We start from the raw sequence: 57671 nt of genomic DNA on the forward strand, positions 1-57671 counted from the left end.
AAAAAACGGTCATATGCGTCTTTTAAACGTAAAGCCGTATTCTTTAACGGAGACGAATGAACCGTCCGAAGGAACGGATGACTTTCTTTCATATTAGTTGCATAATCACGTAAATTTCTACCTCTTAATAGCTCTAAAGGAGACCCTTTTTCATAATCGTCTCTCGCAGCTTGTACGAGTTGATTATACAACCAATTGCAGATTTTGCTTTGGCCGTCCAATGAATGTTCATCTTCTTTTTTAAAAAACATTTCAATCTTACGATTAAATACCAAACTCACTATTTTCACCTCCTTCTATACGAACAAATGATCCTATTTATATTTTACGATAAGCTTACCAACAGTTCAATGTCTATAATTCAAAAAAACTTGCTCAATGAAAAATAAAATTGAGCAAGTTTAACTATATTTAAAGAAGCTGTTTTTTAGCCCCTGTAATACGTACCCACATTCTTCGCCGCTATGAGAAATTAATTCTAATTCTGTCATATCACCAGGTTGTATCTCTACAATAATATGATACATTTTATGACACGATATAATTTAGGTAAAGCTCCTCAAGGAACAGCTAATGATGTAGAGTCTTTCCGAGATTTGCTGTCAGCCCTCCGCACGATTCCTCATAGACATGCACTGCCCTGTCCACTATCACTTACGCCATCAAGTAGTGTGTCCACCCGTTAGTCCGATAAGCAACCAAACGCACAAAAGAAGAGTAGCAATCACTACTCTTCTTAGAATTTTTATCCCACACTTAGGGCAGTAAGATCCCTACTGATGGAAGTTTCACTTTATATCCCCATTGACAATGGATTTGATTAATGACGGATTTGCCACTTTGGACGTTTATTTGGAGAGAAGAAGCTATCTCTTGTCTTTCTTACATTCAGTCTGTTTTCGCACATCAAGTTTGCTGCTTCTACAGTTGTAATATTTTCGTTTTCTGATTGTTGTAGAACCTCAAGAACGGAACGATAAATATTTTTCGTTTTACTTAATACTCGACTCTTATTCGGTCCATATAATTCATCCGCTACTTGGATAACACCGCCGCTATTTACAATATAATCAGGTGCATAGAGAATTCCTCTTTCTTTTAAAACTTTAGCATGGCTTTCGTGAAGAAGTTGGTTATTTGCCGCACCCGCAATTCCTTGTACTTTTAGTTGATCAATGGTTTGATCATTGATAATGCCCCCAATGGCACATGGAACAAATATATCCGCATCCGTTCCATAAATTTCATTACCCTTGACAGCGATTGCTTTTCCGCCCATTTGTTTTGCTTTTTCTACTAATGTTTGTACTGCTTCGTCGGAAACATCTGTAACATATAAATCAGCCCCATGTTCTAGTAAATGTTCCGCTACTTTAAAACCAACTTTACCTAATCCTTGAATGGCAAATCTTTTTCCAGTTAAATTTTCGTGGCCCCATAATGTATTGGAAACTGCCTGAATACTGTATAAAATTCCAAGAGCTGTTGGAATTGATGTTTCACCACCACCACCGTACTCTTCTGGTAAACCGGCAATACAGTTTGTTTCTTTGTGTGCATGAACGAAATCGTCTAGGACGGTCCCCATGTCCGTTCCTGTATAAAATCGACCATGTAAGGAATCAATAAATTGTCCATATGCACGGAATAATTCTGGAGTTTTGTCCTTCAGTGGATCCCCAATAATAACACCCTTACCTCCACCGAAATCATTATCAGCCGCAGCATTTTTGTATGTCATCCCTTTTGATAAGCGTAAAGCATCTTCTAAAGCTTCTTCAAATGTGTGATAAGGTCTCATTCTCGTACCGCCTAATGCTGGTCCAAGGGTAGTATCATGAATCGCAATAATGGCTTTCAATCCTGTCACCGGATCATTACAGAATACTACTTGTTCATGGCCTTGAATTTTAGTAAACATGTCGAATGAACCTGTTGATTGCATAGTTATATTTTCAGTTGGTAATGTTAATGTCATTTTAATTTCCTCCTAGTAAGTTGGTAAGTTATTAACCTTCCATTACATTTCTTGTTACTTCAATCGTATTTTCAATTGGTTCTATTTCCTCTTCTTGCAAAGGTGCCAAACCAATTCCGGTATAGCCATAGATAATCGCAACAACCGGCGTAATCATACTAATAAAGACATAAGGAACATATTCCATGCCTATATTTAAGGTGGACATAATAAAGGCACCTGTTACTCCCCATGGGACCATTGGATGGATGATTGTCCCTGCATCTTCCAACGTTCTAGATAAATTTTTTGGATGGAGTTTTACCTTTTTATAAGCTGATTCAAATAACTGCCCAGGTAAAATGATGGATAGATACTGTTCACCGACAGTTAGGTTAATGCCAAGGCAAGAGAAAACGGTTGCTGTGATAACATTTCCCCTGCTTTTCAACATTTTTTGAATTCCCCCAATAATGGACTCGGGAAGCCCAATTTTTTGGATGATTCCTCCAAAGGCAAGTGATATTAAAATGAGTGAAACCCCAAATAACATACTGCTTAACCCACCAAGAGAAAGTAAACTATCAATCGCTTCTACACCTGTTTCTGCAACATAACCATTATGTGCTGTTCCTATAATGGTCTCAATCGCGATATTTGGAACAGTATAGAAAGTGGTTAAAACCGCTACGATTAAACCGATCACAAGTGCTGGAATAGGACTCACACGTTTTACAGCCAGAATAATGATTAACAGTGGCGAAAGTAGTGTGATGGGTGTAATCATGAATTCGTCATTTAGAACATTAGTAATTGTTTCGATTTGTTTACTATCTACACTGCCCTTATCCAGAAATAATCCAATTGCAGTAAATGCAACCAATGTAATGATATAACTCGGAATTGTTGTCCATAGCATATGTTTAATATGTTCAAAAATATTTACCTTTGCTGTTGCTGATGAAAGATTAGTAGTATCTGAAAGTGGAGAGATTTTATCTCCAAAAATAGCTCCAGAGACAATGGCACCAGCTGTCATTGCTGGAGAAATGTCTAAAGCGTACGCAATTCCCATTAAAGAAACCCCGATAGTACCAATAGCACTCCATGAACTTCCACAGAAAACTGAGACAATTGAACAGATCAATAATGTTGACATTAAGAAAAATTCAGGAGATAAGATGTGTAAACCATAATAAGTAATTGTTGGGACTGTTCCATTTAGAACCCATACCCCTATTAACATTCCAATTAAACAGAGAATTAAGATGGATGGGATTCCGTAAAAAATCCCTTTTGCCATGGCATTCTCTAGATCTTTCCATTTATGACCCAATATAAGGCCATAACAGGTAACGAAAATCGTTGCTGCGACAATCGGAATATGAGGTGCAACACCATAATAAAGAATACTTATAGCTAATAAAGTAATAACACTTAGCACAACCACTATCGAGGCTAGAAATGAAGGTTTTTTCATGCATCTTCTCCTTTATCTTCTGTAATGAGGACTGATACCTTAAAGACTACAATGTCTTCTTTCGAAGGCAAGCGTTTGCAATAAAACAAATTTATTTGCATTGCAACTTCTATTCTCTATTGATTATTTTTTTGCTTTCCTTTTTATCACCCATTTCTATTGGGTGGCAAAAAGGAAAGTATTCATGCCTAACAGAATTAAAGAATGAAACTTATTTCGGGGCCCAACTATATTTATAATTGGAGTCTTCCAAAATATTGGTCTGATTTACTACTTTTAAAGGTTTGAATGTGTCAATCATAACCGCTAATTCCAATGTTTCCTTTTTGCCTATACTTGCTTCAATGGTTCCAGGGTGCGGACCATGAGGAATACCAGAAGGATGTAGAGTGATTGAACCTTCATTTATTCCTTTTCGACTCATAAAATTCCCCTCTACATAATAGAGAACTTCATCACTATCCACATTGCTATGATAGTAAGGTGCTGGGATCGCATCAGGATGATAGTCATATAGTCTAGGAACAAAAGAACAAATAACAAAATTATGTCCTTCAAACATTTGATGAATTGGTGGTGGCATATGAATTCTGCCTGTTATTGGCTCGAAATCTCTAATATTAATTTTCCATGGATATAAATATCCATCCCATCCTTCAACATTCATTGGATGGTGGCTTAGAAAATGAGAATGAAGGAATCCTCTTGATTTTGTTCTTACTTCAAAACTTCCCTTTTCCGAAAAAGTTTCAAGTTTTTCCGGCCCAAAAATATCCCTTTCACAGAATGGGCTATGTTCAAGAAGTTGGCCATGCTCATTTCGATAACGTTTCGGTGTTGTAATCCAGCTGGTCGTTTCAATCACTAGAAGCTTAGTTTCTTCATTAATATTAGGTACTACTCTATAAATAGTTCCAACCGGAATAACAATATAGTCCCCTGGTTCATAGTGAATAGTTCCAAACATGCTTTCTACTTTCCCAGTACCATAGTGAACAAAAAGTAGTTCATCCCCGTCGCTATTCCTGTAGTAATAGTCCATACTTTTAGTTGTTTTCGCTACTCCGATTAGCAAGTCATCGTTACCAAGAATGAACTGTCTCCCGCTAACGGCATCGCCAAGATTGGATTCAAAATCTGTTTGAAAATGACGGTGACATAAATCTTTTTGTTCCTCGTATTCAAGATGACAGTCTGCATATAATTCAGATTTAACAATTTCTGTAGGAGCATCATGATGATAAAGAATGGATTGCATACCAGAGAACCCTTTTGTACCCATGACTTGCTCACGATAAAGAGACTCGTCTTCTTTTCGAAAAGCAGTATGTCTCTTTCTTGGAATGTTTCCTAGTTTTTTGTAAAATGGCATAACGATTCCTCCTGGATGATAGATTAGTAGAAAAAAGGGTTATTTCTGAACTGTAGAGTATTCTAGTGCGGGGAGAATACATCCAGTCACTTCACCAAATCCGATGCGATAGCCATCTCCTTGACACCATGCAGTTAGGGTCAATTCATCGCCATCTTCTAACCAATTTCGCTGTTCACCATTATTCATTTGAATGGGTTCAGATCCTCCCCATGTTAATTCCAATAAGCTGCCTCGTGATTCAGGTGTTGATCCACTAATAGTTCCCGAAGCTAGCAAGTCCCCTGTACGTAAATTACAACCACCTACCGTATGATGAGCGATTTGCTGAGCCATACTCCAGTAGAGGTGGCGGAAGTTACTTTGACAAATACGCTGCGGTGAATCCATCCTTTCTCCACGGAGATGTACTTCTAATTGAATATCAAAGGATCCTTTTCCGGATTGTTGTAAATATGGGAGTTGCTCCACTTCTGGTTTAGGCCCATCTACTCGGAAAGGCTCTAGCGCCTCTAGTGGTACAACCCAAGGTGAGATCGAGGTAGCAAAGTTTTTGCCTAGGAAAGGTCCTAGTGGTTGATACTCCCAAGCTTGAATATCACGTGCACTCCAATCATTTACAAGCACGAGACCAAAGATATGATCCTCCGCTTCATCAACCGGAATCGATTTTCCAAGATCGTTACCAGCGCCGATAAACCATCCCATTTCTAATTCAAAATCAAAGCGGAGGGAAGGCCCAAATACAGGAGTATCACTTTCTGGCGTTTTCATTTGCCCAAGTGGTCGACGTACATCTGTACCACTTGATACGATTGAGCTAGCACGTCCATGATATCCAACCGGTAGATTCAACCAGTTCGGCATTAATGCATTCTCTTTCCCCCGAAACATGACCCCTACATTCATCGCATGTTCTTTTGAAGCATAAAAATCTGTGTAATCACCAATTGCTACAGGCAAAAGCATTTCAACATCCTTTTGTTGATAAAATGCTTGATTGCGAAGGGCAGAATTGTCCCGAAGAGTTGGTTCATCAGAACTTAATAGTTTTTGAAGGCTTGTACGAACTGTGCTCCATACTTTCCGGTTCGTCGTCATAAATGCATTAAGGGTGGATTGTTTAAAAACTTCTTTTCCCTGTAATTCTGGGATGTTTAAAAGTCCCGCATCTTCTATAACCGAAAGATCTAAGACGAAATCTCCTATCGCTACACCAACACGAGGAGATCCTCCATTTTTAGGTTGGAATACTCCATAAGGAAGATTCTGAATTGGGAAATGGGAATCTGCTTTAACTTCAATGAACGAATGAGTCATTTGTATCCTCCTCATATTACAAAATATCCAATGCTTTCATATCTTCGCGTGGTTCATCGAAACTACAACATCCATATGAACGTAATACTGAGTCGCGAAGATTTTTTATTTCGTTACTGGTCATTTTTAAACCACACCAAGAAATTTCATTCGGATGAAAAGTAAAGTTGCTTACCTCTTCATCAGCGAGTATCTTCTCTATCGTTGGTAAATCAAGATGATGAAGATGGGTCAACATTCCTGCTACAAATACATTGATGAACCCATGCATTTTTGCGCCAATCTCTTCTCGATACATTCGAATTGGATGATGTAATCCAGCCGTGAATTTCATTGCAAGATTCCGGTCACAGCATCCTTTTATTGCCAATGCTACCTGTCTCGGATTTAGAAAAGCATCAGCTGTTACGCCGCCAGTACGGAGTTTAAATCCTAAAGTCACTGAACTTTCGCTATTATGGGCAGCAATAACATCTAAAGATTTATGTAATGTTTTTTCCCACTCAGCATTTAAAGGTGCAGGAACCTCACAGTAAGTTTGTAATCCAAGTTTCACTGTTTCTTTAGAGATTGTATTTAATAGATTTAAGTCTGGTATATTAGGAAGTAATGGCATTTCTAAAGTAGTTATTTGTACAACCTGACCATGGCGCTCCCGAAATAAATCAATTTTTTTCAAATCATCAAGCAAACTTTTATGATATTCTGTTGGATTACTAGTTTTCGTTCCCACTGCCGAAATCGTTAAAGGCCGTTCGTTTGAAAACAAAGTAATATATGGATCCAGTTCATCTAAACGGGATGCCTGGACGATAAATGGTCCAAGCATCCATGAATCCTTGTCTAACTGATAGGAAGCATAGTTACGAATTGCTTCATCTAGAGTAAGACTTGTTGGTGGGAAAATCCCTGCATAATCGATTAACTGATTCAAAAAGGGATATAGACTAGTATTTTGATTAAAATTATCTATTCTATCATCTAATTTCATATGATTCTCCCCTTTATCGGTTCATAATAAGATCTTACAAATTCCCTCTGCGTTCTTGTTCTCTTTCGATAGATTCGAATAATGCTTTAAAGTTTCCTTCTCCAAAACCTCGAGATCCTTTTCTCTGAATGATTTCAAAAAATAAAGTTGGACGATCCATAATTGGTTTTGTGAAAATCTGCAATAGGTATCCTTCATCATCACGGTCTACAAGGATTTTTAGCTCACGTAATTTCTCAATACTTTCATCAATTTCGCCTACTCGTTCTGTCAGCATATCGTAGTAGCTGTCAGGAGTATCAAGGAATTCCACCCCGTTGGCCTTTAATGCATTTACCGTTGTAACGATATCATTCGTTAGTACGGCAACATGTTGAACCCCTGCTCCGTTATAATAATCAAGATATTCCTCGATTTGGGACTTGCGTTTACTATTCGCTGGCTCGTTAATAGGGAATTTAATTCTTCCACCGTTATGCATAACTTTTGACATAAGGGCAGAGTATTCAGTGCTGATGTCTTCATCATCAAAGTGAATCATTTGTTTAAAGCCCATTACCTTTTCGTAGTAGGAAACCCATTCTTCCATATGTTCTACATTCCCAACAATATGGTCCACTCCAATTAATCCTGTTTCAGCAGCAGGAAAATCAAAATCTGCTTTTTGATATCCTGGTAAAAATTCACCCTTATAATCATTTCTTTCAATCAGTGTGTGAATAGTATCACCGTATGTTCCGATAATTGCTTTTTTAACTGATCCATTTTCATCTTCCAACACTTGAGGTTCCATGATTGGAATACCACCGCGTGAAACCGCTTCTTTGTAAGCGTCTTCAACATTATCCACACGTAAAGCGACATCTTTTACACCATCACCATGCAGTTTTACAAACTCGGCAATCGGATGATCGGATTGAAGAGCACCAGTTACAACAAAACGGATGTTTTTTTGTTGAAGAACATAAGAAACTTTGTCTCTTTGACCTGTTTCTAATCCTGAATAAGCAAGGGGACGAAAACCATATCCGTTGCATAAATAAAAAGTTGTTTGTTTAGCGTTGCCAACGTAAAACTCAATATAATCAATATCCTTTATAGAGAAAAATTCCTTTTCTAGTACATTCTTTTCTACCCCAGTTTGTTTTTTCATAATGTATCCTCCCTTTGTTTTATCATTTTCACTATTTTTCCGATTAAAAACGTTCGGAATTTTGTAACAATATCGCCATTATAAAGTGAAAAATATTATTACGCAAAAACTTCCATTAAAACCAAAAAACTACAAAGCGTCACCGTGTTAAAGCGTTTTCACTTTGGTGTATGCGTTTGCATTTACAGATTTTTCCGAATACAATTAGCTTCAATCAGCTAAAAAGGGAGGAAAAATTATGGCATGTATAGTCAAATTTTGCACATCAAATTATATCAATGGATCCTATGAAATCAAGGAAATGGCGGAAAAAAACCCAAAAATAACGATTGAAGAAGATTACTGTCTGGGCAATTGTGGGCAATGCATGACAGAAAGTTTTGCAGTCATTAACCAAACACCTGAAGTGATAGAAAAATATGAAGAACTCTTAGAAAAGATAGGGGCAAAATAGAAAATTGACGATAATTGACGAATTTTGTTGAAAAGTTTTTGGATAAATTTCCGAAAAAAATTATGCCACGCAATAAGGATAACTGAAAATCATTCGATTAATATCACATAAATTAAAATATAGATCTTACTCTTTGTAGAAACTCTTTCAATCTTTCACTAATTGTCAAAAATTAATTCTTAACGAAGGATAAGAACAGATTAAAGAGGTTAATTGAAGGATTAAATGTTGTACGGTAAAAAAATATACTGAGACTCATAAATCAAAACAACCACTCTAAATTTAGAGTGGTTGTTTTGATATTAAAATTCCTGAAGCTCAGAAATATCTACTTCGGATCTTTCTTCTAAAGGCCCTCTTAATTCAACAGTAGCCGTCTTTCCATCTTCATGCAATTTATCAATCCACACAGATACTCCATTATATTGAACTTCAATATCTGCTGAAGAAGAGAGTATTTGCTTTACACGATTGGCATCCATTCTCTTTTTTCCCCCTATCATTAATAGTCATTATAGTATTTGCCAGAAAACAAATTTTATGCGGTGAATTTTTGAACAAACAAAAGTACCAGATAAGCTCCAAATCATTTGGAACTTATCTGGTACTCTTTATCTTCCTATTTTCTCATCAATATCAGCGGTATCTACGTCTTGACCAAACCAGTCTGCAAGCTTTGTTTTCGCCTTATCTTTAATCTCATCATCGATATACATCGCTACTTGAAATAGCGCCACACCTAATGCACCTAAATCATCTGTAAATCCGATTCCTAACATCATATCTGGAAGTAAGTCTACCGGAAGAATAAAATATCCTAATGCCCCGATAATGACCGCTTTTGCTTTTTTTGGAACTTCAGGCTTTTGTAACGTGTAATACAAAAGTAAGACAGCATAAACAACAGACGACCCGGCTTTTTTGCCAAACTTCTTTAATTTATCCCAAAACTTATCATCTGAATAGTGTTTCTCCGACCTTTGCATCTTATTAATAACTTCTTGTTCGTCAACATGATTGGTCATAATGAGTCCCTCCTTTGTGAATCTCTGAATATGTTCTTATCCATATCTTAATCCTATATTGGATAATCTACAAATTTAGTTTCACAGCTGACACTTTCATGATTACATCTTAAATCGATGAACTAGCTCATAAAGAGATTCTGATATAACCGTTAAAGACTGAGCCGCTGCTTGGATTTCTTGCATTGTCGCTAATTGTTCTTCTGTTGTCGCTGTAATTTCACTCGTATTTTCTGAAATAACCTCAGATAATGATAAGACGTCTTCCACTCTTTGAGAAACGGATTCAAAACTTGTACCTAGATGTTCCGTCGTCGCTGCAATTTGTTGAATTTGCGTCGATACACTAGAAATCGAGTCTAATATTTCCTTAAATTGTACCGCTGTTTCTTTCGTCAAGTCATTTCCCGTATTTACATTATCTTTCACAACAACAATTGTATTCACAGTATTTTTCGTCTCCACTTGTATATGATCAATCAGCTCCCGAATTTGATTAGCCGATTGACTCGATTGATCTGCTAATTTGCGCACTTCCTCCGCTACAACGGAAAAGCCTTTTCCATGCTCTCCGGCTCTTGCCGCTTCAATCGCTGCATTCAATGCTAATAAATTCGTTTGATTCGCAATATCATTAATGATCTCTGTAATGTGATTAATTTTTAACACATCCTCCGCTAAAGAACGGACACTTTGATCAGCTTGATCGACTGACTGATGAATAAACTCCATAGAATCTACAATCTTTTCTACACTTTTCTCGCCACTATCCGCTTTCATGCTAACGACTTCAGCAGCGCTCGAAACATTTGCTGCACTCGTAGCGATGTTTAATATTCCATCTAACGATTCCTTTACGGCTAATGAGCTCTCATCTAAAATTTTGTTCTGATGATTCATATTCATTGAAATTTGTTGAAGAGAGTCTGCAATTTGATCAGCTGATGCCGTTGTCTGCTCCGCACTAGCTAAAAACTGTTCGGATGAAGAAGCTGCTTGTTCGGATGAAACACTAATACGAGAAATCATCTCTCTTAATGAAACAACAAATGCATTAAATGATTGTGCCACTTCACCAAATTCATCCTGATTCTTCACCTCAATAGTCTTCGTTAAATCCCCTTCTCCTTCAGAAATATCATTCATTTGCTCTTTCAGCTTATGTAATGGAACCAAAATAGCTTTAATTAAATGAATTCCGAATACTATTCCTACTATAGTCGCTATCCCTGCAATCACGACTAATAATGTCTGTCTAAGACTGGAGTCTGATTTTAACTGCTTTCTTGCTTCAACTATCTCTGTATCCAACTTTTCAATATAACGCTCAAAAGATGGATCTAAAATTTCTTTACGTAACTGACGACCTTCTTCAAAATGAAGTGTATTCGCCTTTTCAGGATCATCTTTTATTGTTTCTATGACCTGTTGACTAACAGCCCAATATTTTTCATAATTTTGCGTAATTTCAGCAACTAATGTTTGATCAGACACTGGAGCGAGTTGACTTAATCGTTCTAAATGAAGAAAAATCTCATCTGATTTTTCCTGCATTTGTTGAGCATACGTTTCATCTTTTGTAAGCAGTAAGGCTCTCTCATCATTGGACTGTCCCGCCATCCGAAACTCAATTTGCTTCGATATATATTGCATTTCTGAAAGACGATCCATATCTTCGTTTTCATCTACATTTTTATGTAAAGACGTAATAGCTATAACTCCAACAGCCAGTAAAGACAAAACTAATAAAACAATCACACTTATAAGCCTGGTCTTAATTCTCATAATACCCTCCTACGATGCTTATCCTTTATCATCGTAAATTATATCAATCCGCCTATAAGAATACTAGGAAGAAAGACTAGTTTTTCAACTCTAGAGAGATAACTAATTCTTTAAACCTATTATTTAGAAAGCTATATTAAATAGCATACCTTTTGTAAAGTTCTCTCCAGCCACATCAGATTTTAAATAAATCGATGATATGGACATCTGTGTATTCAAACTAAAAGGGAGCCTTTAAGCTCCCTAGATGGTATTATTCATTCTTAACTCGATTTTTTCCCAAGATACGCTTCAACCACTCTAGAATCTTCTAGTAAGTCTTTAGCATTTCCACTAATAATAACTTTACCCGTTTCCAAAACGTATCCATAATCGGCAATCTTCAGTGCTTGTTTTGCATTTTGTTCAACAAGAAGAACCGTTGTTCCTCCATTTTTAATTTCTGTAATAATTTTGAAAATGTCAGCCACGATTAAAGGTGCCAGCCCCATTGAAGGCTCGTCTAGTAATAATAATTTTGGTTTTGAAAGAAGGGCTCGAGCAATAGCAAGCATTTGCTGCTGGCCACCTGAAAGGGTTCCAGCTAGCTGGGTCTTTCTTTCTTTCAAAATTGGAAAGCGGCTCATTACATGTTCAATATCTTGCTCGACTTCCTTATCATTACGTTGATAAGCGCCCATTTCTAAATTTTCATACACGGTCATAGAAGATAGTATAGCTCTACCTTCTGGAACAAGAGCAATTCCTTTTTTCAAAAGCTGATCGGGTCTTAATCCTGTGATATCTTCACCTAAAAACTCTACTTTCCCTTTTTTAGGTTTTAATAAACCAGCAATCGTTTTCATAGTCGTCGTTTTGCCGGCCCCATTTGCCCCTAAAATCGTGACAATTTGACCTTGCTCCACTTCAAGACTAACCTCTTTTAACGCCTGAATTTTATCATAAAAAGTTTCAATCTTCGTTACTTTAAGCAATTTCATCATCCTCCTCGGATCCAAGGTAGGCTTCAATCACGGCAGGGTTGTTTTGAATTTCCTCAGGTGTTCCCTCTGCTAGTTTCTTACCGAAGTTCAACACAGTAATATGATCACATAGCTTCATAACTAGAGGCATATCGTGTTCAATAATTAAAACCGAAATTCCTCTTACTTGAACCTGTTTAATTAAATCGAATAAGCTTGCTGTTTCCGTTTCATTCATACCAGCTGCAGGTTCATCTAGTAATAATAGCTTCGGATCACTCGCTAATGCTCTAGCAATTTCTAATCGTCTTTGCTGACCATAGGATAAGTTTTCTGATACAACGTCATGGAAATCTGATAATCCCACTAAATCCAAAAGCTCTATTGCTTTTTCTCGTATTTTCCTTTCTTCTGTACGTTGCGATTTAGGACGAAACACACCGCTAAACACACCAGCTTTACTACGAGAATGTGCACCAACCATTACATTTTCCAACGTTGTCATTTGAGAAAATAGACGAATGTTTTGAAAAGTACGGCAAATCCCTTTATCCGTGATCTTATGTGGTTTAATTCCTGTTATTGTTTCATTGGAAAAGATAATTTCTCCCGTAGTTGGCGGGAACATATTAGTAATAAGGTTAAACATCGTCGTTTTCCCTGCTCCATTGGGACCTATTAAACCATGTATTTCTCCTTCTTTTAGCTGAAATGACACATCGGTTAAAGCAGAGATTCCGCCAAAGTTTTTAGTAATATTTTTAATTTCTAGAACCATGACTCTTCCCCCTTTTCGATGAAAATTTCTTTTTCAACCACTGAACCATGTTTTCAGTAATAATCCCTTGAGGGCGGAATGCCATCATGAAGATTAAGATTAAACCATAAATCATATAACGATATTCGCTAATCACACGAAGTGCCTCCGGCAACAGCGTCATAAACGTTGCACCAAAAATGGCTCCTAAAATTACTTCACTGCCACCAAAAACAGCAAAAATCAGTATTTCAACTGCACGATGATAAGCAAAGTCAGCCGGGCTAATATAAGCTAATACATGGGCAAATAACGATCCTGCAAAACCAGCTACAACAGCTCCTTGTGTAAAGGATAGCACTTTATAATACGTAATATTAATTCCCATGGCTTCTGCAGCTTTTTCATCCATTTTAATAGCGGCGAAAGCACGGCCAACACGTGAATTATTCTGTCTAACAAAAAACCAAATAATAAAAATAGTGATTAATAATAGTAGAATTAAGACGAGTAAATAAACAAATTGGTTATTTCTCAAGCCAATACTACTTGGATCTAATCCAGCATCTCTGAATAGATTTAGCAGTTCCCTTCCAATATGGGGAATTCCAGAAAGGCCAACAGAACCTTTTGTAACAGATTCCCAGTTCACAAAAAATACACGCATAACTTCTCCAAAACCTAGAGTGGCAATCGCCAAATATACGCCGCTTAATCGTAATGAAGGAAGACCAACAATGATTCCACAAATACCCGCTACTAAGGAAGCTACAATAACTCCTACTATAATCGGAAGATCGAAATTGATTGTTACTAGAGCTGATGTGTAAGCTCCAATTCCCATAAAGCCGGCACTTCCAAGGGATAATTGTCCAGAAGACAGCGTGACATATATGCTGATCGCTAAAATAATATTGATTAAAATAAATGAACCTATTTGTAAGTAATATGGATTAAGAAGCTCAGCTAGCATACAATTACCTTCCTTCCGCCGCTGATTTTTTACCAAAAATTCCTTGTGGTCGTAATAATAGAATGACAATAATAGTAATAAATGCTATTGCATCACGATAGCCTGAATCCCCATACGCAACAACGAGCGTCTCAGCTAATCCAAGAATTAATCCACCTGCCATAGCGCCTTTCACATTACCCATTCCACCCAAAATAATAATCGCTAACCCTTTTAAACCCATTGATAATCCCATTTGCGGGTTCACAGAGTTAAAAGCCATCCCTACTAAAATACCAGCAATTCCGCCCAGTGCAGAGGCAATGATGACGGTTAAAATGATAATTCTTTTTGTATCTACCCCTAGTATACTAGCTGTTTCTAAATTTTCAGCTGTTGCTCTAAGAGCTTTACCTGCCTTTGTTCTTAACAACCAATAAGATAGACCCATCATTAATACAATCGAAATAGCAAAAATGACAATCTGTACAAGATAAACCGTTATTGAACCAATTTGAAAGTTAATTTCTGCAAAAGAGTTACGGAACGGTTGGTTACCAGCACCAAATAAATGATGGGAAACATTCTCAAGAAAAATAGATACACCAATCGTACTAATTAATGGGGCAAGGTGGGAAACGCCTTGCTTTCCTCGAAGTGGACGAAGAGCAAATCGCTCTAGTAAATACCCTAAAATGGCTGTCGCACCAATTGCGACAAGAAAGGCTGCCCAGAGCGGCCATTTTAATGTACTTGTTACAATAACCCCAATAAATGCACCAAACATGAAGATTTCTCCATGTGCCATATTAATGATACCTAAAACCCCAAATACAAGGGTGAATCCAAGGGCAACGATTGCATAAATGCTCCCAAGTGTGATTCCGTTAATTAACTGTTCTAAAAGCAAGTCATCTCATCCCTTTCTTCAAATTTTTTTGACTACAATCAACAGAAAGGCTATACCCTAGTATGTTCCCTAAGGTATAGCACGTTTTAAAACTTATACCGATATGGATTTTCAAATAACAAGCTTTATTTATTCAAACAATTGGAATTTTCCGTCTTTTATAGTAATAACCGTCGGTTCCATTTCAACGTCACCGTCTTTATCAAAAGAGAATGATCCTAGAATTCCTTCAAAGCCTTTAATTTCTGCAAGAGCGTCACGGAATGCATCACGATCAGCTTCTCCAGCATTTTTCAAAGCTTCCGCATAAATGTAAAGGGCATCGTATGCTTGAGCTGCAAATTGATCTGGTTTCTTGCCATATTCAGCTTCATAAGCTTTAATAAATCCTTGTACTTTTGGATCTTCTTTTTCAGCAAACCAAGGCGTAGCAACGATTAATCCATCAGCAGCTTTTCCAGCGATATTAATAACTTCTGGAGAGTTAAACCCATTTCCGCCAACAAACGGGATTGTGATTCCCATCTTTCTAGCTTGGTCCATAATAACGGCACCTTCATTATATAAAGCAGAAGCTAAAATTAAATCAGGTTTAAGAGATTTTATTTTCGTTAATTGAGCATTATAGTCTGATTGCCCTTTTTGGAATGTTTGAGTCGTTACAACTTCAAGACCCATTTTCTCTACTTCTTCTTTCATTGTGTCATAACCTGATTTTGTTAATACATCGTCATTCCCATATAAAAGAGCAACCTTTTTCACATCATATTTTTCCACTGCTTTTTTCATAGCAGCAGGAATAGCTAGTGATTCCGGAATAGAGTTTCTAAATACATATTCTCCAATTTGCGGAATACCTACCGCTGTAGTCGATGTTCCCATAATTGGAATACCATTTAGATCTGCCTCAGGTCCAACAACATTCATTTCTGTACTTAATGTTGGTCCTAATAGCGCAACGATTTCATCATCACTCATTAGCTTTTGAGCAGCGGATAAAGCTTGTTCTTGTTTTCCAACCGAGTCTTCAATAACAAGATCAATTTTCACTTTTCCTTCTTTGTTGATTTCTTTTTGAGCTAATTTAAATCCATTTGTAATCGCTTCTCCATATGCAGCTCCTGGACCCGTTAAATAGGAAATAACTCCAATTTTCGCATTGATAGTTCCGCCTTCATTTCCTTCCTTATCTGATTGTGAACCACTTCCACCACAAGCGGCTAACAATACAAGCATAAGTACAGAAATTAATACTAGAGATTTTTTAACTGTCTGTCTCATTTCCTTCCCCCTATTTTAATAGTAATTGAAAAACATATATCTATTAAATAGCATTCTAACTATAATGTAAATATAATATTAAGAATTTTTAGTATAATGCAAAAAATAACCAATTTATAGATCTGTTTGATTGTTCCTGTATAATTAAGAAAAAAATAGGCACATTCCAAATTTTTGGAATGTGCCTGACTTCTATTACAATTATTTTTCTAAGAAAATTTTCTCGATATCATCTAACATAATATTTGCTGCTAATACACCACCAGCTGTATTCCAAACAGCATCATCTACTTTATACGTTTTTCCATCTTGAACAACAGATAATTTCTTCCAAAGCGGATCATTTGTCCATTCTTCTTCTGTCGCTACAGCGTTTGGATCGCCTTCTGGTGCATATGTGAAGTAAAATAGAACGTCTCCATCCATTTTAGGAATCATTTCTTTTCCTACTTCAATAGCTAAATTACCTAATTTACTATCAGCCTTAAACATCTCTGTTTGCTGTTCTGTACGCTTAAATCCTAACTCATTAAAAATCACACCTGAAAATGAGTCTGTGTAGTAAATACGAGTTACTCCAGCCATGAAACGAACAACAGATACTTCTTGATTCGTTTTATCACCTAGTTTTTCTTTAAGAGCAGCTACTTTATCATCATATTGCTGTAAAACTTCTTTTCCTTTTTCCTCTTGATTCACAGCTTTTGCATATAATGAGAAGTTTTCTTTCCAATCTCCTCTTAATGTTTCAGAAAAAATAGTAGGGGCAATTTGACTTAATTTATCATATACGGCTTCTTGACGAAGCTTGTTTCCAATAATTAAATCCGGTTTTAAAGCGGCAATTTTCTCTAAGTTTACTTCACTTTCTAAACCGACTACTTCAACATCTTTCATATCATCTTTAATATGATCATACCAAGGGTCGCCTAACCATGATTGTACCGCACCGACCGGTTTGATTCCTAAAGCTAAAAGAGCTTCCGTTCCTTCATTTGTTAGCACAACGATACGCTCTGGATTTCCTTTTACTTCAGTTGTTCCCATTGCATGTTCAACTGTATAGCTTGTTTCTTTCTTCTCTTTATTATCCGCTTGTTCTGTTCCTTCATCCTTTGTGTTACCACACGCGGCTAAAACGAAAACAGCTAGTATAGCAAACATAGATAATAATCTCTGAATTGTTTTATTCATCCCTTTTCTTCCTCCTATGTATATGGTAAGATATTAACATTGATGACATTGATACTGATAATCGTTATCACCTAAGTTCTTCACTAATACTAAAACAAGGAGCAACTACTGTCAATAACAAATTAAATATTTTGATTGTAAATAAAAACTATGTTATATGACATTGCCGAAATAAAAAACGAAAAGAATGGTAAAACTATGATACTGATTAAAAATTCTACAAAACTATTTGGTATGATTGTTGCACTTCTACTATTGCTGGTCTGTATCGGTATGAGCATTGTTTTTGGTTATACAAATACGTCCGTTCATACTGCATATGAAGCATTCACACAATTTAACAATTCAAACGAACATCTTATTATTCAAAATGTTCGCTTACCAAGAGCGTTAATTGCTGCTGCAGTAGGCGCCTCCCTTGCTATGACAGGGGTGTTGATGCAAACATTAACGAAAAATCCATTAGCTTCACCCGATATTTTAGGTATTAATGCCGGAGCGGGATTTGCCGTTGTATTGGCAATTACCTTTATGCATACAGCAAGCTTGCAAACATTTACTTGGATTTCTTTTCTTGGAGCGGGATTTGCAGCCATTGCTGTTTATGTAATTAGCTCTGCTGGACATGATGGACTAACACCGCTGAAAATCACTCTCGCAGGTGCAGCCATGGCCGCTTTATTTGCTTCTTTTACACAAGGTATCCTTACAGCAAATGAAGCAGAATTGGAGCAAGTGCTGTTTTGGTTAGCTGGTTCTGTCCAAGGAAGAAAGCTAGAATTATTGATAGCTGTTCTCCCCTATTTATTAATTGGCTGGATAGCAGCTATCCTAATTGCACCGAAGATGAATGTATTAGCGATGGGCGATGATGTAGCAAAAGGATTAGGTCTTAAATTAGGCATTGTCAAAATCGTAGTCGTTGTAATTGTTATTTTACTAGCAGGCGGCTCCGTTGCAGTAGCAGGACCAATCGGCTTTATCGGTATTGTCATCCCGCATGTCGCAAGAAAACTTATCGGAACGGATCATCGCTGGTTGATTCCTTTTGCTGGACTACTTGGAGGTATTCTTCTATTGGTAGCTGATATCGGGGCACGATATATCATTATGCCAAGAGAAGTACCAGTAGGTGTTATAACAGCCTTTATCGGGACTCCATTCTTTGTTTACATCGCGAGAAAGGGGTTCAGAAACTAATGAGTAACTATCGAGGATTTCGAGCGTTCAACGGAAAAGTTTCCTTTTTATTTGATAAAAAGGCAGTTAAAAAAATAGGTATTTTATTTATTCTGACTGCATTAATATTCATTATTAGTGCTGGACTCGGCGGGATGGCGATTAGTCCATTAACCGTCCTTCACGTGTTTGCTGGCGGCGGAACAGATATGGAAAGATTAGTAGTCTTAAACTTTCGCTTACCGCGCATCATCATTGCCTTAGTTGCCGGAATGGCATTAGCAGTCGCAGGCGGAATACTTCAAGGAATGATTAAAAACCCATTGGCGTCACCTGACATTATTGGAATTACAACAGGTGCCGGTGCAGCCGTAGTTGGATTTTTATCGATCTTTAGCGACAAAAATCATTCTTTAACAGTCAGTATTCAATGGCTGCCGCTTGCTGCTTTCTTAGGAGCAATACTAGTAGGACTTACCGTTTATTCGCTAGCGTGGCGAAACGGAGTAACTCCTATACGGCTTGTGTTAATTGGTATCGGCATTTCAGCTCTTATGCAAGCAATGACGACTTTACTTATGATACTTGGACCTATTTACCGTGCTAGTGAAGCAAGCATTTGGACGACTGGTAGTGTAAGTAAAGCTACATGGGAACAAGTATGGATGATTCTCCCTTGGACAGCTATCTTCTTGCTAATTGCCTTTATATATTCCCGCGATGTAAATATCCAAGAGTTAGGGGAGGAATTAGCTGCAGGTGTCGGCAACGCTGTACAAAAAAACAGACTGCTATTATTACTCATTAGTACTTGTTTAGTAGCTGGCGCTGTTGCTTTCGCTGGCGGAATTGGCTTTATCGGGTTAATGGCCCCTCATATCGCACGGCGTTTAGTTGGTTCTTCTTTCGGAGTCCTTTTACCGACTTCAGCCTTAATCGGAGGATTGCTCGTCATGTTAGCTGACCTTCTCGGAAGAACATTATTTTCACCGATTGAAGTACCAGCAGGCGTTTTTACAGCGGCAATTGGCGCACCGTATTTTATTTATTTACTGTTTAGAACCCAAAAAAGATAAAGGAGTTTTTACAATGAAAGAAGCCATTCGTACACAAGCCTTAACATTAGGTTACGGTGGGTCTACCATTATTCACGAATTAGATTTAAGCATCCCAAAAGGGGAAATCACTGTTTTTATTGGTGGAAATGGTTGTGGTAAATCGACTTTATTGCGTTCTATGGCTCGCTTATTAAAACCAACTAACGGTGCCGTTCTTCTAGAAGGTGCGGCCATTGCGAAACTGCCGACAAAAGAAGTAGCAAAGAAATTATCCATTTTACCCCAGTCTCCAACAGCTCCTGAAGGATTAACCGTTTTGCAGCTTGTCAAACAAGGACGTTATCCGTATCAGAATTGGCTGAAGCAATGGTCCGAAGAAGATGAAGAAAAAGTAATGAACGCGCTACAAGCTACAGGTATGAGTGAGTTTAAAGACAAACAAGTAGATGAACTTTCTGGCGGCCAAAGACAAAGAGCATGGATTGCAATGACATTAGCACAAGATACAGAAGTCATTCTATTAGATGAACCGACGACTTATCTCGATTTAACACATCAAATTGAAATTCTAGACTTACTATTTGAACTTAATGAAAAAGAGCAGCGAACCATCATCATGGTCTTACACGATTTAAATCTAGCTTGTCGCTACGCTCATCATATCGTAGCTATTCGTAATCAAACCGTCTTTGCCCAAGGAAAACCAGAACAGATTATCAGTCCTGATCTTGTCAAAAACGTCTTTGACATGGAATGCCAAATTGCACAAGATCCTCTCTTTGGCACTCCCCTATGTATTCCTTATGGAAAAGGTCGTCGTATTGCAAATAGAATAAAACATGTAAATGCCTTATAATGTAAAAATCTTATCTTTAATCCGCTTACTAAAAGAAGCACTGAATCGAGGTTCAGTGCTTCTTTTTATAACCTTGGGTCAACAGGGTCCGACTCCATTGCTAATGTTGCAAGCACACATTCATGTACCCGTTCAAGCGATTCCCCATTAACAAACCTTTGTATCCCTTCAACACCTAGTGCAAACTCTTTTAATGCTAATTTTTGTTTTTTTCCTGTATTTCTTCTCTTCAATCGTTCAAGATTGTTAGGAAATAAATAGTCCATACCATAAATAATATTCAAGTATTTTCGACCTCTTACTTTAATCGCTGGTTGAAGCAATTGCCCCCGATTCTCGGCAATAAAGAATTCCGGTTTAATTACAATCCCCTCATGTCCATCACTTGTCATCTCTTCCCACCATTGAATGATTTCCGCTTCACTTGCTTCATCTCTAATAACTTTATATTCTGTTTCAACAAATATAGTAGAAAGCTCAGCCAATTCTCGATTCACTTCCATATGCCAAGTATGCGGTTGATGGAAGAAGGTCTGACTGCTATGAGCTAACACATGAAATGGAGCAATTTGAATCTTACTTACCCCGTCAACATCCCAACAATATTTCTGAAACACTTCTTTAAACGTTTTTGCATGGTCTAGTTTTACTTCATACTCTTGAAGCCATGCCTTTAGCTCTTCATTTGTTCCAGCAACAGCTTCTAACTTCTCTTTCAATGTTGCTCGGTCCAATACGGCAATTTCAGCAACATGAGCGTATTGATTGTTGATTAGTTCACGTGCTTTTAAATTCCATGGCATAATTTCTGCATCTAATAGAACAAATTCCGTATTATATTTATCGAAATAAGACTGTAAATCTTGATTCAACCTTCGAACAATCTGATTCTCCGTGGCAGCATCAAAGAAACGTCTGCCTCTTCTCGTATAGATAGTCCCTAATGTTTGAAATCCCGTATGTTTTTCCCCTGCTGCTTCATTTTTGAATAAAAAGAGAACAGCTCGACTTCCCATATGCTTTTTCTCAGCAACCATTGTTGTTATTCCTTGATTTCGATAATAATCAATGGCTTCTTTCGGATGCTCTAGAAAATCATCTAAGGCAGATGCACTTGGAGTTGGACTCATTGTTGGAGGAATATAGATTAATTGCTCAATCGGAATCGTATCATGTGAAATTGCGTCAATCGCCGGTTTGACAATTCCTTGCTGAATGCGTACTTCTCCTAATTGTTCCGTTAATACTGAATATCCATTAATAAATTTACCAATGTTCGGTGGATTCAATCGGCTTGCTTCCCATTCTACGAGCGGATTATCTGGAGACTGTGCATAATCTTTAGCAGCTTTAACCGATACAAATTCCTTTTCCGGATAACAAAATGCGGTTAGCTTTCCTCCAAACACAACACCTTGGTCAATATTAATAGTATTATTAATAAGCAGTGGCTGCGGTTTTGGATCATGTCCCCAAACAATGAGTGTACTTGTTTGATGGTGGACAAACCAATCCTTCCTCTTTGGTTTCCCCTTTTCATCCAATCCATCTGTATCTCCATAACGACAAAAATCACTAATGTCACGAGATTGCTTCCCAATATATTCATCTTTAATCCCGGCATGAGTACAAACTAATGTTGGGACACCATTTTTGGTAAACACATAGTGTGAAGGGGCCTTCAGCAAAAATCCTTTCAAACTCTGTTTCAGTACTTCTGCCTGCTCTGCTCCATATTCTACTTCGTACTCTTCAAATTCTTGAGCTACCTTTTCATCGCCATGTTGTAACGTCACCTTTTTTCCATCTAGCCAACGAGCGATTTTCCATCCATGATTACTATCAATCATATAGGCGAGTTGATGTTGAACATGATGTAAGAAAAATTGCATCGTATGCAAAGATTGTGGGCCACGACTCATCACATCCCCAATCGATAGAAATTTTCTTCCTTCTGGATGTATATATAATCCATCCTCATTTTCTTGATAACCTAGCCTTTCTAACAGTGCAATCATTTCATCATAACAGCCATGAATATCTCCAATAATATCTAAACCATGCTCGATTTCTTGTTCAATTGGATTTTTCCGTCTCATAAAAGTTATATCATTTGTCTCATTAATATAGTAAATTGCCGTATAACCTTCTTTTTTCAAAAAACGTTTTTCTCGCTTAAATACTTGGTCTTGCTGTTTAATCCTTCTTTTCCCTCTTGGATTTTCCCTTTGTGTATCTCGTGCCAAAAGAACATCTTGAGGAATATCTAACACAAGCGCAATAAGCGGTACATGATATTTTCGCGCAATCGCGATATATCTTTTTCGATCATCGGGATGAAGATGAGTCGCATCGACAAACGTCAGTTTATTCAACCGACTCCGTGCTGAAACGACCGAATCTAACATCGAAAAGGCTTCTTTTGAAATACGTTGATATTCATCGAATAGGCCGTCTGCCTCGTCCTTCGGTCTGTTTTGATAATCGATAAACTCGGTATCACTGACTAACACTCGAAAATCATCTGAACTAACTACTTCAGAAGCAAGAATACAATCGTTATCAATCATTCTTTTTAATAGCGTAGATTTCCCACTATTAGACGGTCCGATAAGTAATACAATTCCTGCATGCGGCAGTATAATTTGCATCATTCAACCTCCTTCCTTGAAAACACACACATTTGGGTTGGACAGCCATACTGTTCATGCGCTTCGCCAATTCCAATAAACGCTAGCTCATAGCTGCCATTATTTCTATCCATACACCATGTTTGAAACTCTGCTCTCGTCCATTCAAATCGATGATCATGATGGCGAATCTGTTTTCCTAGATTATAAACCGCATTATACTCTTGATTCGGTGTCGTAATCATTAACACATTTGGTTGATATTCATTCAAAATTGTATCCATCATCTTCGGCAATCGATACGCACCAATATGTTCAATCACTTCACATAGAATCATAATATCTTTGTTCTTCAACCGTTCATCATAATAAAAAAGGGAACCCCATAATGGCGTCGGCATCACAAATCCTTCTTGATGACGAACTTTTTCAAATCGCTCTATAGCCTGAAGTGCAGCTGATTCTGAAGGTTCAACAGCTAGTACTTCCTGCACTCCATCCACAAACCCTAATCTTAGTGATAACTTTCCCTCTCCAGAACCAAAGTCCACAATCCTTCTTCTTGGTTCGATTCCTTTGACCATTTCTATAATTTTCTCGTAACGTAAATCATTAAGACGTATTTTCACCGTTTTCTCTTTACTTTCTTCAGATTCTTCTGTCTTCTGAACGATGCTATAGACTTCTTTAAAACGTAAAGCTTGGCGTAAAATAAATGATTTCAACGGATGATTTTCCAACCATCCTTCACCATATCGTTCAATCTTCTCGATTTCTTTTTCATCAATATAGTAATGTTTATAATTATCTAAAACAGGAATTAATACAAATAGCTGACGAAGTCCATGTTGTAAAGTTGTTGAGCCTTTTAACGAAATGAATCTCGCTGTACTTTTTTTCTTCAAATGAAAAGAGTAATTCGTTTCAGCGTGAGAAATAGCTGTCTCATACCCTAACGGTTCAAAAAGAGCTCTAATCTCTTCATCAGAAAGGGTTGAAGAAACAGGTCCAAATTGGAATTCGAAAGGAAAACAATGGTTAACCCACTTCTTATATTCTTCTTTCGGCTGACCATTTAGTGCTGTCCCAAGAGCCGGTCGAATAAAAGAACAAAAAATACTGCTTACCGCAAACTCCCGATCGTTAATATAATGTGTAATATCATATGTATAAGAGCTATTCTGCTTCAACTCCAATGCATCAGGTGTGACAAAAATGGTTACATCTAACTCTGTTTCACTACATGCACTATAAAAAAGCCTTACTAAATGCCCTTTATGATTCCGTTCATATACATTGTTCGGGTTTTTTGCTAATAAATATGAAATAACTTTCACATTTTCTCCCGTAGCTCGAATCGTTAATTGCATGGGAACACTCCTTTTAAAAAGGTAATAAAAGTCATTATAGCATAGTGAAGAAGGATGAATCATCGTATCTATTTTTTAGTGCTGTTATTGTTACAGCCCAGTTAAAAATAAAAAAAACATCAAGTGAATGCTTGATGTTTTTTCATTTTATCCCACACTTAACGGGCAGTAAGACCCCCATCTCAAGCTTATGAGGGATCAAAGAAGATAGGTGGGGGATAACTGCCCGTAAAGGTCCGATTGGTTCAACTAACCATCAGTGGGGGATGAAGCCCCCCACTGATGGAAGTTTCACTTTATCATGAACCAATCCGTCATCTGCACTTTGCACCAACTATCTATCAAGTTGATCTACGAATTTAGCTATTTATCAACTATTCAACTACAAACTCTGATAGAACATCATACGCTTAGATGATTTCCACATATCCTGAGTAAGCTGTTATATAATTTCCACTCTTTAGCTTGTACATCTTAGACCCATTAACGGTTAATGTGTCAACGACGGTAAAAACTTCCCCTTTCTGTACCTTGCCCACTTTTGCATTCCAATCAGGCTTATTATAATAGTACAGATCCGGTGTGATGACACGAATGAGAAATGTCGAATCATCTTTCTCATTGCCTTCTTCATCATTGTTTTGATTCTCTTTCGGTCGAAGATTCAAGCTTTTTGCAATTCCTTCAATATGACCAAGAGCAAGGTCATCTAGAAAGCTGGACTTCTTTAACTTTTTCGCATCATTGGCACGGTCAATAAAACCATTCTCCGTCAAAATAGCTGGCATTTGTGTGTCTCGCAGCACCTGAAAGTTAGCCGTTTTCCGACCTCGATTTCGTAAACTCACATGCTTTATAAATTCCTTATGAAAAGCGTCTCGATAACTGACTGTTTTTTTACTGGCATTTGGATGGATATAATCCTCAAATCCCGTCCCGCCACCGGAATTAATATGAATTGAGATGAATAGATCAGCTCCCCAACGATTAGCGTCATCAGCCCGTGCTCCTAAAGAAACTGCCTTGTCTGTCGTTCTGCTCATCTTAACGGAAACATTTTCATATCTATTCAATAACCCATCGCGAACTCTTTTAGCAATATCTAACGTCAAGTTTTTCTCTAGTAATCCATTTCCTACTGCTCCTGGATCGGAACCGCCATGGCCTGGATCAAGATACACTTTTACCATTTGAAATCACCTCATTATACCTTATGTTTATTTCACTACATTTGATTATGTTTTCGAAAATCTTCTTCCGTAGCATCGGTAAATCTGTAAAAATATAGTGAACTACACATAACCATGAGGCTGTCTAAAAAGTCTGTAAAATAAAAAGGATCAACAAAAATCCAACGGACAGCTCCATTCCTTTGCTGGATTTCCGAGTTTTGTCCTTCATGACTTTGATGAAGGACATTTTCCTCGCTGGGTTTCCGAGTTTTGTCCTTCATGACTCTGATGAAGGACATTTCCCCGGCTGGATTTCTGAGTTTTGTCCTTCATGACTTTGATGAAGGACATTTTCCTCGCTGGATTTCCGAGTTTTGTCCTTCATGACTCTGATGAAGGACATTTTCCTGGCTGAATTTCCGAGTTTTGTCCTTCATGACTTTGATGAAGGACATTTTCCTGGCTGAATTTCCGAGTTTTGTCCTTCATGACTCTGATGAAGGGCATTTTCCTGGCTGGATTTCTGAGTTTGTCCTTCATGACTTTGATGAAGGACATTTTCCTCGCTGGATTTCCGAGTTTTGTCCTTCATGACTCTGATGAAGGACATTTCCCCGGCTGGATTTCCGAGTTTTGTCCTTCATGACTTTGATGAAGGACATTTTCCTGGCTGGATTTCCGAGTTTTGTCCTTCATGACTCTGATGAAGGGCATTTTCCTGGCTGAATTTCCGAGTTTTGTCCTTCATGACTTTGATGAAGGACATTCTCCTGGCTGGATTTCCGAGTTTTGTCCTTCATGACTTTGATGAAGGACATTTTCCTGGCTGGATTTCCGAGTTTTGTCCTTCATGACTTTGATGAAGGACATTTTCCTGGCTAGATTCCTGGTTTTTGTCCTTAAACGCACTTTTTGAGGATGGTAAAAAAGTAATGATCTAAGAGAATGATTGTTCAATTAAACGGGAGAGCTGCCCCGAAACCCACTTTCATGACTTTTGGAACAGCCCCTGCATCAAAATGTCCGCTCATTATGAAACCTATTATGAATGCGATAAATTCAACACTGGAACATCACTTTTTTCTCGATAACAGCACTACCATTTCCGAAGCCTATGATTCTATTGTCGCCATTATTTTATTTGGACTGGTTGGAAAACAGCAAAGAAAGTAATAACACAAGAATATGGCAACATGTATTAAAGGATTTGTATAGGATGTTGCACACTACATGTGATAAAAGATAGGGATAGATACAGCAGATAATATTCTGCCTTATCTATCCCTTTTTGTACTACATATGACCTCATTTACTACCACAACAAAAATTATCGTGTGTTCTTCACCAAAACGCACCATATAGTTTAAATAGAATCCTTTGCAATCTCTTCTACGCCTACCTAAACTGGTATTTCTATAATAAAAGTAGACCCTACTGCTTCTTCACTATTCACAATAATATGCCCCCCATGCAGTTTGACAATTGTAGTAACAATCGATAAACCCAAGCCTGACCCCTCAACAGTTCTTGTACGTGCTATATCTGCTCGATAAAAGCGATCAAATATCCTTTTTAGTTCCGTATCTTTCATCCCTATTCCTGTATCCTCAAAAGTTACGGAGACAAATTCTCCTTTATCTTCTATTGATATATCTATACTACCGTTCGGTTTATTATATTTAATGGCATTTGATAAAAGGTTATCCCAAACCGTATTAAGTAAGGATGGATCCCCAGTAATCTTAATATCTGGTAAGGAGTAGCTAAGCATAATACCTTTTTCACCTACTAACCATTGGTAATGATGAACCAATTCCCTCATCTGCTGACCAACGTTGAAGAATTCCTTCTTCATAATATCCTCATTTCGATCTAACGAGGCGAGCAGCAATAATTGTTTTGTTAAAGTAGAAAGTCTTCTAATTTCACCGTTAATGATTGAAATGTATTGGCTTCTTTCTTCTTGGCTTATTGATTCATTTTCTAGTAAGTTCGTATATCCTTTAATATTCGAAAGTGGTGACTGTATATCATGAGATATATTTGAGATGAATTCTTTCCTCACGTCATCTATTTGTTCTAGTTTTTTCGACATTCTTAAAAAACTATGAGTCAGTTCTCCTAACTCATCATGACGATTAACTGAGAGGTCTACATTAAACTGACCATTTGCAAGTGATTTGGTCGCTTTCGTTAGGTTTGATATCGGTTTTACTAAATACTTAGTACTAAACACTACCATAACAATACTCAAGGCGATAGACAGTATAAGGATCGAACCAAATAAATAGTGCATTTCATTAAAGAGAAGTTTGATATCTGGTCTAATAAATAGTGCATAGTTTTTTTCTTTATATTCCAACGGAACACCGATTGTATTTTGTAGTTCATTTGCAAAAAAGCCAGTTACAAATGTTCTATTTGGAAAATCAAGAATCCCGTGGTAAATATTACCATTTAATACATACTCTTTAGTTGAAACAGAAAGAGTTTTATCCCTAAAAGATGCACCAAAATAAGATTCATTACCAGCAGGATCAACCAAATAAATCTGATATCCAATGGTAGAAATATGTTCTAAATAGTCTTGGAGGTCTACACCTGAATAATCGTTCACAAACGAAGCGATAGATTGAGCGATTACCGTATTTTTTTGATCATTATAGGGCTTTAATTTTTGTTGGTAATAAGCATTAGAAAGTAAAAAGGCAGTCACACTGCTTATAATCATGATTCCGATGGTAATCACAACAAATTTTACATAAAGAGATCTCATCCGCGTTTTGCCTCCAATGAATATCCGACTCCACGCACTGTTTTAATTTGAAAATCATCTGTCAATTTTGAAAAACGTTCTCGCAATCTTTTAATATGAACATCTACTGTTCGTTCATCCCCTTGATGATCTAAACCCCAAATCTGTTCAATGAGATGATTTCTGGAAAACACTTGCATTGGATTTGACATGAGAAAATACAAAAGTTCAAACTCTTTTAAAGGTAAAAGTATGGTTCGATCTCCATTTTGAACCTCATAACTTTTTTTGTTAATTGTTGTATTTCCGATTCGTATAATGTTTTCGTCTGGATGATTGTCATATCGCCGTAACAAAGCTTTTATTCGGAAACTTAATTCCTTCGGTTCAAATGGCTTGACTAGATAGTCGTCCGTCCCCGCATGAAATCCTTGTTCCTTATCTTCAATTTGATTTTTAGCAGTTAAAAGGATGACAGGAAGATCATACCTATTTCTAATCTCTTTCGTGAGTTCATAGCCGTCCATAAAAGGCATCATTATATCGACTACAGCTAAATGACACATTTCCTTTTGAAGAATTTCCAAAGCTTCAATACCGTTTTTTGCTTGGAATACTTTATACCCCTGTTCAGATAAGTGAATATCTACAAGTTTTAAAATATTGATATCGTCATCAACAATTAGAATACTTGTCATAAATGTTTGCTCCTATATCCTTTAAAATGACTATGTCTAATTACTTGCATTATAATCATTAACGATTGAAAAGCAAGGAAATCTAAGTGGCAAAATTTCAGTTTCCTATGACTAAAATACATATACACTTAATAAATAGATACCATACTTTTCCTATCACTATTAAATAAATTTATTTTATACTTCGCAAAATCCGTCCATCACTCATTTTAATAATATGGTCTGCATAAGAAAGCATTTCTTCGTCATGTGTGACCATTAAAGTCGCTAAGTTTAGGGTTTTAGATAGATTTCGAATTAATATCATAATATCTTTAGACCTTTTTGAATCTAAACTTGCAGTTGGTTCATCCGCAAAAAGAACTTTTGGTTTATGGACCACAGCACGAGCAATGGCAACACGCTGCTTTTCGCCACCTGATAAAGAAGATGGATAGGCATTTCTCCGATGATCCATTTCCACTAATTTCAGTAGTTTGTTCACTTCTTTTTTTTGTTCCCGTTTCTCAAGTTTCGATTCAGACACATCCAGCATGAGCATCAGTTGCTCTTCAACTGTCAGAAAAGGAACGAGATGTGCAAATTGAAAGACGAAACCAAATTTACTCGCGCGTATTTTCCGAACTCGCTCTGAATTCAAAGTAGTCAAATTCTCCCCTTCAAATATAATTTGCCCATCTGATGCAGGTTGAAGTCCAGCCGCTATAGTTAAGAGTGTGCTTTTACCAGAACCTGAAGCACCCATTAATGCGGTTATTTCTCCTTCTCTCAGGGAGAGATGAACTCCTTTTAGGATTTCTTCCTTCACTTCACCATTTATAAATGTTTTCCTAACTTCATCTATTGTAAGTATAGACATATTAACTCTCTCCTTGTTGAATGGCTTGTAATGGTTCGACTTTTTTTATTTGTATACCTGAAAGAGTAGCTCCAATAAATCCGATTATTAAGAAGATGATTGACAATTGAATGGTAGCTTCAGGGGTTAAATGAAAAGGCATTCCTTTAGGTGCCATCAAATTAAAAACTTGACTAATCACAATGGATATACAAAGTGCAATGATGGTTATAAAAACCATTTGGGTCCACATCATTTTAAACAAGACACTCGTTTTGACACCAATTGCTTTAAGGATTCCGTATAAACCTATTTTTTGAACGTTCATCATATAGAAAAAGATAGCAAATAACATTCCGCTAATCACAACTAAAAACCAAATAATCATATTCAAGGACATCTGCTCCGCTTTATAACTCGCAATGGTATTAAGGAACTCATTCTTCGAAAATGATTGTAAATCAGCTGCTACCTGTGTGGAATCATCTCCCGGTATGAAAAGTAATTGCATTTCGTTGACCTTGTACATTTCTTTATAGTCTTCTACACTGATATAGGCGACTGGTGCGTGACTGAATTTACTTTGGTCTACAAAACCTTTTACAATAAATTGGCCCTTGTATTGATTATTCGTTAAAATGTCCCCAATTTTTATCCCCTCATCTTCCATAGAACGGTCTAGTATGATTTCTCCTTTATTCACATTTTGAAAAAACTCTGAGTGGGTCGAAGTAACAAAGGCAATGCTTCGTTGCTTCTCCTCATGATCATTTAAAAACCCCATTTGAATTGAAAAAGCTACAGCATCACTTTGTTTGTTTAATATTTCATCTTGGGTCCTGCTATGAATTCTTGACAGGTTGTAAGTTTCGTTTGCATCTTTAGTCATATAAAACTGTCCGTTTGGTAGATTTTTAATTAATGCAGCATTGTCTTGAGATAATCCATTTGCTAAACCTGATATTATAAATGTTAATAAACTAACAAGAAAAACGATTGAGCCTAAAATCAAAAATCTTATTTTATTTTTCTTTATTTCTTTCCAAGCAATGTTCATCTTAATTCCTCCAATCTCTTTTTGACATCCTTAGTTTATAATGGTTATGTGAACAGAAGATGAACAGAAAATTACATTATGTATTTGTGAATCATTTTATATAGAGTGTAGTTGTTGTATTAAATGAGGTCATCTAGAGGTCTTTTATAATAAAAAATACACCACTATATGAATAGTGATGTACCATATATAATATAATGTGCAACATTATAGACAAATGTTGATTCTAAGTATCTAATGTGCAATCACCTGTCTTTAATATTACAGAGTAACCCTTCATTTTTTTATTTTTCTTGCATCACTTTTTTCAAATCATCTTGCACACTTTCTTCAGCCAATTCTACATTAGAACGATAAGCAGCACGACAAATCACATGTGCTGCAACAGGAGCCGTTAGGAATACGAAAAAGATTCCAAGAAGTAAACGGACACTAAAAACGCCCTCTGTAATCCAGAAATAAAGCAACGTCCCAAATAAGACACAAAGTACACCAAGCGTCGCACTTTTTGATGCTGCATGGGAACGAGTGTACACATCGGGTAATCGAATTAATCCAATTGCACTTAAAAAAGCGAACACCGTTCCGATAAAAATCAAAATAACCGCTATCGCTTCAATCGGCAGGCTTACGTTCAATGACCACACCTCTTTCAATAAACCTAGCAAAGGCCACCGTTCCAACAAACGAGAGAATGCCGATTAACAGAATAATTTCTAAAAAAGCTGACGTTCTAAGCAGGACAGCAAAAATTGCTACTCCAGCAAGTAAATTGATACCAATCGCATCCAATGCCTGCACTCTGTCAGGCATCGAAGGTCCCTTAATAACTCGATAAAGAGTAAGTAAAATAGAGAGGATTAACAAAAACAACGAACTCATCAAAACTAATTCCACCATTTGCGTGTTACCCCCTTAATGGCCTTTTCGAATTTATGTTGTGATCGATAAACTGCATCGCTTGATTCAGGAATGTCCATCGCATGAATATAAAAGACCTTCCCATCTTGAGATACTTCCAAAACGACAGAACCAGGAGTCAATGTTAAGAGCAGAGCAAGTAAAGTTATTTCCAACTCTCCTTCTAAATCTGTTTTTAGCGTAATAATTCCGGGTGTAATATTGATCTTTGGCCGTAACACTTGCCGCATAACAAGGAGGCTTGATGTAATCAATTCGTAAATAAAGACAAGGAACAATTTGAATACAGCCACAAAGCTGCTAAGATAAAAAGGTTTAGCAAAAAAGTGACGTAAAATCCATAAAACAATTAACCCGATTAAATAGCCGCTGAAAAAAGTCAATATGCTTAATTCATCTTGGAGAAACATCCACAGGGCAGCAAGAAATAAATTAATTAATACTTGGATGGACAATGAACTCCCCCCTTTCAATCATATATCATATAAAGTAGAACTCTAAGGCATTGGATTTCTTCCTAATACAGCTTCAATATATAGTTCAGGACGTAATAAGCCTTCTGCTGCCATACTCACATATTCATGAATCCCCTCTGCACCAAAGCCTAATGCAACAGTAGCAGCAAGGAGACATCCCATAGGGAACATTAATCCTTTTGTAGTTCCCTTCTCCATATCCTCACTCAAAAGCGTTTCTCCCCAAAAACCGTTCATAAAAATCTTCATAACCGAATACAAAACTAGCAAGCTTGTTAACAGACCTATACCGCCTAACCAAAAATAGCTCGCTTCAAACGTTCCTTTTGTAATCAATACTTTACCGATAAAACCACTCAAAGGCGGTATACCTGCTAATGATAGAGCAGCGATAAAGAACATCCATCCTACATAGGGATGTGTACGAATTAATCCGCTCATGTCTTTCAAATTACTTGTACCTGTTAAATGAATCATCGTACCCCCTAGAAGAAAGATAAGGGCTTTAATAATGATGTCATGGATAAGATAGTATATAGAGCCAGTAATCGCCGTTGATGTAAAAGCAGCTAGGCCAGACATAATCAGGCCAACTCCGACAATTACGTTATACGCTAATATTTTTTTAATATCCCAATAAGCGATTGCTCCAAATGCACCAAGCACCATCGTTAATCCCCCTAGTATCCCAATGATTAAATGGGTAACTTGAGGTTCATGATAAAATACGAGCGTAAACATTCGAAAGATCGCATACATCCCGACCTTTGTGAGCAATGCTGCAAAAACCGCTGCAACCGCTGTTGGGGGAGCACTGTAAGAACCCGGCAGCCAAAAGAATAAGAATAGCGCTGCCTTCAGGCTGAATACGATTAAAAATAAAATAGCAACGGTAGTCATCAAGCCATCTTGCCCAACCTCTGCTATACGTACAGATAGATGAGCTAAATTCAACGTGCCTGTCATCGCATATAAATAGGCAACGGCAAGCAAAAAGAGAAAAGAAGAAATGATATTCACAAGAACATATTTAATAGACTCCCGGAGCTGTATCTTCGTTCCTCCTAAAGATAAAAGGACATAAGAAGAAATTAACATCACTTCAAAGCAGACGAATAAATTGAATATATCTCCTGTCAAAAATGACCCATTAATACCTGTAAGAAGAAACAAGAACATCGGGTAAAAATAGTAGGACTCCCTCTCCTTCCCAATCGAACCGAACGCATATATTAAACAACAAAAGGCAACAAAACTCGTTGTAATAAGCAGTAATACAGCAAACATATCCGCTACCATGCTCACTCCAAAAGGAGCCTGCCAGCCGCCCAATTGCAGCGTTTGCATACCATGCTCTTTAATTTGAGTCATCAAATAAATTGATGTACTCCCAACAGCTGCAATGGCAATAAGACTCATCCACCGTTGAAATTGAATATTTCCCCTAAATATTACCAATATCATCCCCATTATTAATGGGATAATGATTGGCAAAATCACAATATTATTCATCCGCATTACCCCTCATTTGACCCACATCATCAGTACCCACAAGTTTATACGCGCGATAGCTTAGCACTAAAAACAAAGCCGTTACGGCAAAGTTAATCACAATTGCTGTTAAAATAAGGGCTTGTGGCAGGGCATCCGTATAGGATGTATTTTTCAAACCTAATAACGGAGGCCCCCCTGTCTTGAGTCCCCCCATTGTTAAAATGAGCAGATGGACTGCATGACTGATAATAGAAGTTCCTAATATGATTCTTAATAAGCCTTTAGCCAAAATTAAATATGTGCCGATCATAAACAATATCCCAACAAGGAAAGACATTAACGTTTCCATCTTTATCGATCCTCACTTATGCTTAAAATAGTCGTAACAGACGTTCCAATAACAGCTAACGCAACCCCGATATCAAAAAGAACAGCTGTTGCAAGCTCTGTCTTCCCAAAGATAGGAAGATTGAAATAATCAAATGTATGACTTAGAAATGGAGCATCGAAAAAAAATGACCCTACCCCAGTTAGTACCGCAAGCAAAACGCCAATTGCTGCAACTACTTTAAAATCTACACCAATATTGGCACGCACCGTTTCAATATCAAAAGCAAGAAATAAAAGCGTCAATGCGGAGGCAATCGCTAGCCCACCGATAAATCCTCCACCCGGATTATGATGTCCCGAGAAAAAAAGATGAAACGAGAAGGCAAGGATAATCGGTACAGCCACTTTTGTGACAGCATGCAAAATAATGTCATTAGGCTTCTTCATGCTTAATCCCTCCCCGCTAATCGAAGTTTAATTAATGTGTACACTCCAAGGCTCGCAATACACAGAACAAATATTTCCAGCATCGTATCAATACCCCTGAAATCAACAAGGATAGCATTTACTATGTTTTTAGCACCTGCAAGATCGTAAGAATTCTCAAAGTAGCTTGAGATTGGTTCAAAAAGCCTTGTGCTATTGGCAGACAATGCGATGATAGTAACAATTACTCCCACTCCAATAGAAATGATTAAATTAGTTAACTTAAATCGCATCCGAACCGTTTCTTTTCGAAATTCTGGCAGGTGGTAGAAACACAATAAAAATAGAGCAACCGTCACCGTTTCAACAACCAATTGAGTAAGAGCTAAATCAGGTGCACGGAAGATGACAAACAGCATAGATACAAGATAGCCAAGCACCCCAACAGCAATGATGGCTGTCAGCCTGGATTTAGCTAACGGAACGGTAATTGCCGCAATAATCATCCCGACAACTACTCCTCCTTCGTATAGACTAATAGGAGCATCATTTAAAATATCTATCGCGATTCCATCAAATAACCAAAGAGAACCACCAAGCATAACAATCAGCACTGCAAAAATGTACACAACATAATCTCTAATAAAACCAGTCATATATCGATTTGTGAATCCTTGGGAAAACCTCTCCATCTTCTCAATCGCAAAATCATATCCAGCATTGAGCGTCCACCTTTGAGAAAACAGGCCGTATACCCCGGACCACTTTTTCAAATAGATGTACATGAAGGTTCCCAGTCCTACAATCCCCAACGTCATAAATAACTCTGTATTCCAACCGTGCCAAGCACTAATCTTCACATCAATGCCACCGCTTTGAGCAAAGATTGGTAAAATGGCAATTAACGCAGGTTGTAATAAATAATGGGAAAGCACATTTGGGAAAAAGAAAATAAGAATGACAAGCGAGGCTAGCAGAATAGGCGAAATCAACATACCTAACGGAGCTTCATGCGCTGCCTTCTCTAATTTGCTTGGTTGATACCTTCCCGTAAATGTTTTAAACAGTAAAATCATGCAGTAAATAAACGTGAATACACTAGCAATCCACGCAATCGTTGGGAAGAGTAAGCCGAATGTATTCATGCTAAATATGTTCATTTGAGAGGCATTCAAGACACCTGTAAAAAACATCTCCTTACTCAAAAAGCCATTAAATGGGGGTAACCCCGCCATAGCAAAGCTTCCAATGATGGTTAGTGTAAAGGAGATCGGCATAAGCCCCATCAAACCACCCAGTTTTCGAATATCCCGGGTCCCTGTTTCATGGTCAATAATACCAACGACCATAAACAGACTGCCTTTAAATGTGGAGTGATTAATTAAGTGGAAGATAGCTGCTAAAATGGCCGCTGCATAGACCGTTGCCTCATCCCCATATCCGAAATAAAGAGCCGCAGATCCCAATCCAAGCAGACACATAATTAGTCCTAATTGACTAATGGTCGAATAAGCTAATAACGCCTTTAAATCCGTTTGTTTAACCGCATTGATAGAACCGTACAACAAAGTGATGAGCCCGATACTCGAAATTACCCAAAACCATTCCGCATTTCCGCCAAAGATGGGTGTAAACCGAGCTACCAAATAAATACCAGCCTTCACCATTGTCGCAGAGTGCAGATAAGCACTAATTGGTGTGGGTGCTTCCATGGCATCTGGCAGCCAAATGCTAAATGGAAACTGGGCAGATTTCGTAAAAGCGCCTAATAGAATTAAAAGCATTGCAGGAAGGAATAAAGAGTGTGCAGTAATGACGTCTACTTGATTGAACATCTCTCGCAGGCTATACGTTTCGGTTATCATGGATAGCATGATAAACCCAGCAAGCATCGCCAAACCACCGAATATTGTAATAAGCATAGATTTTTGAGCACCATAGCGAGACTTTTTCCGCTGGTACCAATACGCAATTAATAAGAACGAGGAGATACTAGTCATTTCCCAAAATACATATAAAACTAAAACATTATCAGTAAAAACAACTCCAAGCATTGCTCCCATGAATAACAGCAAATACACATAGAAGTTATGAAGGGATTCACGGTGTTTGGACATATAGTAAATGGAGTAAAGAACAACTAATGTACCGATTCCGGTAATTAAAAGTCCAAAAATAAGCCCCAACCCATCCATATAGGTTGTATAATTAATTCCTAAAGATGGCATCCACGGTACGGAGTGATAGACAGTCTTTCCGTCAGCGATGGCAGGGATGTATTTTAGAAGAGATAAGAATAATACAAGCGGCACAATGAATACAAACCACCCTGTATGAATTCGAGGTGTAAAGAATTTATATAGAAATGGTACAAATAGCGCAAAGATAAATGGAATTACAATCATGATGTGTAACCAAGACAATCCGGCTCCCTCCTTATTCTTTATAAATTTAATTGACTGTAACCGAACCATAAGCTATAGTCATACATAGTCTAACGATACTTACTAACTTGTTTCATTCCCATCTATTTATTGAGGTGAACTAAATCATGAAGAAGATCAAGGGACGCATGGATGAGAGCATCCTCGTCTGCGTTTATTATGGACCAAATGGCGAACGCCTCATTCAACGTGGCTGTAAGATTGCGAGCATGCTTGACTGCCCGCTCTATATCCTAACGATTGATCCAAAGCCTTTCGATGAATTGGATGCAGAAAAATCATTTTATATTACGAGATGGCAGCAATTAGCTGAACAGCATAACGCTGAAGAATTCATTATTAAAGATAATGAAAAACGATCCGTCACCAAAGTAATCGCTGAAGTGGCAAGAGAGAAACATATTACACAAATCGTTCTGGGGCAAACAGCGCAAAGCCGCTGGGAACAAATCACAAAAGAATCAGTGATTAACTCCTTATTACGTGAGATTCCATTTATTGACCTTCATATCATATCTGTGTCTCGTTCACTTAAAGATCAAGAAGGACATTTTGAAAAAGGGGTACGTGCGTATCTTATTAAAGAAAATGATCAATACCGACTTACTTTCAACCATACAAAAAATGTTGAGTTTGAAGGAATTTTCTTTAAGGAACTCGGCACAGATTTTAATAACGGAATATTCAAGTTCATGAAAAATAAAGAAACACTGCAAGTTCATGTTATAGAAGACTACGTTAAAGATTTAACAAATGTTAATATGACTGCTACGCTCGAAACCTATAACGATGAACAATAACTACTTATACGAGCAATACTCTAGAAACCTTCACAAGTTTATACTTGTGGAGGTTTTTATTATGAGTTAAATAGTTTTATCACAATTCGCTTCGCTATAAATTGACGTCTACTCTAATTAAATGTTCCTCATTCTTTTCAATCCCTAAATAACGCAATGTTTCTGCAGGAGAATGATGATTATAAATCGACATTAAAATGGAGATTGCAATTCCTTTCCGATACGCATGGTAGCCAAATGTTTTCCTTAAAGTATGTGTTCCAATCTTCCCTGGAATTCCAACTTCTTTGGCAGCATGATTAATAATTCGATAAGCTTGCTGGCGTGTAATCGGTTGATTATTTTTCTTAGATTTAAACAAATAATCACTGCTGGTAAAATTCCATTGTGCCAAATATTTTTCGAGAACATCTCTCACATTATTATTTAAATAATACGCCTTTGCCTCTTCATGCTTAGTGTCGCGAATACGGAGAAATTCTTTAATATGAGAATCCTCCCAAACATCATCCACCTTTAAAGCCAGTAACTCACTCACTCTGATTCCCGTATTAATACCTAATACGAAAAGCAAAAGATCTCTTTGTGATTGCTGTTGCAAAATTTGTTTAATCGCATTAATACTCTCGATGTCTTTTATAGGATCGACATACTCCACACCATTTCCTCCCACAATCTAATGTTACTTAATTATTATATTAACAAATACTATGTAACATTACAATTTTAACGTTCTTTTAGTTTTTGCATTTTTATTATATCTAAAGCATGAAATTAACAACGTTATCTAACAAATTCTCAAAAAAATAACGCCTACAAATAAAAAAAGCCGGAAACTTTAAAGTTTCTGACTCTTTGATTATTATTTAAAAAACACTTTATCAATATTATATTTCGCTTGATATTCATTAATGATGTACGTTTCATAAATCTCACGTTCCATCGGAGACTCGACGATGCAAACATCAATTTGGTAAACTTCCTTTCGATGATGTTTCATCGGTGAAACTTGGTCTTCAAAATGTCTTTTAATTCTTTGTCTAAGCTTTCGAGCTTTCCCAACAAAAAGGAGCTCGCCTGCTTCATTATAAAACATGAAGATGCCGCCTTTATCTCTTGGAATTTGATGAAAATCAATAAATCCATAAATATCCTTAATTACCGGCTCATCTGCTGTTCGCACTTGTTTTCGCTGTGTAATTGTAATCTCTGCCTCAGGTATTTCAATGTGAATCACAATATGTCACTTCCTCTATTTAAGTAAAGCTAAATACTATCATATTTATACTTGAAAAGCTATTCAGCATAAAGTGAAACTTCCATCAGTGGGGGTTTCGCTTCACCCCCCACTGATGGTTAGTTGAACCAATCGGACCTTTACGGGCAGTTGTCCCCCACCTATCTTCTTTGACTCCTCATAAGCTTGAGGTGGGGGTCTTACTGCCCGTTAAGTGTGGGATAAAGAGGGCCTTTATTTTTCAACATGTAAGAAGTCTAAAGCTCGCTTCGCCTTCTCTCTCGCTTCTTCTACTGTTTCAGCCGTCGATAACGCTACAGCAACACGACGACCTATCTTCGTAACCGGTTTAGCGAATACACGAACTTGTGTGTTCGGAACAGATAAAGCTTGGTCTACTCCAGTAATTGAATAGTCCTCGTATTCTTCATCTGATTTAAGCGGACGGCTCGCTCCCGGTGTAATAAGTGTAATTTCAGGAATTGGGAATCCTAAAATCGCACGCACATGCAGGGCAAATTCAGATAGGTTTTGCGTCACAAGCGTGACAAGACCTGTATCATGCGGGCGCGGTGATACCTCACTGAAATAAACCTTTTCTCCAGAAAGAAATAATTCAACACCAAATAAACCAAATCCACTTAGCTCATCTGTAATCGTCTTCGCAATTCGCTTCGCTTCTTCAATTTGCTGTCCCGTCATATTATGAGGCTGCCAAGATTCAATATAATCGCCGCCTTTTTGAACGTGACCGATTGGAGCACAGAAATTCGTACCATTTACTGAACGAACCGTTAACAATGTAATCTCAGAATCGAAGTGAATAAACTCTTCAATAATTACACGGCCATTTTGTACGCGTCCGCCTTCCATCGCAATTTCCCAAGACTTAGCAAGTTCCGCTTCAGACGCACATACACTTTGCCCTTTTCCTGATGAACTCATTAATGGTTTTACAACGCACGGAAAACCAATTTCTTGCGCTCCTTGCACGAATTCTTCATATGTATCCGCAAATCGATAGCCAGCCGTTGGAAGACCTAATGTTTCAGCTGCTAAACGGCGAATTCCTTCCCGATCCATCGTTAACTTCGCTGCACGTGCGGTTGGAATGACACGAAATCCCTCATCCTCTAGCTTCAATAATTCTGAAGTCGCAATGGCCTCGATTTCTGGAACAATTAAATCTGGTTTTTCTCTTTCAACGATTTCACGAATTTTCTCTCCATCTAACATATCAACCACATAACCCCGATGAGCAACCTGCATTGCTGGAGCTTGTTCATAGCGATCCACCGCAATGGTTTCCACACCAAGACGCTGCGCTTCAATAGCAACCTCTTTCCCAAGCTCCCCTGACCCTAACAGTAACACTTTCTTTGTTTTAAACATCTGCACCTCTCCTCTCGTCTTTCTCATCATTATATACGAACTATTAGTCTGATAAAATAATATTTTATTCGCTAATATCTCACTCTTTCAGCGAACAAACCACAACGTAATATAAAATCACCATTTTTCACGAATATTACCCAAATAAAAAAACGATTCCCCTCAAACAAGAATCGCTGTCTCCATTTAAAAGTTAATTTCAATTTTCTTCCCTTGTTCGAAGACGGTTCCATTAGTATTTACCGCATCACTTGTAAATATGTGTATACCTTGCAATGTTGATCGGGCTTGATCATTTAGGATAAATCCAATATCCCCCCGCTTCACATCTCCACCTATGAATGTCCCCTGTATCTCTTCTAAAAACAAATTATCTTCTTCGGTTTTCTGCTCACCATCGGTCGTTTCTAAACGAGTAACCGGGGTGAACTGTACCGTATCACTGGAGGTATTATGAATTTCGACACTCATCTTTATCATATCAAATTCTTGTTTCTTCGTATAAGCTTGAAAGAAGTCCATCATGCTATTATCAGGTACAACACGAATGACTTTCACATCTTTAATCATAACTTCAATAGGACCAACCACAATAGGTGCAATTTCTGTTGCTTTTGCAAGCAATGTGAGCTCACCCTTAGAATCTGCAATACTTTGCCCCACTTCCGTTACATGTAAATCATCTGGGATGTGCCGATTCGGAATGAACCATTCCTCATTTTCAACAAACGTTTGTGCCAATGCCGTTTCTTCTTGATTGCGCGGCGCTTCAGGAGCATAGAGGTAAATACAGCTAATGATGACTATCATTAAAAATCCACTGATTAACCTTTTAAGCACTGAATCATCTCCCGTTCGTTATAAACTAACTGACAACAAAGATTTCTCTCCTTCTTTCCTACAATATAAAGGAGAATTATTAATCTCTTGTTAAGAACGGTCGATTTCTTTGTAAAAGAATATAATTTTTCATCCTAAAGTAGAGCTTCTATCAGAGGGGCTTACTGCTCGTTACATGCGGAATAACTGCATATAAAAAAAGCTGATCCAAACTCAGGAACAGCTTTTTTGTCATTTCTAATACACGCTTGATCCTTTATCTAGCTAATATCCTCCGTGCCACTGTCCCCCAGGATGATGACCTCCTCCGTGATATCCACCATGCCAATAGCCTCCAGGATGGCCTCCATACCAGTGACCTCCGCCGTGCCAATGACCGCCTGGCCAATAACCTGTTTGCCATGTTCCCGGCCAATAGCCGCCTGGCCCCATCCCTTGCCAATTAACTCCTTGAGGATACCATGGAGATCTTCCATCTATATTCATCATTTTTCCCCCTTCATTACCATACTTACCCTGCTAAAATACGACAACGAAGAAAAATAGTGATTAACGCTGAAGGGGAATTTAATCATATAAAAGCATCTTAAAACATTTCAGAAATGGTCTTTCCCTGCATATGCTGAATCAAATAATCTGGACCGCCTGCTTTTGAATCCGTCCCTGACATATTAAATCCACCAAAGGGTTGGTAACCAACAATCGCCCCCGTACACCCTCTATTAATATATAAATTTCCAACATGAAAATCTTCACGTGCTTTTTCAATATGAGAACGATTATTCGAAATAACAGCACCTGTTAAACCATACTCCGTATTATTCGCAATTTCCAGCGCATGAGCAAAATCACGCGCCTTACAGAAAGCGACTACGGGGCCGAAAATTTCCTCCTGCATAATACGTGCATGTTCTTCTACATGAGCGAATATAGTAGGCTGAATAAACCATCCTTCTCTATCATCCCCCTTGCCGCCAATCATCAACTTCCCTTCTTGTTTCCCTATTTCGATATAACTCATAACTTTATCAAAGGCCGCTTGGTCATTCATCGGTCCCATAAAATTTTCTTGATAAGCTGGATCACCAACCATTAGCTTCTTGGTTAATTCAACAGCGCGATTTAAAACCGTATCATACACATCCGCCACAACAACCGCCCGTGAGCAAGCTGAACATTTCTGACCCGAGAATCCGAATGCAGAGGCAACAATCGACTGCGCCGCAAGCTCTAAGTCTGCTTCTTTATCGACAACAATCGTATCCTTCCCTCCCATTTCCGCAATGACACGCTTCAACCAAATTTGACTATCCTGCACTTTCGATGCTCGTTCAAAAATGCGAACCCCCACATCGCGAGAACCTGTAAAGCTAATAAAACGGGTGCTCGGATGATCAACCAAATAATCCCCTACTTCCGCTCCACTTCCCGGAATAAAGTTCACAACACCAGCGGGAAGACCCGCTTCTTCAAGCACTTCAATAAACTTTGCTGCAATAACTGGAGTTGTACTAGCTGGTTTCAATAAGACCGTATTGCCTGATACGACAGCCGCCGTTGTCATCCCTGCCATAATTGCAAAAGCAAAATTCCATGGTGAAATAATAACGCCTACTCCGAGTGGAATATAGGCAAAACGATTGAATTCAGATGGACGACTTTCTACCGGAATCCCATCCTTCAGCTTCAACATTTGCCGCCCATAATATTCCATAAAGTCAATTCCTTCTGCCGTATCCGCATCTGCTTCATTCCATGGTTTTCCCGCCTCTTTCACTAACCATGCTGAAAATTCATGCTTGCGACGCCGAACAATTGCAGCTGCACGAAAAAGAATATCCGCTCTCATCTCTGGCTTTGTCTTACGCCATGTTTTAAATGTTTCCGCAGCTACTTGCATCGCATTTTCTGCAAGTTGCTTATTTGCTTTTGACACATTGCCTATAACCTGGCTATGATTAGCTGGATTAACCGAAATAATTTTTTCTTTTGTTGAAATTCGCTCTCCCCCAATAATTAACGGATACTCTTGACCGAGACACGCCCCCACCTTAGCTAGACCTGTTATGAAAACATCTTTGTTTTCTTGTAAAGAAAAATCAGTAAATGGTTCATGTTTATAGGAAAATATCATCTCGTCATTCCTCCTCTTATTTCATCCAATTCTTCATCACAAACCAAACATTAGCCGGCCTTTCAGCTAAGCGCCTCATATAGTAACCGAACCAATCCTTTCCATACGGTACATAGACGCGTACTGTATATCCTTCACTTGCTAATTTCTTTTGCAAATCTTCGCGAATGCCAAAAAGCATTTGAAACTCAAATTGATCTCTTTTTATCTCTTTTTCTCTTACAAACTCTTTCACTTGATGAATAATCTGTTCGTCATGACTAGCTACCGCTGTATAATGTCCATTTAACAAATGCTGTTTAATAATTTTTAAATAATTCTTATCTACATCTACTTTCTTTGGAAAAGCCACTTCAGGTGATTCTTTATAAGCCCCTTTCACAAGACGAAGGTTGGCACTGATTTGACCCAAGTCTCGTAGATCCTGTTCCGTTCGATATAAATAAGCTTGTAAAACAAGACCTACTCCGTCATACATCTTCCGCAATCGCTTAAAGAGATCAATCGCTTGTTGACAATGTGCATAATCCTCCATATCAATCCGAACAAAAATCCGATGCTCACTTGCTTTATTTAGAATATGACACATCTGTTCAAAACATAAATCATCACTTATATCTAATCCAAGCGATGTCAACTTAACAGATAAATGGGAAGGAACATTCGCTTCAGCAATTGCCTCTAACGCTTTCAAACACATATAAGCAGACTGCCTTGCCTCGGCTTCACTTTTTACGAATTCACCCAAATGGTCCAATGTCGCCACTCGTCCATCTTCATGTAATAACCGCACTTGCTCAATTGCTTGTTTAATAGATAACCCTGCCACAAATTTTTGCGCACCTAGATGCAACCCATATTTCGCAGCCCACTTATTCACGCGTTTGTTTCTCGCTAAAAATTGAAAGAAGTTCCTCATTATCGCTTCCATTCCAATTCCTCCATTACGGTGAAAAGTGTTACAGCCCCCTCTTATACTCATTATATTTTCCATACTTAAGCTTTTATTCTTTTTAAATAATAACTCTACAAGATTAACAAAAAAAAAACGAATATCAACGCTTATATCATACGAAAGAACTAACATAATTGATTTTGCTGTTTCCCTTTCTACACTTTCATGCTACAATACTCCTAACAAAACATGTCAAATAATATTACATATTATTTTTTGAATATTCATAATAAAAGAAACGAAAATCCACAACGTTATTTAACAGAACCATTTTTTTAATAAAGTCAGAAGGGAATGAGAATACATATGGGCTTTTTTGACTGGTTAGATTTTAAAGAAGGTCTCCCTTTATGGTGGTCGTATAAGTTGAATCGCTCATCTAAAGAGTCAGTCGAGGAAATTTTTGAAAGCATCGCGAAGACTCGCGTTAATCTTTTATACGAATGGACCAATGAGCGATGGGCTTCTTTAGAAAAACGAGCGCAGGAATTAGAACGTATCTCTGAGCAAGATTTAAATTCCTTTTTAGAAGTTTCCAAAGAAAAAAGTACATATTTTACTGAATTATTCATTCTAAATCCACAAGGAAAAGTAGTCTTTTCAAGCTACCCAAAGCATATCGGTCACACTTACAATACAAATCAAACTCCAATCTATAAAAAAGCAATAGAGCGGGTCATCGAAACGGAGCAGCACCTTCTTTACGGTCCCTTTACGGATTCGTTAACATTAGAAATCGGACCCCGCACTTCCAAATTCCATGATGAAGTTACGATTTTATTTTTCCAGCCTGTCATAAAAGATGGTGCCCTCCTTTATATACTAGTCGGTCGACTTCCAAATGATGTGATAGGGGATTTAATTCAACGAGAAGCTGGACATATTTATCAAGATTCAGGCGATAATTATATTTTTATGATCTACTCTCATCTAGATCCATCTATCGCACAAGGAGTAGCATTATCCCGCAGCCGGTTTGAAGACCATACCTTCTCACTCGGGGAGAATTTAAAAGATGGTGTAACAACAAAACATTGGGGGATTGTAAAAATTAAGAAGCATACTGAATTCGAAATTCGCTTCACCGATCCTGCCACAAAAAAATTACATCCTGGTGTTCAACATACAATTGATAATGGCGAAAATCTATTCGTTGAGTTCCCCGGATATTCTGATTATCGCCACATTCCCGTCATCGGAAAAGGAGTTACTTTCCAGCTGCCTGGTTCACCTGATGTTTGGGGGATGATGTGTGAAGGTGATTTAGAAGAAGTATATCGAACACGCTCTATCGGCTTTCGTCTGGGTAAAAGCTTCATCCTGCTTACCATGCTTGGAATTGTACTCTATCAACTTTTAACGGCTTTTTTCGTTCCGCCATGGTTAGCTTTACTCATTAACATTTTATACGGTGTACTCGCCACTTCCTATTTTCATAAAAAACAATTAAAACCAATTGTTAATCGTCTAAATCGAATGACGGAAATGATTCAAACAATCGCAGAAGGCGGCGGTGACTTAACGATTCGTGTTAAAAAAGAATTGCTTTCCAATGATGAAACGGGGGCTATGGGACGCTGGGTTAATAATTTCATAGACAGTCAAGAAGAATTGATTTATCAAGTAAAATCAGCTGCACTTGATGTCGAACAAATGAATCAAACATTGCGTAAGCGAACCATTATCGTTGAGCAAAACTCCCATTCCGTTATTGAACAAATGAATGAAATGTTAGAGAGCACACAGCAGCAATTACACGACGTGCATCAAGCTATGAATCAAGTCGATCAGATTCACGAAACATTAAATGGTATGGAAAAAATGAGTCAGGAACAATTGCTTGAAGCACAAAAACAAGTCGCAGGCATTGACGATAAAATGAGCGAGATTGTGAAAAAGGTTCATGATACGCTCACCTTAACCGAAACATTCACACAATCTTCTCAAAATATTGAACGCATCGTTAATACGATCAATGCTATTGCTGAACAAACGAATTTGCTCGCCTTAAACGCAACAATTGAAGCTGCTCGCGCCGGCGAGTATGGAAGAGGTTTTGCTGTTGTTGCCCAAGAAATACGCAAGCTCGCCGATCAAACGACTTTCGCAACAAAGGAAATTAAACATACGTTAGAAAACATCGAACACAGTTCTTCACTTGTTCAGAATTCTATTCAAAACAGCAGCGACGAAGTGGAAAAAGGTTCTGAATATATTCGCGTTGTACGTGATGTATTAACATCTATGTCTCAAGCATCGGCAACCCAACCAAATGTAACAGAACAGATGCGTGATATCATTCGCAGCATTGCCATCGTCAACGAACAAAACTTCCGTACGGTGGAAAATGTTGATATGTCCACTAAGAAAATGGTGCACTTAATTCAAGACACACGCTTTGATAATGAACTAAGTTCTCTCGTAATCAATACACTTGCACAATATGTATCCAAGTTTCATCTTTCTAACGATAAATCTTAAAAAAATAGGTATCCCCTCAATATGGGGATACCTATTTTTTACTAATCTATTAAGCTTGTTGCGGCACAGCTAGGCCAAGCCCTTCAGCAACACGTGTACCATATTCTGGGTCTGCTTTATAGAAGTGGCTAATTTGACGGAGTTTAATTTCCTCAATCTCTACCGGCTTCATCGCCCCTACAATATTGGCTACTAGACGAGTACGCTCTTCTTCACTTAGCAAGCGATAAAGGTCACCAGCCTGAGTGTAATGATCATCATGATCATATGCTACTTGCGCAGCTTGTCCTGTTACATCAAATGGAGTAACTTTCGCTTCAGGTACTTCATTTGGACCACCAAAGCTATTTGGCTCATAGTATACAGAACGTCCACCATTACCATCTCCAGCCATAAAACCATCGCGTTGATGATTATTAACCTCTGCTTTTGGACGATTAACTGGAAGTTGGTTATGATTCGCACCAACACGGTAACGATGTGCATCTCCATATGCAAATAAGCGTCCTTGAAGCATTTTATCTGGAGAAGCTTCTACACCTGGTACAAATGTTCCTGGCGAAAATGTTGCTTGCTCTACTTCAGCAAAGTAGTTTTCTGGATTTTTATTTAGAACCATACGTCCTACTTCAATTAATGGATAATCTTTTTGAGACCAAACTTTTGTTACATCAAACGGGTCAAAGCGGTACGTGTCAGCATCTTCTAAAGGCATGATTTGAACGTAAAGCTTCCAAGCTGGGAAATCACCTTGTTCAATCGCATTGAATAAATCTTCTGTATGATAATCTGGATTTTCCCCCGCAAGTTTTGCAGCAAGGTCCACATCAAGGTTTTTAACTCCTTGTTCTGTTCTAAAGTGGTATTTTACCCATACCGCTTGTCCTTCTGCATTTACCCATTTAAACGTATGGCTTCCGTAACCATGTTGATGACGAAGAGTAGCTGGAATACCACGATCAGACATTAAAATGGTTACTTGATGTAAAGATTCAGGAGAATGTGACCAGAAATCCCATACCGCTGTTGGGTTTTTCAAATGCGTTCTCGGGTCTCTTTTTTGTGTATGAATGAAGTCTGGGAATTTAATTGCATCACGAATAAAGAAAACAGGTGTATTATTCCCAACGATATCGTAGTTTCCTTCTTCTGTGTAGAACTTTACAGAGAATCCACGTGGGTCACGAACTGTATCAGCTGAACCTAATTCTCCAGCTACTGTTGAGAAGCGAATAAACATGTCTGTTTCTTTTCCAACACCATTGAATAGTTTCGCTTTTGTATATTTCGATACATCATTTGTAACGGTGAAAGTACCATGCGCTCCAGCACCTTTTGCGTGAACAACTCGCTCTGGAACACGTTCGCGGTTGAAGTGAGCTAGCTTCTCTAATAAATGTACATCTTGAATGAGAACTGGTCCACGTTGTCCAGCTGTAATAGAGTTTTGATTATCGCCTACTGGTGCTCCCCAGCTTGTCGTTAATTTTTTCGTCATCTTCACGTCACCTCTTAATTAGAATTATTATTGATAATTAATATAATAAACTATATTAATTAAAAATCAATACTTATTTATAATAATTTTAATAAAGTAATAATATTTATCTAGAATAACATCCTGAAAAATTGGTAAAATAAAAAGTAGAAATCTAGATTAATTATATAACTCCTATTAACTATTTTCCAATTTTGTATTCTTTCCTTTAAATATATGATTTTAATAATTTATCAATAAGCTCTAAGGAAAGGGTATAAAAGAGAATGACCAAAATTACTATATTCAATATAAATCATAAAAATACCTAGTTTAGATCATTCATTTCCATCCTTTTTGAAAAATCAAATGTTTCAGATATACAAAGGTGGGTGTCTAAAAATTTCCTAAAATAGAGGCATCAATGAGAGTCCCGTAAACAGCCCATTCCTTTGCTGGATTTTGTTGCTCATGGCTTCCATGAAGGGCATTTTCCTTACTAAATTCCTCCATCTTGGCCTTCATGACCCTGATGAAGGACATTTCCCTGGCTAGTTTCCTCCATTTTGGTCTTAAACATACCTTTTGAGAACGGTAAAAAGTAATGAATGATCTGAGTTCAACAAAACGAGAAGGCTGCCCCCAAAGCCATTTTCATGACTTTGGGGACAGCCTCCTTTGCATTAAGCATGTTTTGGTGCTTCTTTAGCATATATTTCTTCTGCTGGTTTAGCCCGTTTAATGAAAAACGATAAAAGTAATGCTACCCCTATAAGAACAGTAGCAACTAAGAATGCATCATTGATTCCGTCCACCATCGCCTTCACCATTACTTCACCTTTGATAGCTGCTAGCGCTTCAGCAGTCGGCTGCCCCGTTACTTGACTCATCGCAGATTCCATTAATTCTTCGGCATGTGCTTCTGTCCGTTTAGACATCACCGTAACCAATAAAGCAGAACCAATTGCCCCTGACACTTGGGACAAGGTATTGTTCATAGCTGTACCGTGCGGATTCATTTGTTGTGGTAGTTGATTCAATCCATTTGTCATAATTGGCATCATAACCATGGACATACCAAACATTCGAACGGTGTACAGTGTAATCAGCTCCCAATATGGAGTTGTTAACGACAAAGTACTAAAATAGTACGTAGAAACAGCTGTAATTACTAATCCAATAATCGCTAGACTTCTTGCACCATGTTTATCAAATAATTTACCGGTAATCGGCGACATAATCCCCATAACAATCGCACCCGGTAACATTAATAACCCTGAATGGATAGGTGAAATGCCTCGAATCGTTTGTACGTAAATAGGCATTAAAATCATGGCAGAAAATAGCGCCATATTCACGACCATCGAAATAACAGAAGAAAGTGCAAACATCGGATGTTTATAAATGCGGAAATCGAGCATGGGTCTTTCCAATTTCAATTGACGAAGAATAAATAAGATTAAAGCAATCGCTCCGATAATAATCGTTCCATAAACTTCTATATCTCCCCAGCCTTTATTTCCTGCGGAACTGAAACCGTATAATAATCCACCAAATCCTATACTCGATAAAACAAGCGAAAGTATATCAAGTGTAATATTTACTTTCTCTTTTTTATCTTTGAGCATAAAGAAAGCGAAGATTACAATAAGCGCTGCAATTGGTGCAATCATATAAAACAATGTTCTCCACGTGTAATGTTCAATAATCCACCCTGATAAAGTAGGACCAATTGCTGGAGCAAAAATCATGACTAACCCGAAAACACCCATTGCTGTTCCGCGCTTTTCAATCGGAAAACTTGTTAACATAACATTCATCAACAACGGCATCATAATGGCAGAACCCGCGGCTTGAATCATGCGTCCCGCTAAAATAATTGCAAAACTAGGAGCGACTGCTGAAGCAACCGTACCAATTGTAAATAGAAGCATAGCTACTAAAAATAAATGCCTTACAGAATACTTCTGAATTAAAAAAGCTGTTGTTGGAATCAATACTCCATTTACTAACATGTACCCCGTTACCAACCATTGAACAGTCGTCGCTGAAATATCAAAATCTTTCATAATAGACGGTAAGGCTATATTTAATAACGTTCCATTCAAAAAAGCAATAAAAGCACCTGCTAACAGAATTCCAATAATCCCATACGGTGGACGCTTTGCAGTTGCTGAATCGCTCATATTTTCGACCTCCTTGTACTATGAGTCCATTTTTTTATACCACTGTTCTAATACAAAAATATCATACTCCTTTCATGCTATTTTGGCAATATCCATTCAAGTCAATTTGTCATCTGAATATAAATGAGATAGTATATTTTTTAGAACGATAGTCTAAAAGTTACAAGTTAAACATGCTTTCTTATTATTTTTAAAAGGTGATGTATCCAAATGAAAGAGCGGAAGCAGCAAGTGCTAAAGAATGCTCATCAGCTATTTGTCGAAAAAGGATATCAAGCAACATCCATTCAAGACATTTTAGACTATAGCGGGATTTCAAAAGGCACTTTCTATAATTATTTTTCTTCAAAAAGCGAATTGCTAAAAGCAATCTTTATTTCCTTGCATAAAAATTTTGAAAAAGAACGAAATGAATTGCTTATTGGACAAGATCCTGCTGATATAGAAATTTTCATTAAACAAATGGAACTACGCATGCATTCCCATAAACGAAATAAATTGTTCATACTCGTTGAAGAAGTGTTTTTTTCAAATGATGAAGAATTGAAACAGTTTATTAAACGAAGTAAATTTTTCGAATTACGCTGGTTATATAATCGTTTTGTAGATATCTTCGGTGAAGACAAGAAACCCTATTTATTAGATTGCGCCATTATGTTTTTCGGAATCTTGCAGCACCAATCTCTTTATCACAGTACAACGAATTTAGATTTTAGTGAAACTGAATTAATTCGTTATTGTACGGACCGGCTAACAACACTTGTTGAAGATGTGAGCCAAAGAAAAGTGCAGCTAATCTCACCGGAACAATTCAATACTTGGTTTCCAGATTGTTCAAATGATAAACAATCTTCTAAAAACGAAATACTCCAAAGCATCGGTATATTAAAAAAAGAAATTGCCAAACTTCCAAATGATACAGAGCGAAAAAAATATGTGCAATTGCTTGATTTTGTCCAAGAAGAATTACTATTAAAAGATGCTCCCCGTTATTTTCTAATTGAAAGTGCTATTTTATCCTTGAAAATGTGTCCAGCTCTTCAAAAAACGAAAGCTCTTGATACATTAAAAGCATTTATTGAGTAGGCTTCGTCTACAAAAGCGAGGCGACTGTTCAGCCCCGACAAGCATAAGATGAAATGTGACGTGGCGCAGTTTGCCACAGAGCATTACAGCTTATGACCTCGAGGGGCTAGAAGCCGCAGCTAGATGAGGACAGTAAGCGTAGGATAAAACTTGACACGGATTCACCCCATATCTCTACACTCGGCCAATCAGAAATAAGGAAGCGAGCACGAAAAAGGCGAGAAGCTACTAATAGCTTCTCACCTTTTTCTTATCCTTCGCTTCTCTCAAGGCTTTAAGACTAACTTCTCGCCTTCCGGATTGTGTAAAACCGTTTTATGATACTTTCCTTCCACCCAATCATCCGCTTGATCATGATACCATTTGCTTTTCACATGTCCAGATTGTCCAGGACCAACCGTATGATAAGACTCACTTATATTTTTTAAATCAATAACAAAACGCCACGATCCTCCATGATTAACCGTACCATCATTGAGATAGGAAGCCGCCTTTACCGTAACAGAACTTCCTCCGACTGGTATACTACCATCAGAGTTAAATAAGTATTGTAACGGCGAAACGCTTGAAAGCGGATGATTAAAGCGAACTTGGTGATAGTCTCCCCAACTCCATTTCGCAACGTTGTCCCCTTGCATCTTTTCAATTTCCTTTAGTGTTGTCTGCAAGGAGTTCATCAACACTCGCTCTAAACCACCTGCTTCTTCTATCCATGGTCCCGGCTCTCCATTTAACGCTCTCCGTAACAGTTGATCCACCGCCTGCTTACGACCACCGAATAACTTCAATGTCTCTTCTGGAATTTTTTCTGCAAACAGCACATTTCCTATTTCCTGCATCCACAAATTAAAAATAAGGGGAGCTGCAGCACCTTTATTATCAATATAATTCCACTTTTGAAGTGCATCTAGAGCTTTCTCTTCCTGTACACCCACTGAACCATTCAACACATGTAAAAATTGTGGAACAAATTCTTTCGCCTGTAAATTCATTTCGTCCATCTGCAACCTCTGCATATCTTCTACTGTCAATTTCTTATTAGCTCTCAAATATTCTTGAATGCGCATTTGCCGAAATGGCTGCGCCCAATTATGACTAATATGATACGGATAATCGTCACCAATCACTTTATTATTCGCTGTTGAGATAAATCCTTCTTTTGGATTGATTGTTTTTGGCAGCTCTTCAAATGGAATATACCCTTCCCACTCATATTCCTTTGTCCAACCTGGAACAGGAAGCAAGCTATCCCCTTTCTTTCTAATTGGGATTTTACCATTCGCCTTATAGGCAATTGTGCCATCCTTAGCCGCAAACACAAAATTTTGGGCTGGTGTTTCAAACTTAAATAGCGCTCGTTCGAATTCATCCCAGTTTTCTGCTCGATTCATATTTAAAACGGCTTCCAGTTCAGTAGATGGATCAAGCGCTGTCCAACGTAACGCTAAAACAGTATTCTTTCCGCTTGCACCAGCGAATTCAGAAATGACAGGGCCATGTCTTGTCACTGTTACTTGATAATCTATTGTTTTTCCGTCTTTTACTTGAATTGGTTCATCTATAATCTTCGCTTTTTTCCACTTGCCTGCGTATAAAAATTCACTTTTATTCTCCGGATTTCTTCTTTCAATATAGAGGTCCTGTACATCCGGTCCTGTGTTGGTCACACCCCAAGCAATGTGTTCATTATGACCGAGAATAATTCCTGGAATACCAGCAAAGATAACACCGCTTACATTGATAGTTGGAGCTTGTAAATGCATTTGGTACCAAATCGATGGAGTAGCTAAGCCAAGATGAGGATCATCAGCTAATAAAGCGGAGCCTGATTCAGTTTTCTCACCACTAACAACCCAGTTATTGCTGCCGTTAAATTGATTAGGGATATAAGCTTTGGCGAAACTTTGCTCAATATCTAATTCTTCTTTCGAAATCACATATGGCGCATTCTCTGGATAGCTTGGGAATAAATCATAGGCTTGCTCCTTTGAGAAGCTTTGCAATAAATACTGTCGAAAGGCTTGGTCTTCCCAATGTCCGCCTAAATCAAAAGCCATATACTTAGCAATCGTCAGAGAATCGACTGGACTCCAGAGCTCTGGTTCATATCCTAATAATGTAAATTCAATCGGCCACTTTCCACTTTTCTGCAATTGTTTAATATACAAATTCACTCCGTCTGTAAAAGCCTGAAGCACAGCTTTTCCTTCTTTAGAATATTGATTATAAGAAGCTTCTGCTGCTCTTCGCAATCCGAGCGTTCGAAAGTATTTATCCTTCTCAATTGTCGCTTCACCCACGACTTCACTGAGCCTCCCCGATGCCTGCCTTCTGCTTAAGTCCATTTGAAACAAACGATCTTGCGCTTGAATATAGCCTTGCACTATATATAAATCTTGTTCATTTTTTGCCCGAATATGAGGAACTCCATGTGCATCGCGAATCACTTCAACAGATTGTGACAGCCCAGAAAGAGTCACCTCTCCTTTCGTTTCTGGAAGAGATCTAGTCACATATAGATTAAAGGCAATAAGGGCTGCTACAGCTAATAATAGAAGAATCGCCACACCCCATAATGTTCGCCTGCTCCACTTCCGTTTTGGCTTTTGCTTCGGCAGCACTGTCTCCATTTCCCCACCTGCTTTCTTAAACTAAGAACTTAGTTATAGGACCTGGTCAATAACCATATTATCCCACATGACTTTGTTAATACATATTCGCCTTGTATACTATCTTTCCTATCTCAAATTAAACATTTATCTAAAAATTCACAGAACAAAAGCGCAAGCGCCTTGATTAGCCCCGACAAGCAGTAGAGAGCCAGAAGGCGAAGTTCGCCCTTTGACTTCATCGACTGGGGCAGACCGCGACCTTGAGGGACTAGGCGCTGGAACTGGATATCGAAACACTTATCCACAATTCAAGAATTTTATAGTTTCCTAGACGACAAAAAAGCTGACATTTAATCAGCCCTTTTCTCTATCATTCCTATACTTTAAACGTATATACTATGCTCTCCATTTCGACAGCCAATTCTTATAAAGAGTGCGTAAAAGCACTGATTTCTTCGGTAGCTGCCGCTTGTTCATTAACCGCGTTCATCACACTTTCTGTTACTGTCTCTACTTTTTCATCGCTTTCGTCTAATTTCAATGACCTCCTTTTTATCATAGGTGATATAAACCGTTTCACCAATTTTATAATTAATATAGCGATCGCAATCGATTTCTAACGTCTCACCGTTACTAAAATCCATCGCACAATTTGACCCTTCTTCTGTTTGCGAAACAGAAATGACTTTTTCTGTTTCAAATCCAATGGCTTTCCCATCACCGAAGTGAGGATAATATTTTTCTTCAATCACGACTTTTTCTAGGCCTCTCGGATTTATAAAAGTGAAAATGGTGAGTGTAACAAATACTCCGACTAAGAATACTAGAATAATTGCTTTAGGATTCAATCACACACTTCCCTTTTGATTAGAAAACTCGACTCTGGTTCGCTTTTAAGACAGAGACTCTGTTCTCCTTATACTAATTGGCTACTAAACTGAGATTACTTCTAAGCAACCAATCATACATTTTAGTAGTACAAGAAAATATATTTCAGAACGAGCGTGAATATGCTCGTTTCTTCACCTTCTCAATCGATAACGAACACATCATAGCCAACATAAGTAAAATGGATACAGAAGCAATCACGCCGGGCCATGCGAATCGATGCAGAAATAGTCCGCCTACAGCCCCAACGATACTCGAACCTGCATAATAAAATAATAAATAGAGAGAAGAAGCTTGAGCTTTCTCTGTTTTATCCGCAAGCAGCCCCACCCAGCTGCTCGCAATCGAATGAGCACCAAAGAAACCAAATGTAAATAATGCTAAACCGATTATCTTCAATGCTAAAGGAGCAGCTAATGTAACGAGAGCGCCTACAGCCATAATCAAAATACCTAATACCATTACTTTTGTCCGTTCAAACCGATCCGCCATTTTCCCCATCCATGTCGAGCTAAATGTACCTACTAAATAGATAAAGAAAATGAAACCAATCACTGTTTGTGACAAATTATATGGTGGTTCCATAAGCGGAATGCCTACATAATTATAAACAGTAACAAACGAGCCCATTAAAAAAAAGGCAATCAGAAATAAACAAATAAGCTCTCGTTTTTTCAAATTATTTAGTAACGATTGCTTCATCCAAGAAAGCGAAATAGAGTGACGAACTGTATGTTGAGGTGCAGGCAACATACACCAAAAAGCGAAACTAATGAGTAAACTTAACACACCGAGGCTTCCAATGGCTGCTTGCCAAGAAAAATGATCTGTTAGTACTCCAATAATCAACCGGCCTGAAAGTCCGCCAATACTCGAACCGCTCACATATACTCCAATCACATACCCTAAGCTTTTGGGGTGAAATTCTTCATTAATATAAGCCATTGCGATTGCTGGAAATCCAGCTAATACCGCACCTTGCAAAGCCCGAATAGCAATGAGCGTATACAAATTAGACGTTAAAGCAACACATATTGATAAAATAGCAGATAAGGTTAACGCTATCCCCATCGTTTTTTTTCGATCAATCTTTTCCGATAAAAACGAAACAATCAACAAACAAATGGCTAATGTCCCCGTCGAAAATGAAAGCGTTAAACTCGCTGTAGCCGGCGTCACACTAAATTGTTTAGCAAACATTGGAATCACTGGCTGTGTGCTATATAAATCCGCAAACGTGACAAAGCTTCCAAGAAATAACGCTAAAAGGGTGACTCGAAATGACTTTCCTGATGGCTCAATATACTTCACAATCTTCAGACCTTTCGACATGAACTACTATTATCGTAATACTTTTTCCGAATATTGTCTATTTCCGTATATATAGGTTCCATCTGTTAAAACGACATAAAAATGCTTATTGGAATACTCTGTTGATTTTTAACTCCTGCTTGTGTGAGACCACGTTCTCACACGCTTTTCAGCTATAATGAAATGAACATAAACTTGTTTCACACAGCCAAAAAAAGCCTCACCGAATGGGGAGGCCCTTGCACTTTACCAAATAATAAACATTAAAATAACAGCGATAACAATACGATAAATCGCAAATGGTGTAAGCTTAATTTTATCAATCAACTGTAAGAAGAATCTAATAAAAATAAGCGCAAAAATGAAGGCACTTACGAAACCGACAATGAAGAATGGAATCATATCAGGTGTAAATAACTCCCAATATTTCATCATTTTCAATAAACTCGCACCGGCCATAATTGGCACAGCCATAATAAAGGTAAAATCAGATGCCGCTCGGTAGCTCATCCCAAGTAATACTCCACCTGAAATGGTTGAACCGGAGCGTGAAAATCCTGGCCATAGGGCGATACACTGAAACAAACCAACCTGAAATGCTTGTTTATATGTAATCTGATCGACAGTTTGTGCCGTTACCTTTGGACGGAACTTATCTGCAGCAATCATTAAAAATGCTCCAAAAAAGAGACCTACTACAACCGTTTCAACAGAAAATAAATATTCATCAATCCAATCTTCAAACAATAGGCCAAACACCATCGCAGGTAAAAGTCCAACAAAAATTTGTAATAAATTCAACTTCGGACCGTTTGCAGCCTCTTTTTTCTTCAAACCTAATAGGTCCATAAATCGACCCCAAAACAAAACAACAACCGCTAAAATAGAACCAAGTTGAATCACAACTTTAAATGCATTTGCAACTTCACTACCTAGCAATTCTTGCGATTTTAACCATAAATCATCGACAATAAT

The 57671-nt window shown here is 37.8% G+C and carries 49 protein-coding genes and 1 pseudogene (1 of these 50 running past the window's edge); 7 read left to right on the top strand and 43 right to left on the bottom strand.

From position 1 onward, the window contains the following. The 7 genes and pseudogenes from ACE199_RS17515 to hppD all read right to left on the bottom strand — a co-directional run. Positions 1-281 (bottom strand): annotated as a pseudogene (locus tag ACE199_RS17515) (hypothetical protein); the annotation flags it as partial. A gap of 539 nt (positions 282-820) precedes the next feature. Continuing rightward, on the bottom strand, positions 821-1978 hold the full coding sequence (locus ACE199_RS17520; protein ID WP_375350961.1) for a Leu/Phe/Val dehydrogenase: 1158 nt from the start codon (positions 1976-1978) through the stop codon (positions 821-823). Positions 1979-2009: 31 nt separating this feature from the next. Beyond that, entirely contained in the window at positions 2010-3437 is a 1428-nt protein-coding gene (gene nhaC / locus ACE199_RS17525) for a Na+/H+ antiporter NhaC (protein WP_375350962.1), read from the bottom strand. 211 nt (positions 3438-3648) lie between these two features. Continuing rightward, positions 3649-4809 carry a homogentisate 1,2-dioxygenase gene (locus tag ACE199_RS17530; RefSeq protein ID WP_127761832.1) on the bottom strand — a complete coding sequence of 387 codons (1161 nt, stop codon included), beginning with the start codon at positions 4807-4809 and terminating at the stop codon, positions 3649-3651. Positions 4810-4848: 39 nt separating this feature from the next. Next, positions 4849-6129 carry a fumarylacetoacetase gene (fahA, locus tag ACE199_RS17535; protein WP_375350963.1) on the bottom strand — a complete coding sequence of 427 codons (1281 nt, stop codon included), beginning with the start codon at positions 6127-6129 and terminating at the stop codon, positions 4849-4851. 16 nt (positions 6130-6145) lie between these two features. Beyond that, the gene (locus tag ACE199_RS17540) at positions 6146-7120 is read right to left on the bottom strand and encodes a hypothetical protein (RefSeq protein WP_375350964.1); all 975 of its coding nucleotides are present in this window, start codon (positions 7118-7120) and stop codon (positions 6146-6148) included. Positions 7121-7154: 34 nt separating this feature from the next. Continuing rightward, a complete protein-coding gene (gene hppD / locus ACE199_RS17545) occupies positions 7155-8273 on the bottom strand; it encodes a 4-hydroxyphenylpyruvate dioxygenase (protein ID WP_375350965.1) in 1119 nt (372 codons plus the stop codon). A 238-nt stretch (positions 8274-8511) separates the two neighbouring features. Here hppD and ACE199_RS17550 point away from each other — a divergent pair, with 238 nt between their 5' ends. Next, positions 8512-8727, top strand: a complete 216-nt coding sequence (locus ACE199_RS17550) for a DUF1450 domain-containing protein (RefSeq protein WP_375350966.1) — start codon at positions 8512-8514, stop codon at positions 8725-8727. A gap of 302 nt (positions 8728-9029) precedes the next feature. Here the strand turns inward: ACE199_RS17550 and ACE199_RS17555 are convergent, their stop codons facing one another. From ACE199_RS17555 to ACE199_RS17595, 9 genes are all read right to left on the bottom strand, one after another. Next, entirely contained in the window at positions 9030-9209 is a 180-nt protein-coding gene (locus tag ACE199_RS17555) for a small, acid-soluble spore protein, H family (RefSeq protein ID WP_375350967.1), read from the bottom strand. Between the two features lie 129 nt (positions 9210-9338). Then, the gene (locus ACE199_RS17560) at positions 9339-9752 is read right to left on the bottom strand and encodes a YkvA family protein (RefSeq protein WP_375350968.1); all 414 of its coding nucleotides are present in this window, start codon (positions 9750-9752) and stop codon (positions 9339-9341) included. A gap of 102 nt (positions 9753-9854) precedes the next feature. Then, positions 9855-11537, bottom strand: a complete 1683-nt coding sequence (locus tag ACE199_RS17565; RefSeq protein WP_375350969.1) for a methyl-accepting chemotaxis protein — start codon at positions 11535-11537, stop codon at positions 9855-9857. 263 nt (positions 11538-11800) lie between these two features. After that, positions 11801-12511: an ABC transporter ATP-binding protein gene (locus ACE199_RS17570; protein ID WP_375350970.1), complete on the bottom strand. Its 711-nt coding sequence runs from the start codon at positions 12509-12511 to the stop codon at positions 11801-11803. Further along, on the bottom strand, positions 12504-13277 hold the full coding sequence (locus ACE199_RS17575) for an ABC transporter ATP-binding protein (protein WP_252282649.1): 774 nt from the start codon (positions 13275-13277) through the stop codon (positions 12504-12506). The genes ACE199_RS17570 and ACE199_RS17575 overlap by 8 nt, the downstream gene beginning before the upstream one ends. Further along, a complete protein-coding gene (locus tag ACE199_RS17580) occupies positions 13261-14229 on the bottom strand; it encodes a branched-chain amino acid ABC transporter permease (protein WP_252291481.1) in 969 nt (322 codons plus the stop codon). The genes ACE199_RS17575 and ACE199_RS17580 overlap by 17 nt, the downstream gene beginning before the upstream one ends. Before the next feature lie 4 nt (positions 14230-14233). Beyond that, positions 14234-15118 carry a branched-chain amino acid ABC transporter permease gene (locus ACE199_RS17585; RefSeq protein ID WP_252291483.1) on the bottom strand — a complete coding sequence of 295 codons (885 nt, stop codon included), beginning with the start codon at positions 15116-15118 and terminating at the stop codon, positions 14234-14236. Between the two features lie 129 nt (positions 15119-15247). After that, the gene (locus ACE199_RS17590) at positions 15248-16399 is read right to left on the bottom strand and encodes an ABC transporter substrate-binding protein (protein ID WP_252291485.1); all 1152 of its coding nucleotides are present in this window, start codon (positions 16397-16399) and stop codon (positions 15248-15250) included. 201 nt (positions 16400-16600) lie between these two features. Next, positions 16601-17593, bottom strand: a complete 993-nt coding sequence (locus tag ACE199_RS17595) for an ABC transporter substrate-binding protein (RefSeq protein WP_375350971.1) — start codon at positions 17591-17593, stop codon at positions 16601-16603. A gap of 198 nt (positions 17594-17791) precedes the next feature. Here ACE199_RS17595 and ACE199_RS17600 point away from each other — a divergent pair, with 198 nt between their 5' ends. The 3 genes from ACE199_RS17600 to ACE199_RS17610 are packed head-to-tail and all read left to right on the top strand — an operon-like array spanning position 17792 to position 20686. After that, positions 17792-18793, top strand: coding sequence for a FecCD family ABC transporter permease (locus tag ACE199_RS17600; RefSeq protein ID WP_375350972.1), 1002 nt, complete (start codon positions 17792-17794; stop codon positions 18791-18793). After that, positions 18793-19848 carry a FecCD family ABC transporter permease gene (locus ACE199_RS17605; protein ID WP_375350973.1) on the top strand — a complete coding sequence of 352 codons (1056 nt, stop codon included), beginning with the start codon at positions 18793-18795 and terminating at the stop codon, positions 19846-19848. Before ACE199_RS17600 ends, ACE199_RS17605 begins: the two co-directional genes overlap by 1 nt. A gap of 13 nt (positions 19849-19861) precedes the next feature. Beyond that, positions 19862-20686: an ABC transporter ATP-binding protein gene (locus ACE199_RS17610; protein WP_375350974.1), complete on the top strand. Its 825-nt coding sequence runs from the start codon at positions 19862-19864 to the stop codon at positions 20684-20686. Positions 20687-20751: 65 nt separating this feature from the next. On the opposite strand, the gene ACE199_RS17615 is transcribed toward ACE199_RS17610, so the two are convergent. The 14 genes from ACE199_RS17615 to ACE199_RS17680 form a co-directional block, all read right to left on the bottom strand. Then, positions 20752-23337, bottom strand: coding sequence for a polynucleotide kinase-phosphatase (locus tag ACE199_RS17615; protein ID WP_375351033.1), 2586 nt, complete (start codon positions 23335-23337; stop codon positions 20752-20754). Then, on the bottom strand, positions 23337-24686 hold the full coding sequence (locus ACE199_RS17620; protein ID WP_375350975.1) for a 3' terminal RNA ribose 2'-O-methyltransferase Hen1: 1350 nt from the start codon (positions 24684-24686) through the stop codon (positions 23337-23339). The genes ACE199_RS17615 and ACE199_RS17620 overlap by 1 nt, the downstream gene beginning before the upstream one ends. 410 nt (positions 24687-25096) lie before the next feature. Next, positions 25097-25876 carry an N-acetylmuramoyl-L-alanine amidase gene (locus tag ACE199_RS17625; RefSeq protein WP_375350976.1) on the bottom strand — a complete coding sequence of 260 codons (780 nt, stop codon included), beginning with the start codon at positions 25874-25876 and terminating at the stop codon, positions 25097-25099. 1381 nt (positions 25877-27257) lie between these two features. Then, positions 27258-28634, bottom strand: a complete 1377-nt coding sequence (locus tag ACE199_RS17630; protein ID WP_375350977.1) for a sensor histidine kinase — start codon at positions 28632-28634, stop codon at positions 27258-27260. After that, positions 28631-29311, bottom strand: a complete 681-nt coding sequence (locus ACE199_RS17635; RefSeq protein ID WP_375350978.1) for a response regulator transcription factor — start codon at positions 29309-29311, stop codon at positions 28631-28633. Before ACE199_RS17635 ends, ACE199_RS17630 begins: the two co-directional genes overlap by 4 nt. Before the next feature lie 172 nt (positions 29312-29483). Then, on the bottom strand, positions 29484-30170 hold the full coding sequence (locus tag ACE199_RS17640; protein WP_375350979.1) for an ABC transporter ATP-binding protein: 687 nt from the start codon (positions 30168-30170) through the stop codon (positions 29484-29486). Position 30171: 1 nt separating this feature from the next. Then, positions 30172-31206, bottom strand: coding sequence for an FtsX-like permease family protein (locus ACE199_RS17645; protein WP_375350980.1), 1035 nt, complete (start codon positions 31204-31206; stop codon positions 30172-30174). Positions 31207-31490: 284 nt separating this feature from the next. Continuing rightward, entirely contained in the window at positions 31491-31844 is a 354-nt protein-coding gene (gene mnhG / locus ACE199_RS17650; RefSeq protein WP_252291508.1) for a monovalent cation/H(+) antiporter subunit G, read from the bottom strand. Then, positions 31822-32106, bottom strand: coding sequence for a Na(+)/H(+) antiporter subunit F1 (locus ACE199_RS17655; protein ID WP_375350981.1), 285 nt, complete (start codon positions 32104-32106; stop codon positions 31822-31824). Before ACE199_RS17655 ends, mnhG begins: the two co-directional genes overlap by 23 nt. Then, entirely contained in the window at positions 32094-32582 is a 489-nt protein-coding gene (locus tag ACE199_RS17660) for a Na+/H+ antiporter subunit E (RefSeq protein WP_252291512.1), read from the bottom strand. The genes ACE199_RS17655 and ACE199_RS17660 overlap by 13 nt, the downstream gene beginning before the upstream one ends. A gap of 42 nt (positions 32583-32624) precedes the next feature. Next, entirely contained in the window at positions 32625-34115 is a 1491-nt protein-coding gene (locus ACE199_RS17665) for a Na+/H+ antiporter subunit D (RefSeq protein WP_375350982.1), read from the bottom strand. Further along, a complete protein-coding gene (locus tag ACE199_RS17670; protein ID WP_127761857.1) occupies positions 34108-34446 on the bottom strand; it encodes a Na(+)/H(+) antiporter subunit C in 339 nt (112 codons plus the stop codon). Before ACE199_RS17670 ends, ACE199_RS17665 begins: the two co-directional genes overlap by 8 nt. Positions 34447-34448: 2 nt before the next feature. Continuing rightward, positions 34449-34874, bottom strand: coding sequence for a Na(+)/H(+) antiporter subunit B (locus tag ACE199_RS17675; protein ID WP_252291516.1), 426 nt, complete (start codon positions 34872-34874; stop codon positions 34449-34451). Positions 34875-34876: 2 nt separating this feature from the next. Beyond that, the gene (locus ACE199_RS17680) at positions 34877-37276 is read right to left on the bottom strand and encodes a Na+/H+ antiporter subunit A (RefSeq protein ID WP_375350983.1); all 2400 of its coding nucleotides are present in this window, start codon (positions 37274-37276) and stop codon (positions 34877-34879) included. A gap of 128 nt (positions 37277-37404) precedes the next feature. Here ACE199_RS17680 and ACE199_RS17685 point away from each other — a divergent pair, with 128 nt between their 5' ends. Beyond that, on the top strand, positions 37405-38097 hold the full coding sequence (locus ACE199_RS17685) for a universal stress protein (protein ID WP_375350984.1): 693 nt from the start codon (positions 37405-37407) through the stop codon (positions 38095-38097). 94 nt (positions 38098-38191) lie between these two features. Here ACE199_RS17685 and ACE199_RS17690 read toward each other — a convergent pair whose 3' ends face one another. From ACE199_RS17690 to ACE199_RS17720, 7 genes are all read right to left on the bottom strand, one after another. Next, a complete protein-coding gene (locus tag ACE199_RS17690; protein WP_375350985.1) occupies positions 38192-38755 on the bottom strand; it encodes a tyrosine-type recombinase/integrase in 564 nt (187 codons plus the stop codon). A gap of 204 nt (positions 38756-38959) precedes the next feature. Then, positions 38960-39334 (bottom strand): nucleotide excision repair endonuclease, encoded by a 375-nt coding sequence (locus ACE199_RS17695; protein ID WP_252291524.1) that lies wholly within the window; start codon positions 39332-39334, stop codon positions 38960-38962. Between the two features lie 234 nt (positions 39335-39568). Next, on the bottom strand, positions 39569-40726 hold the full coding sequence (gene purT / locus ACE199_RS17700; RefSeq protein ID WP_375350986.1) for a phosphoribosylglycinamide formyltransferase 2: 1158 nt from the start codon (positions 40724-40726) through the stop codon (positions 39569-39571). 186 nt (positions 40727-40912) lie between these two features. Then, entirely contained in the window at positions 40913-41566 is a 654-nt protein-coding gene (locus tag ACE199_RS17705; RefSeq protein ID WP_375350987.1) for a hypothetical protein, read from the bottom strand. 264 nt (positions 41567-41830) lie between these two features. Beyond that, entirely contained in the window at positions 41831-42055 is a 225-nt protein-coding gene (locus ACE199_RS17710) for a hypothetical protein (protein ID WP_375350988.1), read from the bottom strand. A 97-nt stretch (positions 42056-42152) separates the two neighbouring features. Further along, positions 42153-43700, bottom strand: a complete 1548-nt coding sequence (gene pruA / locus ACE199_RS17715; RefSeq protein WP_375350989.1) for an L-glutamate gamma-semialdehyde dehydrogenase — start codon at positions 43698-43700, stop codon at positions 42153-42155. A gap of 16 nt (positions 43701-43716) precedes the next feature. Further along, on the bottom strand, positions 43717-44631 hold the full coding sequence (locus ACE199_RS17720; RefSeq protein ID WP_375350990.1) for a proline dehydrogenase family protein: 915 nt from the start codon (positions 44629-44631) through the stop codon (positions 43717-43719). Between the two features lie 318 nt (positions 44632-44949). Between ACE199_RS17720 and ACE199_RS17725 the strand changes: the two genes are divergently transcribed. Beyond that, on the top strand, positions 44950-47136 hold the full coding sequence (locus ACE199_RS17725; protein WP_375350991.1) for a methyl-accepting chemotaxis protein: 2187 nt from the start codon (positions 44950-44952) through the stop codon (positions 47134-47136). A 49-nt stretch (positions 47137-47185) separates the two neighbouring features. Here ACE199_RS17725 and katA read toward each other — a convergent pair whose 3' ends face one another. Further along, positions 47186-48634: a catalase KatA gene (katA, locus tag ACE199_RS17730; RefSeq protein WP_375350992.1), complete on the bottom strand. Its 1449-nt coding sequence runs from the start codon at positions 48632-48634 to the stop codon at positions 47186-47188. A 662-nt stretch (positions 48635-49296) separates the two neighbouring features. Continuing rightward, positions 49297-50799: a DHA2 family efflux MFS transporter permease subunit gene (locus ACE199_RS17735; protein WP_375350993.1), complete on the bottom strand. Its 1503-nt coding sequence runs from the start codon at positions 50797-50799 to the stop codon at positions 49297-49299. A 210-nt stretch (positions 50800-51009) separates the two neighbouring features. Here ACE199_RS17735 and ACE199_RS17740 point away from each other — a divergent pair, with 210 nt between their 5' ends. Then, positions 51010-51885 (top strand): TetR/AcrR family transcriptional regulator, encoded by an 876-nt coding sequence (locus ACE199_RS17740; protein ID WP_375350994.1) that lies wholly within the window; start codon positions 51010-51012, stop codon positions 51883-51885. A 266-nt stretch (positions 51886-52151) separates the two neighbouring features. Here ACE199_RS17740 and ACE199_RS17745 read toward each other — a convergent pair whose 3' ends face one another. The 4 genes from ACE199_RS17745 to ACE199_RS17760 form a co-directional block, all read right to left on the bottom strand. Further along, positions 52152-54515: a penicillin acylase family protein gene (locus ACE199_RS17745; protein ID WP_375350995.1), complete on the bottom strand. Its 2364-nt coding sequence runs from the start codon at positions 54513-54515 to the stop codon at positions 52152-52154. 500 nt (positions 54516-55015) lie between these two features. Then, positions 55016-55345 carry an HU family DNA-binding protein gene (locus tag ACE199_RS17750; protein ID WP_375350996.1) on the bottom strand — a complete coding sequence of 110 codons (330 nt, stop codon included), beginning with the start codon at positions 55343-55345 and terminating at the stop codon, positions 55016-55018. Between the two features lie 145 nt (positions 55346-55490). Further along, positions 55491-56696 (bottom strand): MFS transporter, encoded by a 1206-nt coding sequence (locus ACE199_RS17755; RefSeq protein ID WP_375350997.1) that lies wholly within the window; start codon positions 56694-56696, stop codon positions 55491-55493. A gap of 246 nt (positions 56697-56942) precedes the next feature. Then, positions 56943-57671 carry the 3' portion of an undecaprenyl-diphosphate phosphatase gene (locus ACE199_RS17760; protein WP_252287202.1) on the bottom strand. The gene runs 90 nt beyond the window's last position, so 729 of the gene's 819 nt are visible here — the last part of the coding sequence; its start codon lies beyond the right edge, outside the window; its stop codon occupies positions 56943-56945.

The organism is Peribacillus sp. Hz7 (assembly GCF_042136355.1).
GTDB classification, from domain to species: domain Bacteria; phylum Bacillota; class Bacilli; order Bacillales; family DSM-1321; genus Peribacillus; species Peribacillus asahii_A.

What these genes read in the sequence shown, in the direction of transcription:
- ACE199_RS17725 (WP_375350991.1), top strand. Translation starts at nt 44,950, where the DNA reads ATGAGAATACATATGGGCTTTTTTGACTGGTTAGATTTTAAAGAAGGT.
- ACE199_RS17595 (WP_375350971.1), bottom strand. Translation starts at nt 17,593, where the DNA reads ATGAATAAAACAATTCAGAGATTATTATCTATGTTTGCTATACTAGCT.
- ACE199_RS17555 (WP_375350967.1), bottom strand. Translation starts at nt 9,209, where the DNA reads ATGGATGCCAATCGTGTAAAGCAAATACTCTCTTCTTCAGCAGATATT.
- ACE199_RS17740 (WP_375350994.1), top strand. Translation starts at nt 51,010, where the DNA reads ATGAAAGAGCGGAAGCAGCAAGTGCTAAAGAATGCTCATCAGCTATTT.
- ACE199_RS17665 (WP_375350982.1), bottom strand. Translation starts at nt 34,115, where the DNA reads ATGAATAATATTGTGATTTTGCCAATCATTATCCCATTAATAATGGGG.
- ACE199_RS17540 (WP_375350964.1), bottom strand. Translation starts at nt 7,120, where the DNA reads ATGAAATTAGATGATAGAATAGATAATTTTAATCAAAATACTAGTCTA.
- ACE199_RS17565 (WP_375350969.1), bottom strand. Translation starts at nt 11,537, where the DNA reads ATGAGAATTAAGACCAGGCTTATAAGTGTGATTGTTTTATTAGTTTTG.
- ACE199_RS17620 (WP_375350975.1), bottom strand. Translation starts at nt 24,686, where the DNA reads ATGCAATTAACGATTCGAGCTACGGGAGAAAATGTGAAAGTTATTTCA.
- ACE199_RS17710 (WP_375350988.1), bottom strand. Translation starts at nt 42,055, where the DNA reads ATGATGAATATAGATGGAAGATCTCCATGGTATCCTCAAGGAGTTAAT.
- ACE199_RS17615 (WP_375351033.1), bottom strand. Translation starts at nt 23,337, where the DNA reads ATGCAAATTATACTGCCGCATGCAGGAATTGTATTACTTATCGGACCG.
- ACE199_RS17625 (WP_375350976.1), bottom strand. Translation starts at nt 25,876, where the DNA reads ATGGTAAAAGTGTATCTTGATCCAGGCCATGGCGGTTCCGATCCAGGA.
- ACE199_RS17675 (WP_252291516.1), bottom strand. Translation starts at nt 34,874, where the DNA reads ATGAAGAAGCCTAATGACATTATTTTGCATGCTGTCACAAAAGTGGCT.
- katA (WP_375350992.1), bottom strand. Translation starts at nt 48,634, where the DNA reads ATGACGAAAAAATTAACGACAAGCTGGGGAGCACCAGTAGGCGATAAT.
- ACE199_RS17640 (WP_375350979.1), bottom strand. Translation starts at nt 30,170, where the DNA reads ATGTCTATACTTACAATAGATGAAGTTAGGAAAACATTTATAAATGGT.
- nhaC (WP_375350962.1), bottom strand. Translation starts at nt 3,437, where the DNA reads ATGAAAAAACCTTCATTTCTAGCCTCGATAGTGGTTGTGCTAAGTGTT.
- ACE199_RS17580 (WP_252291481.1), bottom strand. Translation starts at nt 14,229, where the DNA reads ATGCTAGCTGAGCTTCTTAATCCATATTACTTACAAATAGGTTCATTT.
- ACE199_RS17735 (WP_375350993.1), bottom strand. Translation starts at nt 50,799, where the DNA reads ATGAGCGATTCAGCAACTGCAAAGCGTCCACCGTATGGGATTATTGGA.
- ACE199_RS17590 (WP_252291485.1), bottom strand. Translation starts at nt 16,399, where the DNA reads ATGAGACAGACAGTTAAAAAATCTCTAGTATTAATTTCTGTACTTATG.
- ACE199_RS17560 (WP_375350968.1), bottom strand. Translation starts at nt 9,752, where the DNA reads ATGACCAATCATGTTGACGAACAAGAAGTTATTAATAAGATGCAAAGG.
- ACE199_RS17520 (WP_375350961.1), bottom strand. Translation starts at nt 1,978, where the DNA reads ATGACATTAACATTACCAACTGAAAATATAACTATGCAATCAACAGGT.
- ACE199_RS17600 (WP_375350972.1), top strand. Translation starts at nt 17,792, where the DNA reads ATGATACTGATTAAAAATTCTACAAAACTATTTGGTATGATTGTTGCA.
- hppD (WP_375350965.1), bottom strand. Translation starts at nt 8,273, where the DNA reads ATGAAAAAACAAACTGGGGTAGAAAAGAATGTACTAGAAAAGGAATTT.
- ACE199_RS17550 (WP_375350966.1), top strand. Translation starts at nt 8,512, where the DNA reads ATGGCATGTATAGTCAAATTTTGCACATCAAATTATATCAATGGATCC.
- ACE199_RS17605 (WP_375350973.1), top strand. Translation starts at nt 18,793, where the DNA reads ATGAGTAACTATCGAGGATTTCGAGCGTTCAACGGAAAAGTTTCCTTT.
- ACE199_RS17745 (WP_375350995.1), bottom strand. Translation starts at nt 54,515, where the DNA reads ATGGAGACAGTGCTGCCGAAGCAAAAGCCAAAACGGAAGTGGAGCAGG.
- ACE199_RS17720 (WP_375350990.1), bottom strand. Translation starts at nt 44,631, where the DNA reads ATGGAAGCGATAATGAGGAACTTCTTTCAATTTTTAGCGAGAAACAAA.
- pruA (WP_375350989.1), bottom strand. Translation starts at nt 43,700, where the DNA reads ATGATATTTTCCTATAAACATGAACCATTTACTGATTTTTCTTTACAA.
- ACE199_RS17610 (WP_375350974.1), top strand. Translation starts at nt 19,862, where the DNA reads ATGAAAGAAGCCATTCGTACACAAGCCTTAACATTAGGTTACGGTGGG.
- fahA (WP_375350963.1), bottom strand. Translation starts at nt 6,129, where the DNA reads ATGACTCATTCGTTCATTGAAGTTAAAGCAGATTCCCATTTCCCAATT.
- ACE199_RS17645 (WP_375350980.1), bottom strand. Translation starts at nt 31,206, where the DNA reads ATGAACATTGCTTGGAAAGAAATAAAGAAAAATAAAATAAGATTTTTG.
- ACE199_RS17670 (WP_127761857.1), bottom strand. Translation starts at nt 34,446, where the DNA reads ATGGAAACGTTAATGTCTTTCCTTGTTGGGATATTGTTTATGATCGGC.
- ACE199_RS17685 (WP_375350984.1), top strand. Translation starts at nt 37,405, where the DNA reads ATGAAGAAGATCAAGGGACGCATGGATGAGAGCATCCTCGTCTGCGTT.
- ACE199_RS17575 (WP_252282649.1), bottom strand. Translation starts at nt 13,277, where the DNA reads ATGGTTCTAGAAATTAAAAATATTACTAAAAACTTTGGCGGAATCTCT.
- purT (WP_375350986.1), bottom strand. Translation starts at nt 40,726, where the DNA reads ATGTTTAAAACAAAGAAAGTGTTACTGTTAGGGTCAGGGGAGCTTGGG.
- ACE199_RS17530 (WP_127761832.1), bottom strand. Translation starts at nt 4,809, where the DNA reads ATGCCATTTTACAAAAAACTAGGAAACATTCCAAGAAAGAGACATACT.
- ACE199_RS17630 (WP_375350977.1), bottom strand. Translation starts at nt 28,634, where the DNA reads ATGAGATCTCTTTATGTAAAATTTGTTGTGATTACCATCGGAATCATG.
- ACE199_RS17655 (WP_375350981.1), bottom strand. Translation starts at nt 32,106, where the DNA reads ATGGTGGAATTAGTTTTGATGAGTTCGTTGTTTTTGTTAATCCTCTCT.
- ACE199_RS17635 (WP_375350978.1), bottom strand. Translation starts at nt 29,311, where the DNA reads ATGACAAGTATTCTAATTGTTGATGACGATATCAATATTTTAAAACTT.